Annotated in this window: 56 protein-coding genes and 5 tRNA genes (1 of these 61 running past the window's edge); 43 read left to right on the forward strand and 18 right to left on the reverse strand. The window is 62.8% G+C overall.

Annotated features, from left to right (window positions below; all coding sequences use genetic code 11):
- The first annotated feature begins 111 nt into the window (after positions 1-111).
- From C1H69_RS06260 to C1H69_RS06285, 6 genes are all read left to right on the forward strand, one after another.
- A tRNA-Val gene (locus C1H69_RS06260) sits at positions 112-188 on the forward strand.
- A gap of 3 nt (positions 189-191) precedes the next feature.
- A tRNA-Asp gene (locus C1H69_RS06265) sits at positions 192-268 on the forward strand.
- A 265-nt stretch (positions 269-533) separates the two neighbouring features.
- Entirely contained in the window at positions 534-2,477 is a 1,944-nt protein-coding gene (locus tag C1H69_RS06270; RefSeq protein ID WP_479688537.1) for an FAD-dependent oxidoreductase, read from the forward strand.
- 366 nt (positions 2,478-2,843) lie between these two features.
- Entirely contained in the window at positions 2,844-4,766 is a 1,923-nt protein-coding gene (locus tag C1H69_RS06275; protein WP_102652625.1) for a PrkA family serine protein kinase, read from the forward strand.
- Between the two features lie 25 nt (positions 4,767-4,791).
- A complete protein-coding gene (locus C1H69_RS06280; protein WP_102652534.1) occupies positions 4,792-6,075 on the forward strand; it encodes a YeaH/YhbH family protein in 1,284 nt (427 codons plus the stop codon).
- A 60-nt stretch (positions 6,076-6,135) separates the two neighbouring features.
- Complete coding sequence (locus C1H69_RS06285; RefSeq protein ID WP_102652535.1) at positions 6,136-7,695, forward strand: SpoVR family protein; 1,560 nt, start codon at positions 6,136-6,138, stop codon at positions 7,693-7,695.
- A 96-nt stretch (positions 7,696-7,791) separates the two neighbouring features.
- On the opposite strand, the gene C1H69_RS06290 is transcribed toward C1H69_RS06285, so the two are convergent.
- Positions 7,792-8,106, reverse strand: coding sequence for a high-potential iron-sulfur protein (locus C1H69_RS06290; RefSeq protein ID WP_102652536.1), 315 nt, complete (start codon positions 8,104-8,106; stop codon positions 7,792-7,794).
- 176 nt (positions 8,107-8,282) lie between these two features.
- Between C1H69_RS06290 and C1H69_RS06295 the strand changes: the two genes are divergently transcribed.
- Both C1H69_RS06295 and C1H69_RS06300 read left to right on the forward strand, forming a co-directional pair.
- A complete protein-coding gene (locus tag C1H69_RS06295) occupies positions 8,283-8,783 on the forward strand; it encodes a methylated-DNA--[protein]-cysteine S-methyltransferase (protein WP_165789430.1) in 501 nt (166 codons plus the stop codon).
- 35 nt (positions 8,784-8,818) lie between these two features.
- Complete coding sequence (locus C1H69_RS06300; RefSeq protein WP_102652538.1) at positions 8,819-9,238, forward strand: CopD family protein; 420 nt, start codon at positions 8,819-8,821, stop codon at positions 9,236-9,238.
- A gap of 54 nt (positions 9,239-9,292) precedes the next feature.
- On the opposite strand, the gene C1H69_RS06305 is transcribed toward C1H69_RS06300, so the two are convergent.
- Entirely contained in the window at positions 9,293-9,757 is a 465-nt protein-coding gene (locus C1H69_RS06305; RefSeq protein ID WP_102652539.1) for a DUF2231 domain-containing protein, read from the reverse strand.
- Between the two features lie 33 nt (positions 9,758-9,790).
- On the opposite strand from C1H69_RS06305, the gene coxB reads away from it, so the two are divergent.
- From coxB to C1H69_RS06330, 5 genes are all read left to right on the forward strand, one after another.
- Positions 9,791-10,855: a cytochrome c oxidase subunit II gene (gene coxB, locus C1H69_RS06310; RefSeq protein WP_240609839.1), complete on the forward strand. Its 1,065-nt coding sequence runs from the start codon at positions 9,791-9,793 to the stop codon at positions 10,853-10,855.
- Entirely contained in the window at positions 10,852-13,380 is a 2,529-nt protein-coding gene (gene ctaD, locus C1H69_RS06315; protein WP_102652540.1) for a cytochrome c oxidase subunit I, read from the forward strand. The genes coxB and ctaD overlap by 4 nt, the downstream gene beginning before the upstream one ends.
- Positions 13,377-13,730 carry a hypothetical protein gene (locus C1H69_RS06320; RefSeq protein WP_240609841.1) on the forward strand — a complete coding sequence of 118 codons (354 nt, stop codon included), beginning with the start codon at positions 13,377-13,379 and terminating at the stop codon, positions 13,728-13,730. Before ctaD ends, C1H69_RS06320 begins: the two co-directional genes overlap by 4 nt.
- A 117-nt stretch (positions 13,731-13,847) precedes the next feature.
- Entirely contained in the window at positions 13,848-14,123 is a 276-nt protein-coding gene (locus C1H69_RS06325; protein ID WP_102652542.1) for an Lrp/AsnC family transcriptional regulator, read from the forward strand.
- A 78-nt stretch (positions 14,124-14,201) separates the two neighbouring features.
- Positions 14,202-15,089: a DNA/RNA non-specific endonuclease gene (locus tag C1H69_RS06330; RefSeq protein WP_102652543.1), complete on the forward strand. Its 888-nt coding sequence runs from the start codon at positions 14,202-14,204 to the stop codon at positions 15,087-15,089.
- A gap of 80 nt (positions 15,090-15,169) precedes the next feature.
- Here the strand turns inward: C1H69_RS06330 and C1H69_RS06335 are convergent, their stop codons facing one another.
- The 5 genes from C1H69_RS06335 to C1H69_RS06355 all read right to left on the reverse strand — a co-directional run bounded on the left by C1H69_RS06335 (position 15,170) and on the right by C1H69_RS06355 (position 17,513).
- On the reverse strand, positions 15,170-15,997 hold the full coding sequence (locus C1H69_RS06335) for a MipA/OmpV family protein (protein ID WP_240609843.1): 828 nt from the start codon (positions 15,995-15,997) through the stop codon (positions 15,170-15,172).
- A gap of 199 nt (positions 15,998-16,196) precedes the next feature.
- Positions 16,197-16,841: a TetR/AcrR family transcriptional regulator gene (locus C1H69_RS06340; RefSeq protein ID WP_102652544.1), complete on the reverse strand. Its 645-nt coding sequence runs from the start codon at positions 16,839-16,841 to the stop codon at positions 16,197-16,199.
- A 267-nt stretch (positions 16,842-17,108) separates the two neighbouring features.
- Positions 17,109-17,195, reverse strand: a tRNA-Leu gene (locus tag C1H69_RS06345).
- Between the two features lie 68 nt (positions 17,196-17,263).
- Positions 17,264-17,350: transfer RNA gene (locus C1H69_RS06350), tRNA-Leu, on the reverse strand.
- A 76-nt stretch (positions 17,351-17,426) separates the two neighbouring features.
- Positions 17,427-17,513: transfer RNA gene (locus C1H69_RS06355), tRNA-Leu, on the reverse strand.
- A gap of 234 nt (positions 17,514-17,747) precedes the next feature.
- Between C1H69_RS06355 and rnr the strand changes: the two genes are divergently transcribed.
- The 10 genes from rnr (at position 17,748) to hemH (ending at position 26,887) form a co-directional block, all read left to right on the forward strand.
- Positions 17,748-20,129 (forward strand): ribonuclease R, encoded by a 2,382-nt coding sequence (gene rnr, locus C1H69_RS06360; RefSeq protein WP_102652545.1) that lies wholly within the window; start codon positions 17,748-17,750, stop codon positions 20,127-20,129.
- Positions 20,129-20,971: a 23S rRNA (guanosine(2251)-2'-O)-methyltransferase RlmB gene (rlmB, locus tag C1H69_RS06365; protein WP_102652546.1), complete on the forward strand. Its 843-nt coding sequence runs from the start codon at positions 20,129-20,131 to the stop codon at positions 20,969-20,971. The genes rnr and rlmB overlap by 1 nt, the downstream gene beginning before the upstream one ends.
- A gap of 160 nt (positions 20,972-21,131) precedes the next feature.
- Positions 21,132-21,521: a 30S ribosomal protein S6 gene (gene rpsF, locus C1H69_RS06370; protein WP_102652547.1), complete on the forward strand. Its 390-nt coding sequence runs from the start codon at positions 21,132-21,134 to the stop codon at positions 21,519-21,521.
- Between the two features lie 25 nt (positions 21,522-21,546).
- Positions 21,547-21,774: a 30S ribosomal protein S18 gene (gene rpsR, locus C1H69_RS06375; RefSeq protein ID WP_102652548.1), complete on the forward strand. Its 228-nt coding sequence runs from the start codon at positions 21,547-21,549 to the stop codon at positions 21,772-21,774.
- 11 nt (positions 21,775-21,785) lie between these two features.
- Positions 21,786-22,640: a YybS family protein gene (locus C1H69_RS06380; protein WP_102652549.1), complete on the forward strand. Its 855-nt coding sequence runs from the start codon at positions 21,786-21,788 to the stop codon at positions 22,638-22,640.
- 15 nt (positions 22,641-22,655) lie between these two features.
- Positions 22,656-23,102, forward strand: coding sequence for a 50S ribosomal protein L9 (gene rplI, locus C1H69_RS06385; RefSeq protein ID WP_102652550.1), 447 nt, complete (start codon positions 22,656-22,658; stop codon positions 23,100-23,102).
- A gap of 201 nt (positions 23,103-23,303) precedes the next feature.
- On the forward strand, positions 23,304-24,692 hold the full coding sequence (gene dnaB / locus C1H69_RS06390; RefSeq protein WP_102652551.1) for a replicative DNA helicase: 1,389 nt from the start codon (positions 23,304-23,306) through the stop codon (positions 24,690-24,692).
- 76 nt (positions 24,693-24,768) lie between these two features.
- Entirely contained in the window at positions 24,769-25,062 is a 294-nt protein-coding gene (locus C1H69_RS06395) for a hypothetical protein (RefSeq protein ID WP_102652552.1), read from the forward strand.
- A gap of 217 nt (positions 25,063-25,279) precedes the next feature.
- The gene (locus tag C1H69_RS06400) at positions 25,280-25,582 is read left to right on the forward strand and encodes a DUF6482 family protein (protein ID WP_102652553.1); all 303 of its coding nucleotides are present in this window, start codon (positions 25,280-25,282) and stop codon (positions 25,580-25,582) included.
- Positions 25,583-25,813: 231 nt separating this feature from the next.
- Positions 25,814-26,887 carry a ferrochelatase gene (gene hemH / locus C1H69_RS06405; protein WP_102652554.1) on the forward strand — a complete coding sequence of 358 codons (1,074 nt, stop codon included), beginning with the start codon at positions 25,814-25,816 and terminating at the stop codon, positions 26,885-26,887.
- A 90-nt stretch (positions 26,888-26,977) separates the two neighbouring features.
- On the opposite strand, the gene C1H69_RS06410 is transcribed toward hemH, so the two are convergent.
- Genes C1H69_RS06410 through C1H69_RS06435 form a run of 6 tightly spaced genes read right to left on the reverse strand, consistent with a single transcriptional unit; the run spans position 26,978 to position 32,881 of the window.
- The gene (locus tag C1H69_RS06410) at positions 26,978-27,409 is read right to left on the reverse strand and encodes a Na+/H+ antiporter subunit G (protein ID WP_102652555.1); all 432 of its coding nucleotides are present in this window, start codon (positions 27,407-27,409) and stop codon (positions 26,978-26,980) included.
- A gap of 10 nt (positions 27,410-27,419) precedes the next feature.
- A complete protein-coding gene (locus C1H69_RS06415; protein WP_102652556.1) occupies positions 27,420-27,689 on the reverse strand; it encodes a K+/H+ antiporter subunit F in 270 nt (89 codons plus the stop codon).
- Positions 27,683-28,180, reverse strand: coding sequence for a Na+/H+ antiporter subunit E (locus C1H69_RS06420; protein ID WP_102652557.1), 498 nt, complete (start codon positions 28,178-28,180; stop codon positions 27,683-27,685). Before C1H69_RS06420 ends, C1H69_RS06415 begins: the two co-directional genes overlap by 7 nt.
- Positions 28,177-29,733, reverse strand: a complete 1,557-nt coding sequence (locus C1H69_RS06425) for a monovalent cation/H+ antiporter subunit D (protein WP_102652558.1) — start codon at positions 29,731-29,733, stop codon at positions 28,177-28,179. Before C1H69_RS06425 ends, C1H69_RS06420 begins: the two co-directional genes overlap by 4 nt.
- A complete protein-coding gene (locus C1H69_RS06430; protein ID WP_102652559.1) occupies positions 29,730-30,071 on the reverse strand; it encodes a Na+/H+ antiporter subunit C in 342 nt (113 codons plus the stop codon). Before C1H69_RS06430 ends, C1H69_RS06425 begins: the two co-directional genes overlap by 4 nt.
- Positions 30,071-32,881, reverse strand: coding sequence for a monovalent cation/H+ antiporter subunit A (locus C1H69_RS06435; protein WP_102652560.1), 2,811 nt, complete (start codon positions 32,879-32,881; stop codon positions 30,071-30,073). The genes C1H69_RS06430 and C1H69_RS06435 overlap by 1 nt, the downstream gene beginning before the upstream one ends.
- Positions 32,882-33,330: 449 nt before the next feature.
- Between C1H69_RS06435 and C1H69_RS06445 the strand changes: the two genes are divergently transcribed.
- The 8 genes from C1H69_RS06445 (at position 33,331) to C1H69_RS06480 (ending at position 40,637) form a co-directional block, all read left to right on the forward strand.
- Complete coding sequence (locus tag C1H69_RS06445; protein ID WP_102652562.1) at positions 33,331-35,664, forward strand: putative monovalent cation/H+ antiporter subunit A; 2,334 nt, start codon at positions 33,331-33,333, stop codon at positions 35,662-35,664.
- Entirely contained in the window at positions 35,657-36,088 is a 432-nt protein-coding gene (locus C1H69_RS06450) for a Na+/H+ antiporter subunit B (protein ID WP_102652563.1), read from the forward strand. The genes C1H69_RS06445 and C1H69_RS06450 overlap by 8 nt, the downstream gene beginning before the upstream one ends.
- A 54-nt stretch (positions 36,089-36,142) precedes the next feature.
- Positions 36,143-36,490 (forward strand): Na+/H+ antiporter subunit C, encoded by a 348-nt coding sequence (locus C1H69_RS06455; protein ID WP_102652564.1) that lies wholly within the window; start codon positions 36,143-36,145, stop codon positions 36,488-36,490.
- Positions 36,487-38,061: a Na+/H+ antiporter subunit D gene (locus C1H69_RS06460; RefSeq protein ID WP_102652565.1), complete on the forward strand. Its 1,575-nt coding sequence runs from the start codon at positions 36,487-36,489 to the stop codon at positions 38,059-38,061. Before C1H69_RS06455 ends, C1H69_RS06460 begins: the two co-directional genes overlap by 4 nt.
- On the forward strand, positions 38,058-38,531 hold the full coding sequence (locus tag C1H69_RS06465) for a Na+/H+ antiporter subunit E (RefSeq protein ID WP_102652566.1): 474 nt from the start codon (positions 38,058-38,060) through the stop codon (positions 38,529-38,531). The genes C1H69_RS06460 and C1H69_RS06465 overlap by 4 nt, the downstream gene beginning before the upstream one ends.
- A gap of 21 nt (positions 38,532-38,552) precedes the next feature.
- Positions 38,553-38,822, forward strand: coding sequence for an MrpF/PhaF family protein (locus C1H69_RS06470; protein WP_102652567.1), 270 nt, complete (start codon positions 38,553-38,555; stop codon positions 38,820-38,822).
- Positions 38,815-39,219, forward strand: coding sequence for a monovalent cation/H(+) antiporter subunit G (mnhG, locus tag C1H69_RS06475; protein ID WP_102652568.1), 405 nt, complete (start codon positions 38,815-38,817; stop codon positions 39,217-39,219). The genes C1H69_RS06470 and mnhG overlap by 8 nt, the downstream gene beginning before the upstream one ends.
- Before the next feature lie 122 nt (positions 39,220-39,341).
- A complete protein-coding gene (locus tag C1H69_RS06480) occupies positions 39,342-40,637 on the forward strand; it encodes a lytic murein transglycosylase (protein ID WP_102652569.1) in 1,296 nt (431 codons plus the stop codon).
- A gap of 71 nt (positions 40,638-40,708) precedes the next feature.
- Here C1H69_RS06480 and C1H69_RS06485 read toward each other — a convergent pair whose 3' ends face one another.
- Positions 40,709-41,296 carry a hypothetical protein gene (locus C1H69_RS06485; RefSeq protein WP_102652570.1) on the reverse strand — a complete coding sequence of 196 codons (588 nt, stop codon included), beginning with the start codon at positions 41,294-41,296 and terminating at the stop codon, positions 40,709-40,711.
- Between the two features lie 160 nt (positions 41,297-41,456).
- Here C1H69_RS06485 and rloA3 point away from each other — a divergent pair, with 160 nt between their 5' ends.
- Positions 41,457-42,050: a retropepsin-like aspartic peptidase RloA3 gene (gene rloA3 / locus C1H69_RS06490; RefSeq protein ID WP_102652571.1), complete on the forward strand. Its 594-nt coding sequence runs from the start codon at positions 41,457-41,459 to the stop codon at positions 42,048-42,050.
- Between the two features lie 17 nt (positions 42,051-42,067).
- On the opposite strand, the gene C1H69_RS06495 is transcribed toward rloA3, so the two are convergent.
- Positions 42,068-42,781, reverse strand: a complete 714-nt coding sequence (locus tag C1H69_RS06495) for a 16S rRNA (uracil(1498)-N(3))-methyltransferase (RefSeq protein WP_102652572.1) — start codon at positions 42,779-42,781, stop codon at positions 42,068-42,070.
- A gap of 96 nt (positions 42,782-42,877) precedes the next feature.
- Between C1H69_RS06495 and phaR the strand changes: the two genes are divergently transcribed.
- The 6 genes from phaR (at position 42,878) to coq7 (ending at position 47,411) form a co-directional block, all read left to right on the forward strand.
- Positions 42,878-43,372 (forward strand): polyhydroxyalkanoate synthesis repressor PhaR, encoded by a 495-nt coding sequence (gene phaR, locus C1H69_RS06500; protein ID WP_102652573.1) that lies wholly within the window; start codon positions 42,878-42,880, stop codon positions 43,370-43,372.
- A gap of 138 nt (positions 43,373-43,510) precedes the next feature.
- Positions 43,511-44,806, forward strand: a complete 1,296-nt coding sequence (gene purD / locus C1H69_RS06505; RefSeq protein WP_102652574.1) for a phosphoribosylamine--glycine ligase — start codon at positions 43,511-43,513, stop codon at positions 44,804-44,806.
- A gap of 44 nt (positions 44,807-44,850) precedes the next feature.
- A complete protein-coding gene (locus C1H69_RS06510) occupies positions 44,851-45,294 on the forward strand; it encodes an acyl-CoA thioesterase (protein WP_102652575.1) in 444 nt (147 codons plus the stop codon).
- Between the two features lie 15 nt (positions 45,295-45,309).
- On the forward strand, positions 45,310-46,182 hold the full coding sequence (locus C1H69_RS06515; protein WP_102652576.1) for a phosphoribulokinase: 873 nt from the start codon (positions 45,310-45,312) through the stop codon (positions 46,180-46,182).
- Between the two features lie 68 nt (positions 46,183-46,250).
- On the forward strand, positions 46,251-46,592 hold the full coding sequence (locus C1H69_RS06520) for a histidine triad nucleotide-binding protein (RefSeq protein ID WP_102652577.1): 342 nt from the start codon (positions 46,251-46,253) through the stop codon (positions 46,590-46,592).
- A 174-nt stretch (positions 46,593-46,766) separates the two neighbouring features.
- On the forward strand, positions 46,767-47,411 hold the full coding sequence (coq7, locus tag C1H69_RS06525; protein WP_102652578.1) for a 2-polyprenyl-3-methyl-6-methoxy-1,4-benzoquinone monooxygenase: 645 nt from the start codon (positions 46,767-46,769) through the stop codon (positions 47,409-47,411).
- A 145-nt stretch (positions 47,412-47,556) separates the two neighbouring features.
- Here coq7 and C1H69_RS06530 read toward each other — a convergent pair whose 3' ends face one another.
- From C1H69_RS06530 to C1H69_RS06540, 3 genes are all read right to left on the reverse strand, one after another.
- Complete coding sequence (locus tag C1H69_RS06530; RefSeq protein ID WP_102652579.1) at positions 47,557-47,976, reverse strand: OsmC family protein; 420 nt, start codon at positions 47,974-47,976, stop codon at positions 47,557-47,559.
- Positions 47,977-48,040: 64 nt separating this feature from the next.
- Positions 48,041-48,712, reverse strand: a complete 672-nt coding sequence (gene murU, locus C1H69_RS06535; protein WP_102652580.1) for an N-acetylmuramate alpha-1-phosphate uridylyltransferase MurU — start codon at positions 48,710-48,712, stop codon at positions 48,041-48,043.
- Entirely contained in the window at positions 48,709-49,755 is a 1,047-nt protein-coding gene (locus tag C1H69_RS06540; protein ID WP_102652581.1) for an aminoglycoside phosphotransferase family protein, read from the reverse strand. Before C1H69_RS06540 ends, murU begins: the two co-directional genes overlap by 4 nt.
- 117 nt (positions 49,756-49,872) lie before the next feature.
- Between C1H69_RS06540 and C1H69_RS06545 the strand changes: the two genes are divergently transcribed.
- The 5 genes in view from C1H69_RS06545 to apaG are tightly spaced (at most 50 nt apart) and all read left to right on the forward strand, a layout consistent with a single transcriptional unit that may run on beyond the window.
- On the forward strand, positions 49,873-52,308 hold the full coding sequence (locus C1H69_RS06545; protein WP_102652582.1) for an LPS-assembly protein LptD: 2,436 nt from the start codon (positions 49,873-49,875) through the stop codon (positions 52,306-52,308).
- Positions 52,309-52,358: 50 nt separating this feature from the next.
- A complete protein-coding gene (locus tag C1H69_RS06550) occupies positions 52,359-53,024 on the forward strand; it encodes a SurA N-terminal domain-containing protein (protein ID WP_102652583.1) in 666 nt (221 codons plus the stop codon).
- Positions 53,024-54,085, forward strand: a complete 1,062-nt coding sequence (gene pdxA, locus C1H69_RS06555; protein ID WP_102652584.1) for a 4-hydroxythreonine-4-phosphate dehydrogenase PdxA — start codon at positions 53,024-53,026, stop codon at positions 54,083-54,085. The genes C1H69_RS06550 and pdxA overlap by 1 nt, the downstream gene beginning before the upstream one ends.
- Positions 54,086-54,111: 26 nt before the next feature.
- Complete coding sequence (gene rsmA, locus C1H69_RS06560; protein ID WP_102652585.1) at positions 54,112-54,924, forward strand: 16S rRNA (adenine(1518)-N(6)/adenine(1519)-N(6))-dimethyltransferase RsmA; 813 nt, start codon at positions 54,112-54,114, stop codon at positions 54,922-54,924.
- A protein-coding gene (gene apaG / locus C1H69_RS06565; protein ID WP_205738426.1) for a Co2+/Mg2+ efflux protein ApaG crosses the window boundary here: on the forward strand, positions 54,921-55,098 show its 5' end (the start). It continues 212 nt past the right edge of the window; the window shows 178 of its 390 coding nt (coding positions 1-178); its start codon is at positions 54,921-54,923; its stop codon lies beyond the right edge, outside the window. Before rsmA ends, apaG begins: the two co-directional genes overlap by 4 nt.

Raw genomic sequence — 55,098 nt, forward strand, 5'->3', positions numbered from 1 at the left:
GGTTAGAATGCCGGCCTGTCACGCCGGAGGTCGCGGGTTCGAGTCCCGTCCGGTCCGCCACGATGACTAGGCACGCTGTATCCAGGTAGAGAATCGATTTGCGGTATCCGTGGGTGATTAGCTCAGTTGGTTAGAGCACCAGCCTCACATGCTGGGGGTCACTGGTTCGAATCCGGTATCACCCACCACGCGGACCGGTAGTTCAGTTGGTTAGAATGCCGGCCTGTCACGCCGGAGGTCGCGGGTTCGAGTCCCGTCCGGTCCGCCAACACGATATTCCAGACCCCGAGCCGAATGGCTCGGGGTCTTTCGTATATGTACGGTTTTCCTTTCCTGTCTCCTCTTGCCCTCCTGCTGAGCTATGCTGCTTTTCGCCTCATTGCGCATCATTATCTTTGCGCATCTTTCCTGGCTATCATACAGTTGTTTGAAAATTACCGTGGCTTGACCAGCAGGAGGAGTTCGGCGTGCGCTACCCTCATCTCTTTCGTCCGCTCGACGTGGGCCATCTGACACTACCCAATCGGGTATTGATGGGCTCCATGCACACCAACCTCGAGGAGGCGCCCAACGGCTTTTCCCGGCTGGCGGCCTTCTATGCCGAGCGGGTCCGGGAGGGCGTCGGGCTGATCGTCACGGGCGGCATCGCCCCCAACGCCGAGGGCGCCGTCTTCCAGGGGGCGGCAACCCTGGCGCGGAGCGAGCAGGTGGCGAATCATCGCGGCGTGGTCGAGGCGGTTCATGCCGAAGGCGGTCATCTCTGCATGCAGATCCTGCACGCCGGGCGTTACGCCTACTCACCGGATCTGGTGGCGCCGTCTCCGATCCAGGCTCCGATCAATCCGTTCGCACCCCGGGAGCTGACCGGGGCGGAGGTCGAGGAACAGGTCGCCGACTACGTGCGCTGCGCCACCCTGGCCCGGGAAGCCGGTTACGACGGCGTCGAGGTGATGGGGTCCGAAGGCTACCTGATCAACCAGTTTCTGTGCCTGCGTACCAATCACCGCTCCGATGAATGGGGCGGGGTTTTCGAGAATCGCATGCGCTTTGCGGTCGAGATCGTCAAGGGAATCCGCGAGGCGACGGGTGATGAGTTCCTGGTCATTTTCCGCCTGTCGATGATCGACCTGGTGGAGGACGGCAGCACCTGGGAGGAGATCGTGACGCTGGGGCGTGCCGTCGAGGCGGCGGGCGCCAACTTGATCAATACCGGCATCGGCTGGCACGAGGCACGGGTGCCCACTATCGTGACCAGCGTGCCGCGGGGCGCTTTCACCGAAGTGACTCGCCGGATGAAGGCCGAGCTCAACGTTCCGCTGATCACCACCAACCGTATCAACATGCCCGACGTGGCGGAAAAGATACTGGCCGAGGGCCATGCCGATATGGTTTCCATGGCGCGTCCCTTTCTGGCCGATCCGGCTTGGGTGACCAAGGCAGCCGCGGGACGCGGTGAGGAAATCAATACCTGCATCGCCTGCAACCAGGCGTGTCTGGACCATACCTTCCAGGGCAAGCTGACGTCCTGCCTGGTCAACCCCCGGGCCTGCCATGAAACGGAGCTGATCATCTCCCCGGCCGAGGCGGCCCGTGACATCGCGGTGGTGGGCGGTGGTCCGGCCGGTCTGGCTGCTGCACTCACCGCCGCCAGGCGTGGTCACCGGGTCGTGCTGTTCGAGCGTACCGGAGAGCTGGGCGGCCAGTTCAATCTGGCCCGCAAGATCCCCGGCAAGGAAGAATTCGACGAGACCCTGCGCTACTTCAAGGTCATGCTGGACAAGCACGGTGTCTCGGTGCGTCTCAACGTCGAGGCGGACGTCCAGACGCTGAGGAGCTTCGATGAGGTCATCCTCTCCACCGGCGTGCGCCCTCGCCAGCTCACGTTGCCGGGCAGCGATCATCCCAAGGTACTCAGCTACCCCATGGCCATTCTGCATCCCGAGCGGGTGGGGCGCCGGGTGGCGATCATCGGAGCCGGAGGTATCGGTTTCGACGTGGCCGAGCTGTTGACCCATGTGGGACATCCCGCCCTGGATCGCGACGCCTGGTGTGCCGAGTGGGGAGTGGATCTCGAAGTCTCGAGGCGGGGGGGTATCGCGGCTCCACAACGACCCGCTTCGCCGCGTCAGGTCTTCCTGCTGCAGCGCAAGTCCTCCAAGCCGGGCAAGGGGCTCGGCAAGACCACCGGCTGGGTACACCGGGCCTCGTTGAAGCATCGCGGCGTCGAGATGTTGGCGGGCTGCGACTATGTCGGCATCGACGATGAGGGCTTGCATATCCGCGTGGATGGCGAGCCAAGGGCATTGGAGGTCGACACTATCGTGGTCTGCGCTGGCCAGGACCCGGTACGCGAGCTGCTCGAGCCGCTCAGGGAGGCCGGCGTCTCGGTACACCTGATCGGGGGCGCCGACGAGGCGGCCGAGCTGGATGCCAAGCGCGCCATCGATCAGGGCACGCGGGTGTCCGCCGGGCTTTGACAGGACCACTTGCCTGCGTCAGGCCAGGGGGAGGGTGCCGGGGTGATCAGGCCGGCCTTTCGTTGAATCGGTGAGCGATCTGGCCTTGGAATCGGGTACCGAGCCCCGTCCCTCATCGGCAAGTCATGAACACGACGAAGCCCCCGGTCTGCCCCGGGAAGCCGCCGGGCTTCATCCTGACAGCGTTTAATGGCGCGCACTTTCTCTCAACGAACCCTCTGCAATCCCTGCGTTCTCATGGGTAATTACCCAGTGCGTTGACAGTTTTACTGCCCGTATTGCCCGGAAGCTGTCTAGGCTGATGGGTAACCCATGTCGGTCATCAACGGGTCGGTGGTCGGCGGGGTGAGCAAACAGGAGGCTTCGATGAGCATCTTCGATCATGTGCAAAACCGCTTCTCTCGTGTCCAGCAGGAGGAAATGTCCCTGCAGGAATACTTGGAGCTGTGTCGCGAAGACCCCATGGCCTATGCCAGTGCTGCCGAGCGCATGCTGCAAGCCATTGGCGAACCGGAGGTAATCGACACTGCCAAGGATTCACGTCTCTCGAGGATATTCTCCAACAAGGTGATTCGCCGCTACCCCGCCTTCGCGGAATTCTATGGAATGGAGGAAGCGATCGAGCAGATCGTCGCTTACTTCCGGCATGCTGCCCAGGGGCTGGAAGAGCGGAAACAGATTCTCTATCTGCTTGGCCCGGTCGGCGGCGGCAAGTCATCACTGGCGGAACGTCTGAAATTGCTGATGGAAAGAATTCCCTTCTATGCCATCAAAGGCTCCCCGGTGTACGAATCACCGTTGGGACTGTTTTCTCCTGAAGAGGATGGGGAGCTGCTGGAGAAGGAGTACGGCATTCCGCGTCGTTACGTGAAAAGCGTCATGTCACCCTGGGCTTCCAAGCGTCTCAGGGAGTATGGCGGCGATATTTCCCAGTTCAAGGTGGTCAGGCTTTACCCATCGCGACTCAACCAGGTCGCTATTTCCAAGACCGAGCCCGGTGACGAGAACAATCAGGATATCTCCTCTCTGGTGGGCAAGGTGGACATTCGTCAACTGGAGCTCTATTCCCAGGATGATCCTGATGCCTATAGCTTCTCGGGCGGCCTGTGCAAGGCGAACCAGGGGTTGATGGAATTCATCGAGATGTTCAAGGCGCCGATCAAGGTGCTGCATCCGCTACTCACCGCAACCCAGGAAGGAAATTACAATCCCACCGAGGGCATGGGGGCGATTCCCTTTGAAGGCGTGGTGCTGGCCCACTCCAACGAGAGCGAGTGGCAGGCGTTCCGTAACAACCGCAACAACGAGGCCTTCCTCGATCGGGTCTATATCGTCAAGGTTCCCTACTGCCTGCGTGTCACCGAAGAGATCAACATCTACAAGAAACTGCTCGAGCATTCGTCCCTCGATCAGGCCCCCTGTGCACCGGATACCCTGCGCATGCTGGCGCAATTCTCGGTACTGTCGCGGCTCAAGGAGCCGGAAAACTCCAGTGTCTACTCCAAGATGCGGGTATACGATGGTGAAAACCTGAAGGATACCGATCCCAAGGCCAAGTCGATCCAGGAATATCGGGATGCGGCCGGGGTGGACGAGGGCATGGACGGGCTGTCCACGCGCTTCGCCTTCAAGATACTCTCCAAGGTGTTCAACTTCGACAATCACGAGATTGCCGCCAACCCGGTACACCTGTTGTATGTGCTCGAACAGCGCCTCGAGCAGGAACAACTGCCCAAGGAAACCTTCGAGCGCTACCTACGGTACATCAAGGAATTCCTGGCGCCACGCTATGTGGACTTCATCGGCAAGGAGATCCAGACCGCTTACCTGGAGTCCTACTCCGAGTATGGGCAGAACATCTTCGACCGCTACGTGACCTACGCCGACTTCTGGATCCAGGATCAGGAATACCGCGACCCCGAGACCGGTGAGCTGTTCAATCGACAGTCTCTCAACGAGGAGCTCGAGAAGATCGAGAAGCCGGCCGGTATCTCCAACCCCAAGGATTTCCGTCACGAAGTGGTCAACTTCGTGCTGCGGGCCCGTGCCCAGAACAATGGCATGAACCCGAGCTGGCAGTCCTACGAGAAGCTGCGGGGGGTGATCGAGCACAAGATGTTCGCCAACACCGAGGAATTGCTGCCGGTAATCTCGTTCAATGCCAAGGCCTCTACGGCAGACCAGAAGAAGCACGAGGATTTCGTGGCCCGCATGAAGGACCGTGGCTACACCGAGAAGCAGGTGCGACTGCTTTCCGAGTGGTACCTGCGGGTGCGCAAATCGCAGTAACGGGCGCAGGCCTGGGAGGGTCGCCATGACCTATTTCATCGATCGACGCGCCAATGCCAAGCATAAGAGCGCGGTCAATCGGCAGCGGTTTCTGGATCGCTATCGAACGCATATCAAGCGTTCGGTGGAAGAGGCGGTCAATCGCCGTTCGATTACCGACATGGAGCGAGGCGAGAAGGTATCGATTCCTGCTCGCGATATCTCCGAGCCGGTATTCCAACATGGCCCGGGAGGCAAGCGAACCATTGTCAGCCCCGGAAACAAGGAGTTTGTCGAAGGAGATCGTATCCGTCGTCCCGGTGGGGGCGACGGTGGAGGCGGTGCCGGCGAGGGAGGATCCTCCAACCAGGGTGAAGGCATGGACGAGTTTGCCTTCACCCTGAGCCGTGAGGAGTTCCTCGATTTCGTTTTCGATGGTCTGGAGCTGCCCCATCTGGAGCGCAAGGCATTGGTGGATCTCGATGAGGTTCGCCCGGTACGCGCCGGGGTCTCCCGAGACGGAGTGCCGGCACGTATCAATATCGTACGCTCCATGCGCGAGGCCTATGCGCGGCGCATTGCCATGCGCGCGCCCATACGCAGGGCGTTACGCGAGGCCCTGGAAGCGTTGGAAGAGGAAGAAAGCAAGGATCCGGTGCTGCGCAACCCGGCGCGTATCGCGGAGCTCCGGGCAGAGATCGAACGTCTGGAGAAGCGTCTGGAAGCGGTGCCCTACATCGATACTTACGACCTGCGCTATAACAACTTGATCAACCAGCCCCAGCCGTCGAGCAAGGCGGTGATGTTCTGCGTGATGGATGTCTCGGGGTCCATGACCCAAGCGCACAAGGACATCGCCAAGCGGTTTTTCCTGCTGCTCTACCTGTTTCTGGAGCGTAACTACGAAAAGGTAGAACTGGTTTTCGTTCGCCATCATACGGCAGCCAAGGAAGTCGACGAGGAGGAGTTCTTCTATTCCCGGGAAACTGGCGGAACCATCGTTTCCAGCGCCCTGACGCTGGTCGACGAGATCATTTCCAAGCGGTACCCGCCGGGACAGTGGAATCTCTATGTGGCACAGGCTTCCGATGGAGACAACTGGGACGATGACTCAGTCACCTGCCGCGAGCAACTGGTCAAGACCCTGATGCCGCGCTTGCAGTACTACACGTACGTGGAAATCACCCCCCATGCACACCAGGCGCTATGGGAGGAGTATGAGTCGGTTGCCGCCGAATACCCCGAGCGTTTTGCCATGCGACAGATCGTCGAAGCCGGCGATATCTACCCGGTCTTCCGCGAGCTGTTCAAACGCCGAGTCTCGCACTAGGTCTTGGTGCAGCGAGTTTGGATGGTTTCAGGCAAGGCTTCATGCGGATGAGGAGGCACCATGACCCGACGCAAACCCATCGCCACCGGTTCCGACTGGAACTTCGAGGTACTGGAAGCCTACGAGAGTGAGCTGGCTCGTCTGGCCGACGAGTATCGACTGGATATCTATCCCAACCAGATCGAGATCATCACCACCGAGCAGATGATGGATGCCTACGCCAGTGTCGGCATGCCGGTGGGCTATCACCATTGGTCGTTCGGCAAGCAATTCCTTGCGGTGGAGCAGGCATATCGCCGTGGTCAGATGGGGCTGGCCTATGAGCTGGTCATCAACTCCGATCCCTGCATCGCCTACCTGATGGAGGAGAATACGCTGATGATGCAGGTATTGGTGATGGCCCATGCCTGCTATGGACACAATTCCTTCTTCAAGGGCAACTATCTGTTCCGTACCTGGACCGACGCCAGCTCGATCGTCGACTATCTGGTGTTCGCGCGCAAATACGTCGCCGAGTGCGAGGAGCGCCATGGCGTCACGGCGGTGGAGCAGTTGCTGGATGCCTGCCATGCGTTGCAGAACTATGGGGTCGACCGATACAAGCGACCCTCACCCATTTCTGCCGAGGAGGAGATGCGACGGCAGAACGAACGGGCAGAATACCTTCAGGCGCAGGTCAACACCTTGTGGCGTACGATCCCTGACAGGAAGCCCGCCGATGCGCTCCCCGACGGGCTGGATACCGAAGAGGACCCCCTGGGTCTGCATGGCGGAGGGCGCTACCCGCCGGAACCGCAGGAAAACCTGCTGTACTTCATCGAGAAGAATGCCCCGCTGCTGGCCCCCTGGCAGCGTGAGATCGTGCGCATCGTGCGCAAGCTGGCCCAGTACTTCTATCCTCAGCGCCAGACCCAGGTCATGAACGAGGGGTGGGCGTCGTTCTGGCATTACACCCTGATGAACCGCCTCTACGACGAAGGCCTGGTCGATGAAGGCCTCATGCTGGAGTTCCTGCAGTCGCACACCGCGGTGGTCAATCAGCCGGGCTTCGACAGTCCGTACTACAGCGGCATCAATCCCTATGCGCTGGGCTTCGCCATGTTCAGTGACATCAAGCGCATGTGCCAGGACCCCACCGACGAGGATCGCGAGTGGTTTCCCGATACGGCAGGCAGTGACTGGCTCGACGTCGTGCACTTTGCCATGCGCAACTTCAAGGATGAGTCCTTCATCCAGCAGTTCCTGTCACCCAAGGTGATTCGTGACCTCAAGCTGTTCACGGTAGTGGACGACGACCAGGAAGACATGCTGGAAGTGGGGGCGATACATGACGAGCGAGGCTACCGTCGAATTCGGGACTCCCTGGCTACCCAGTACGCCCTTTCGGTGCGTGAGCCCAATATTCAGGTCTACGCGGCGAATATTCGCGGGGACCGCTCGCTCACGTTGCACCACGTCCAGGACAGCCGGCGCCCGTTGGCACGAAGTGTCTACCCCGTGATGCGCCACCTGCACCAGCTATGGGGATTCCCCGTACGAATGGAGTCGGTCCTGGAGGACGATGGCGTCGCCCGACGCTACCAATGGCCACTGCCCGACGAGGAAGCCAAGGGGCATTGATCCGGAGCGCGCGATGTGGCCGGGCCAGGACCCGGTCACATCGAGAGCCAGAGTATGACTGTGCCGCCGCGAGCGGAACTCGCGCACGGCCGGGTTTCAGTCCATGGGGGCCCAGGATTGGCACCACCCCCTGGGCTCGACGCTGTGTTGCGGGAACAGCTGGCAGCCCTCGGTATCAGGCTCGAAGAACATGCAGTTGTCGCAATACTCGCCTTCTTCGTAGGCGGGGTGATCGCTTGCCTCGTCGGCGACTTCGACATAGTTCAGGGCCTGTGCCTGCTCATCATTCGGATCCAGGCGCGGTAGTGTCTCGGCGAAGGCCTGTTTCGACAGGATGCCGGCACCCAGGGGCAGTGCAGCCACGCCCAGAAGGGAGTTGCGCATGAAGTCACGACGGCTCTGATTGGCCATGGGGTCTCCTTTCTCGTCACGGTCCTAGGAATCTTGTATGGCAATGCGGTTCGTTTTGCCTTGCATGCAGCCTGCTGGTAGTCGTCCACCAGGCTTCGACAGGACCATACCCGACGAGTTCGCTATGCTCTAGCAAGCAGAGGTGAAAGTTTGTATACCGATCAAGGAGGATGTCCATGTCGATCTTCACCCGATTCGACTCGCCACTGGGTGAGATACTGCTCATTGCCGATGGCGCCGGGGGCCTTCAGCGCCTGGCCCTGGATGCCAAGACAGAGCCGGATCCCGACCCAACCACGGCCCACCGGGACGACGAAGCGCTGCGCGACGCCAGTGGACAGGTTCAGGGCTACCTGGAGGGGCGGCGGCGCAGTTTCAGCCTGACACTGGCGCCCGGTGGTACGGAGCCCCAGCGTCAGGTCTGGTCGGCCCTGCTGCGCATCCCCTATGGTGAAACCCGTACCTACGGCGAGCTGGCTCAGCGTCAGGGGGGCGACCAGGCCCCCCGCTCCATCAGCGCCGCCAGCAACGCCAATCCCTTGCCAATCCTGATTCCCTGCCATCGCGTAGTGGCCACCGATGGCCCGGGAAGTTATCGCTGTGGCGTTGCGCTGAAGGAGCGTCTACTGACCATGGAGAGGGAAGCGGCTCTAGCACTCGCCCGGCACATTGGCTAGGGTGGAGTGATCACTGCAACTGCAAGGATGCTGTCATGCCGTGGATCAAGTTCCTGCATATTGCCACCCTGGTGTGCTGGTGTGGCGTATTGATCTACCTGCCGGCGTTGCTGCTGTCCAGCGCCCGAACGCGAGAGGTTTCGTCCTTCGATGTGCCAGCCTCTGACGTGCTTCGCTTTCTTTTCACTCACGTTGCCACCCCGTTTGCCCTGCTGGCGATCATGAGCGGCACCCTGCTGTTCATCGTTGCTCAACTGACAGGGGGCTGGCTGGTGCTCAAGCTGGTCGCGGTATCCGGAATGGTGGTCTGTCATGCGCTGTGCGGCTGGTTGATCGTGCGCCTGGAGCGGGGGAGGCGGCGTGGCCTCATGCCGGCGAGCGCAGGCATTGCCACGCTGGTTTCGCTGCTGATGCTGACAGTGGTCTTGTTGGTGCTGAGCAAGCCGTTCGATTGAGGTTGGACAAGGAGAGTCACGATGCGACATTGCGCCTGGTACGAGCGTCCCGACTCACTCGTCGAGCTCCACCCCCACCGCATGATCGTAGACCAGCATGCCACCGAGTATCCCCGCCAGGGCGATCAGACCCGCCGTCAGCAGCGACAGTGCAATGCCCCAGGGCAGCAGATCGACGGGGTCCTTGAAGCGCCACAGCCAGTTGAACGAGGCCACCGACAGCATCATGACCGCCAGGATGGCATGGCACCAGCCGGTGATCAGGTTGCGGATACGCGTCACCGTTATCAGATCGATGAGTCCGGCAATGCTGGCGACCCAACCGCCGAGCGCCCCGACGCCGGCCAGCCACAGGCTGGCGCGTGCCCAGAACCCGTCCTCGGTATAAAGAAAGCCAAGGTCGCTGGCGACCACGAGCATCAGACAGGCAATGGGGAAGTGAATCATCACCGGATGCAGGGGGTGTCCGGCGATGGCGGCGCGGCTCTTGATCGAGCGGGAGTGTCGGGTATCAGCCATGTTCGCGTCCTTTGCGATCGGGTGACGATATCATTGCACATTCAACGCCCCTGGCCTGGCTGGGTCAACCGACCGAGGCGGGTCGCCTGTTGGGCCCTGCTGCTGGTCCTGCTGGTCGGTTGCGGCGGCGAGATGTCGATCCTCGACCCCTCCGGCCCGGCGGCCCATGCCCAGTTCCGGGTGTGGTGGGCCATGCTTGCCGTCAGCGTAGCTGTCTCTCTCGTACTGTTCTCTCTCTGGTTGTATACCTTTCGGCGCAGGCCACAGCCACGGCGCACCGCGTGGCAGGAGCAGCGCATCATGCTGCGCTGGGTGCTGGGCGGCGGGGTGTTGCTGCCCGTGGTCAGCATCGTGGCCCTGCTGCTGCTCGGTGCGCCCACGGGCAGAGGCATGCTGCCGCTGCCCTTGCCGGGTGGGGAGGAGGTCGAGTTGATCGAGGTGGTCGGCCATCAATGGTGGTGGGAGGTCCGCTACCCCGGAGACGAGGATCAGAACGACGTGGTCACGGCAAACCACTTGGTGATGCCGGCCGGAGAACCCGTCGATTTCCGCTTGATCAGTGCAGACGTCATCCACGCCTTCTGGATTCCCCGGCTCGGCGGCAAGCGGGACATGGTGCCCGGCCGCCACAGCACGATTCGCCTCGAGGCCGACGCCCCGGGTGTGTTCGGCGCCCAGTGCGCCGAATTCTGTGGTGCCCAGCACACCAATATGTTGCTGCAGGTGGAAGCGGTAGAGCGTGACGAGTTCGACGCCTGGCTGGCCGAGCGTCGCACCCCGCCGGAACAGGTCGAGGACCATGACCAGGCGCGGGAGGCGTTCGGTGAGCATTGCGCCAGTTGTCACCGCGTTGAAGGCCTACCCGACGAGTTCGCTGTCGGCGGCCGGGAATACGACATGGAAGGCCCCGACCTCAGCGATATCGGCTCGCGCCCTACGCTGGGCGCCGGTGTGTTGCCCATGGAGGAGGGCGCCATCGCTTACTGGTTGCAGCACCACCAGACGCTCAAGCCCGGCAATCGCATGCCGCCCCATGACCACATCGATATCGAGACGCTGGAGAACATCGGCGCCTGGCTGGAGACATTGGAACCATGAGCGATACGGAAAACGCTTCGTTGTCCCCGGAAGCCAGAGAGCTCCATGATGGCCTGGACAGGGTCTGGGGCAATCCGCGCGGGCTCAGGGCCCTGACCGTCGTCAACCATACCACCGTCGGCCTTCGCTTCATCATCACCGGAGCGGTGTTCTTCCTGATCGGTGGGCTGCTGGCGATGCTGATCCGCACCCAGCTCGCTTTTCCCGACCAGGAATTCATGTCCCACGAGACCTACAACCAGGTCTTCACCATGCACGGCACGGTGATGATGTTCCTGTTCGCCATTCCCATCCTCGAGGGGCTGGCGATCTACATGATCCCGAAGATGATCGGGGCCCGCGACCTGGTCTGTCCCCGTCTGACCGCCTTCGGTTACTGGTGCTACCTGTTCGGTGGCATCATCCTGACCTCCAGCCTGCTGCTGGAGATGGCCCCGGCAAGCGGCTGGTTCATGTACACCCCACTGAGCAGCGGCGAATACTCGCCGGGGCGCGGATCGGACTTCTGGCTGCTCGGTATTACCTTTGTCGAGATATCGGCGCTGTCCGCCGGGGTGGAGCTGGTGGTGTCGATCCTGCGCACGCGTACCCAGGGCATGGCGCTGCACAAGATGCCCCTGTTCGCCTGGTATATCCTGGCCATGGCGCTGATGATCGTGGTCGGTTTTCCGCCGCTGATCCTGGGCAGCATCCTGCTCGAGCTGGAGCGTGCCACCGGCATGCCGTTCTTCGACGTGTCCGGTGGCGGCGATCCGGTGCTCTGGGCGCACCTGTTCTGGCTGTTCGGCCATCCCGAGGTCTACATCATCTTCCTGCCGGGGGCTGGCATCGTCTCGACGCTGATCCCCGTTTTCGCCGGTCGTCCCATCGTCGGCTATGGCTGGGTGGTGGCGGCGGTCATCATCATGGGCTTCGTCAGCTTCGGGCTCTGGGTACACCACATGTTCACCCTCGGTATTCCACAGTTGGCGCTGGCCTTTTTCTCCGCGGCGAGCATGCTGGTGGCGATTCCCACTGCGATCCAGATATTCGTCTGGCTCTCCACGCTATGGCTGGGGCGACCGGTGATGAAGTTGCCCATGTTGTGGATCGTGGGCTTCCTGGTGATCTTCGTCCTGGGTGGGCTGACCGGGGTCATGCTGGCCCTGGTGCCGTTCAACTGGCAGGTCCACGACACGCATTTCGTGGTTGCCCATATGCACTATGTGCTGGTCGGCGGCATGCTCTTTCCGCTGATGGCGGCGCTCTACTACTGGCTGCCGCAGGTGTCGGGTCGCATGCCTTCCGAACGCCTGGGGCGCTGGAGCTTCTGGCTTATCTTCCTTGGCTTCAACACCACCTTCCTGGTCATGCATTGGACGGGGCTGCTGGGCATGCGCCGTCGGGTCTTCACCTACGACGCCGATATGGGCTGGGGTCTCTACAACCTGATCTCGTCGGTCGGCGGCTTCATGATGGCAGCCGGGATCGCCCTGCTGCTTCTGGATATCGCGCTGCATTTTCGTTTCGGCAAGAAGGCTTCGCAGAATCCGTGGAACGCCGACGGACTGGAATGGGCCATGCCCAAGCCCCCCACGGCCTACAACTTCGTCAGCCTGCCGGCAATCGAGACACGCCATCCGCTGTGGGAGGACCCGGAGCTGCCGCGCACCATCGAGGAGGGGCGCCACGGCTTGGCGAATATCGACCATGGTCGGCGCGAGACCTGGGGCACCGACCCCTTGACCGGCAAGCTGCGCGAGACCATCCATCTATCCGGCAACTCCTGGCTGCCGCTGTTGGCGGCTCTGGCCCTGGCCGTCGTCTGCATCAGCCTGCTGGTGCGGATCTATCCGCTGGCGGCTGTGGCGACGGTCGTTTCCATCGTGATACTGCTGCATTGGTCGTGGGTGAATGGAGCCCATCCCAAGATGGCGCCGGATGCCACGGTAGCGCCCGGTGAGCCGCCGCTGCATTCGCGGACCATGAATGGGCCCGGGGTGTGGACCATGTCGGTCTCCCACCTGGCCAATGGTTCGCTGTTCCTCTCGCTGCTGTTCGGCTGGTTCTACCTGTGGACGGTGGCGCCCGAGTGGCAGATGCCGGCTACCTCGCCGCTTTCGATGCCGATGTTGGTGGCCGCGGGCGGTGCCCTGACGCTGGGTACCCTATGGCTGGTGAAACTGGTGCGCAGGCTGCGCCAGCACGACGATACCGGGCTGAGCGGTGGCCTCTATTTCGCAGCGGCACTCGGAGCGCTGCAATCGGTGCTGCTCGGGGTGGTCATCTGGCAGGCGGACCTGGCCCCCACCGAGACCGCGCACGACGCCACCCTGCTGGTCGCTCTGCTCTACGTGCTGATTCATGCCCTCCTCGGGGGGCTTCTTTGCCTGCTGCAGGGGCTGCGCGTGGGTTATGGCTATGTCAGCGCCGAGGTGCCCTACGAACCCGTGGTGGTGCTGCGTCTGTGGAACTACAACGTGGTGGTCTACTGGATCCTGTTCGTTGCCATCTGGGGCATACCGACGCTGCTGGGGGGGGGATGATGAAGCATCTGCTGAAACTGACGCACCCGATTCACCTGGTTGGTGGTGTGACCCTGTGGGGTATCTGGTTCGTGGCGATCTATGGTGGCCTCTCGGTGGCCTGCTCGGTGGCCCCGCCAGCCGCCGAACAGGATACCCTGACCGGCATCAACGTCGTTATCGGTATCTTGACCCTGGTGGTTGCCGGGCTGCTATTGTGGTTGGCTTGGGCCAGCGTGGGGGCAGCACGCAAGACGTCCCTTCGGCGCGAATGCTACTTCGCATTCACCTCGGCGGGGGTCTACCTGTTCTCGGCGATGGGAACCCTGTTCGTCGGCATCCCGGTGATCTTCCTGCCACCCTGCCTCTAAGGGGAGGTCCGCCAGAAGGGATAGGGCAAGCCGATTCTGCCCGCGCCGGCAGCCTGCTATACTCGCGCCATCGACGTATCGCCCTGTCGGGCCGGCCATCATCAAGGAGAAGAAATCATGCAGAATGCCGTGATCCTGATCAATACCGACAAGGGGCAGGTCAAGACGGTGGCCGAGCGTCTCGCCGATGTCGAGGGAATCAGTGAAGTCTACTCTACCTGTGGTCGCTATGACCTGGTGGCCATCGCCCGTACCCGTGACTTCGAGAGCCTGGCGGAACTGGTTACCGAGCGGCTCAACGCGGTCGAGGGGATCCGGGACACCGAGACCCTCAATGCCATGCAAGTGCACTCACGTCACGATCTCGAGACCATGTTTTCGCTGGGCTGGTAACCCGGCTTTTCTTTTCTTTCCACCTGTCCGCACAGCGCAGACCAGCGCCGGGCGACGGTGCCGTCACGGTTTCTCTGCATGGCCACAACACGCTCAAGGGCGATACGCCGACGCTCCCCGCTCTCGCACTGGCGCCGGCGGTCGAAACATTTCGGCATTACCCTGGTTTTCGTTCTCGTCGGCAGCGGCCTCTGGTACACCCAGGAACAGGAGTATCGCGACCAGCTTAGCTGGATGGGCGTGCCTACCTGGGAGAGTCTGACGCCCTTGACCGTCCATCGCGTACTGCGCAACGACGGCTTCCTGGTGGGCTGGTCGGATGTGCGGGTCAATCCGCTATGGGTCAGCTACCTGCTGCATGAGGTAGAGGATCCCAGTGCCGGCCCCAGGCCCGATTTTCGCCGCGACTGGCGCACCCTCTGGCCGATTGCGGTCGACAGTTACTTCGGCAGTGGCTATGACCGGGGGCACCTCGCGCCCAACTATGCCATTGCGGTGGTACATGGACGCGATGCCCAGCACCAGTCCTTCCTGATGAGCAACATTTCGCCCCAGCGGCCAGACCTCAACCGCCGCCTGTGGCAGCGTCTCGAGGAGGTGGTGATCGATCATTTCGTGCCACGCTTCGGTGTCGTGCAGGTCATTACGGGGCCCGTATTCCCCGAGCGCTTCATGGACAATGTCTTCAACCGCGTCGGTCTGGTCGAGATACCGGAAGCCTTCTACAAGATCATCGTCGTGCCAACGGAGGAGCCCATGGCTCTGGCCTTCATCATGCCTCAGGAGGTGAGAGGCGATGAGCCACTGGATGACTACCTGGTGAGCATCGACGAAGTGGAGGCTCGCACGGGGCTGAATTTCTTCCCGAGGCTTCCCGACGAGGCGGCCTCGATTCTGGAAGGGGAGGTGGTGGCCGAGGGGTGGGCGCTGGATGAGGTGACTCGATTGCCGGGGCGCTTCCAGTAAACAGGAAAAACCGCGATCAGTTCGCGGTCTTTCCTGCCGATTCTTGCCTTCTCCAACCTTCGCTCGTTGATGGCCAAAGCTTAGAACAGGTAAAAGTAGCCGATACCCACCCCGTACTGGATATCCTCATCGACCAGCGGGCTGTCCGTGATCGTGCTGCCCATGCGCGTAGCCCCCATGTCGAGGAACACGGCGTGCTTGGGCGCCGGCTGCCAGTCGATGCGCAGGCCGACCCCAGTGTTGACCGTGGAATCTCCCTCGTAGGCGGTGCGCCAGGTCCGTGCCTCGCCCGGTGTCACCCCGTAGTAGTAATCCACGTACTTGCTGTCCACCCATTCGGCTGTCAGCCGCGGCGTGAAGCCGAAGGCACCCGCTGCAAAGCGACGGTCGATCTGTAATTTGGTGCGTGTTCCCTTGCTGTTATCCATCGCGTCGGCAAGGACTTCGGCCGACAGGTTGGCGACATCGGTGCGCCAAGTGGCCACGCCTCCCACCCAGACACTGCTGTCGCGGTCGCTCATGCCCTCGAGATACGACGAGTCGTCCGATTCGTAGCCCTCGCCGATGTATCGCCCACGCAGCCGGAACGAGACCGGCCCCAGTGATGGGAGCTTCACATCCACGCCGGGCCCGAACACGTGGACCCACTGGTTCTCATAGGTGATCAATGGCAGCCCGCGCACGCTGTCGTCGAAATCGCGATAGACCTGATAGTTGATGCCACCGGCCAGGCCGATGGCCCACTGTGAGTCGCTGCTTTCGGCACTGGCCGTGCCCTGGTCCGGCGCGGCATCGGCGGTTTGCGCCGACGCAGGGGACATCGAGAAGGTGCTGGTGGCAAGGATCGCCAGAGCAGTGGGCACCGTTCGAGTGCGCTTGCGCAGGAGCGGAGAGGTGTGTGGTGTCATGGGTCCCATCATCCGAGGAAGAACACAGGAAATGCCGCCTCCCGACCGGACATGACAGCGTCTAAGCCTCATCGAACCTGCATTGATGAACCAGAAGGGCCTTAATGAACGATCGATCATTAGTGATCGTATCGTACTAATGAACGATCGGCCAGTAGATCCACGCCATCTTGCCGGGACTCCCCAGTCGGCTCGCGGCCTAGGAGGGCCGCAAAAGCATGGACAGCAGCTTGCGATGCGCGTCCTTCACGGCCTGCACTTCTCCCGCTGCCTTCTCCTTGTCCAGGACCATCTGCGCAACGGCCGAATAGACGACAGGTGCCATCATCAAGCCGAAATGCTCGGTCAATGGACTGGCCTTTATCTTTCCTTCCGCGACAAGCCGGTCGACGAGCGCCTGGCGATCGATGCGTGCCTGCATGTTCGCGGCGCTCCACTTGGCGAGCAAGTGAGGCACCCGGTGGCCTTCGGTGATGAGAAGCCGGGTAATCGCGATGGTATCATCGGTCAGGCCACCGTAAGCGGAGCCGATGAGGCGATCGACGAATTCCTCGGCGGTCTGCACGTCTTGCATTCGACTCCAGTTGCCTTGGGAGCGGCGCATCAGGTCCTCGAGGAGCGTCTCGAACATATCGTCCTTATTGGCGAAGTGAACGTAGACGTTCGCCTTGGAGATGCCCGCCCTTCGGGCGATCCTGGAGATGCTGGCGGCGGTGAAGCCCAAGGCATTGAATTCGACCAGTGCGGCCTCGAGGATCTGCTGGCGGCGCACTTCTGGAGCCAGTCGTGTCCTCTTCTTCGTGGGCTCGGGTCTGGGGGAGGGGAGGGAGTCTTTCTGCTTCATCTGGCACGCCAAGTGATCGTCGTGCCGCCTCGTCCGCGTGACCGCTAACGACGGCTACTGACTGGATTGAAGAGCCTTGAAAGGACATCTTCCTCTTCGCTTCGGCATCGTTCAAGTCCGTGGACCTGGATAGCGGGCGTTACGGCGCCCGGCCCGCTAGCGTGGCTTGCAGCGGCATGCGGTGGCCGACACTGAAAATGAAAAAGCCCGCTTTCGCGGGCTTTTTCATTAGCTAGAGACCTTTGTGGCAGTCTCTAGCACCAAATTTGGTGCCCAGGAGAGGACTTGAACCTCCACATCCTTACGGATACTAGCACCTGAAGCTAGCGCGTCTACCAATTCCGCCACCTGGGCGCATCATGCCTATCGTTTCTGTCTGCTCATCTGCCGTCGTGGTCGCCAGGCACTGCCGGTTACGGCAATGGTGCCCAGGAGAGGACTTGAACCTCCACATCCTTACGGATACTAGCACCTGAAGCTAGCGCGTCTACCAATTCCGCCACCTGGGCGAACACGAACGATCTCGAGCTGACAAAGAGCGCGGGAGAGACCTCCCTGATACCGACCGGCAACGGCGGGTATCGATGGTGCCCAGAAGAGGACTTGAACCTCCACGTCCTTACGGACACTAGCACCTGAAGCTAGCGCGTCTACCAATTCCGCCATCTGGGCAGGCGACGCGTATCTTACCCAATTTCCGGCTCAATGCAAGGCCGTGAAGGCGCCAGATGCGATAATTCTATGGATGCTGGGCGCCATGTCACCGACCATGGTTGGGTAGTTCCCCGGCCAGCGCTATACTGCGCGCATGACAATACACTCCAATAGCAGGATTCTACGCCCGCGGCGCACTGCCAGCGCCCTACCGAGAACGCTGTCCCCGATGTTGCCAAGGATGCCCTACGCATGACCCACTGGACGCTCAGCGACGACCCGCACGCCAGCCGCGAGGCCCACAAGTACGACAATCCCGCCCCGAGCCGTGAGTACCTTCTGGCTCGGCTGGAGGAGTACGGCAAGCCCATCACCCACGAGTCCATGAGCCGCATGCTGGGTCTCGATGACGAGGAACTCCAGGAGGCGGTACGCCGCCGCATGGCAGCCATGGAGCGCGATGGCCAGGTGCTTCGCAACCGTGGCAATGCCTATGCGTTGATCGACAAGCTCGACCTGGTCAAGGGCAAGGTGCTTGGCCATCGGGACGGCTTCGGCTTCCTGCTGCGCGAGGACGGCAAGAAGCCCGACCTGGTGTTGCCGCCCAGGCAGATGCGACGTGTCTTCCACGGCGACTACGTGCTGGCCCGAGTCAGCGGCCGCGATCGGCGTGGGCGCGACGAAGCGACCATTGCCGAGGTGCTGGCGCGCAATACCCAGACCATCGTCGGCGTCTATCGGGAGAACACCTCGGAGTTCGGCGTATTGATTCCCGAGAACCCGCGTGTCACCCAGGAGGTGATCATTCCCCACAGCGCCTGTGGCGGGGCGAAGGATGGCCAGGTCATCTCGGCAAAGATCGTGCAGCAGCCCGAAACCCGGGTGCAGCCGGTAGGGGAGGTGGTCGAGGTCCTCGGCGAGCGCATGGACCCCGGGATGGAGATCGACATTGCCATCCGCAGCTATGATATCCCCGCGGAATTTCCCCCCGAGGTACACGATCAGATCGCCGGGATGTCGGCCGAAGTGGCCGAAGAGGACAAGCGTCACCGCATCGACCTGCGTGACGTGCCCTTCGTCACCATCGACGACGAGTCGGCCAAGGACTTCGACGACGCCGTCTGTGCCTGGAAGACCAAGTCCGGTAGCTGGAAGCTTCTGGTCGCCATCGCCGATGTGTCGCATTACGTGCGTCCGGGCAGTTCCCTGGACCAGGAGGCGATCACCCGGGGCAACTCGGTCTACTTCCCCGGCCAGGTCGTACCCATGTTGCCGGAACTGCTCTCGAATGGGCTCTGCTCGCTGAATCCGCGTGTCGACCGATTGGCGCTGGTCTGTGAAATGAATATCTCCCAGTCTGGCGCCATCAGTCGCTACCGCTTCTATGAGGCAGTCTTCCAGTCCCATGCACGGCTGACCTACAACAAGGTTTCCGCGATTCTCGACAAGCGGGACCCTGCCGGGGACGAGCTGCGCGAGGAGTATCGCGAACTGGTGCCTTCGCTGGAAAACCTGAATGCCCTCTACCGTTTGCTGCGCGAGGCTCGCGTGGCTCGAGGTGCCATTGACTTCGAGACGACGGAAACCGCCATCATCTTCAACGATGAACGCAAGATCGAAAAGATCGTGCCGCGGTCGCGCAATGACGCGCACAAGATCATCGAGGAATGCATGCTGGCAGCCAACGTGGCTACCGCGCGCTTCCTCGACAAGCATGACCTGCCGGCCCTCTATCGCATCCACGAGCGTCCCTCGCCGGAACGGCTGGACAAGCTGCGGCTGTTCCTCAATGAGCTGGGGCTTTCGGTGGGAGGCGGCGACCAGCCGACGCCACAGGACTACCAGGCGTTGGCCGCTGCCATCAAGGGCCGCCCGGATGCCGACATCATCCAGACGGTGATGCTGCGCTCCATGAGCCAGGCGGTCTATTCGCCGCATAACGAGGGCCACTTCGGCCTGGCCTACCCGGCATACGCCCACTTCACTTCGCCGATTCGTCGCTATCCGGATCTGCTGGTTCACCGGGCGATCCGTTCAGTGATTCGAGGTCCGCGCCAGACCGCTACGGTGCTGCGCGCCGAAGGCGGAAAGGTGGAGCCGCCCAGCAAGTGGTGTCCCTACACCTTCGAGCAGATGCTCGAACTGGGTGAGCATTGCTCGATGACCGAGCGGCGCGCCGATGACGCCACACGCGATGTCGAGGACTGGCTGAAGTGCGAGTTCATGTCCGACAAGCTGGGCGAAGTCTACGAAGGCACCATCGCTTCGGTAACCCAGTTCGGCATCTTCGTGCGCCTCGATGAGGTGTATGTGGAAGGCCTGGTACATGTCACCTCGCTGCCCTCGGACTATTACCATTACGAGCCCGAGAAGCACCGCCTCAAGGGCGAACGCACCGGCATGAGCTATCGGTTGGGCGATGGGGTCACCGTGCAGGTGGCGCGCGTGGACCTCAATGACCGCAAGATCGATTTCGCGCTGGAGGATGAGAAGCCTCGGCCGAAGCGCCAGCCTCGCAAGCGCCGTGGTGCCAGTGAAGAGACGCCTGTTTCTCCTCCCGCTGGAGGCGTCAAGGCGGATGCCAAGGGCGGCAAGCGCCGCCGCGGCCCCCGTAAACCCAGGGCGCGTAGCTGATGGTGGCAGGACGCAAGGCGCCTGGGCACGAGCCCAGGGGGCGTCGGGATGTGGGGAAGCGCCCGGACCGGCAGGCTGCCGGGGCTCCGGGAGGTCTCGATGCGGTCTTCGGGGTTCATGCCATGCGTGCGCTGCTGGATCGAGGCGAGACCCCAAGAGAGCTCTGGGTGCAGGAGGGCGATGCCGGAAACCGTTTGGCCGAACTGGTGGAAATGTCCCGCCGGGGCGGGGCGCGGGTGCAGGTCCGTTCCCGGGGCGAGCTCGACCGGCTTTCCCGGGGAGCCGCCCATCAGGGCATCGTGGCCTTCTGCTCCCCACTGAGTGCCGAGGACGAGGCCTCGCTGTGGTTCAAGCTGGAAGCCTGGCCGTTCGAGTCGCCTCCACTCTTCCTGGTGCTGGATGGCGTGACCGATGTCCACAATTTCGGCGCCTGCCTGCGCAGCGCCGATGCCGCCGGTGCCCACGGCGTGATCGTGCCCAAGGACAGGTCGGCTCCCCTCAACGCCACGGTGCGCAAGGTGGCCAGCGGTGCGGCGGAGAGCGTGCCTGTCTATCAGGTCACCAACCTGGCTCGGGCCCTGGCACGGTTGAAGACGCTGGGCGTATGGGTGCTGGGCACTGCCGGAGAGGCGGAGGTCGGCCTTTTCGATGCCGATTTCACCGGCCCCGTGGCACTGGTCATGGGAGCCGAGGGCAAGGGCATGCGACGACTGACACGCGAAGCATGCGACAGCCTGGTCAAGCTGCCCATGGCGGGAGCGGTGTCGAGCCTCAATGTTTCCGTTGCGGCCGGCATCGGCCTGTTCGAGGCGGTGCGTCAACGTCGTCAGGGCCAGGCCTGAGCATCGCCGCGCCGCACGCTCTTGCAAGTGGGGCCGGAGCTCACTAGAATGCATGCGCCCGTTCCTGTGTGAGCGGGCGTTTCCATTTGACTATCACTCCTTGCTTCCCCTGAGCGACGATCGTTCTCACGAGGAAGCTGCCAACCCGCAAGGAGATCACATGCGTCATTACGAAATCGTGTTCATGGTCCATCCGGACCAGAGCGAGCAAGTGCCGTCCATGGTCGAGCGCTACTCCAGCATCGTCACCGAAAGTGGCGGCACCGTGCACCGCCTGGAGGACTGGGGTCGCCGTCATCTGGCCTACCCGATCAACAAGATCCACAAGGCTCACTACGTGCTGATGAACGTCGAGTGCAACGGCGAGACTCTCGATGAGATCGAGAACATCTTCCGCTTCAACGATGCCATCATTCGCAGCCTGGTGGTGCGCTGCAAGGAAGCCATCACCGAAGCGTCGCCAATGATGAAGCCGGCGGACGACAAGCGTGTTCGTCGCGACGAAAAGCCGCGCAGCACCGAAGAAACCGAAACTGCCGACGCCACCTGATCCGCACGCCTGAAGGAGTCTTTACATGGCACGTTTTTTCCGCCGCCGCAAGTTTTGCCGTTTCACCGCCGAGGGTGTGAAGCAGATCGATTACAAGGATCTGGACACGCTCAAGGCCTATATCACTGAAACGGGCAAGATCGTACCGAGCCGTATCACTGGTACCAAGGCCCGTTACCAGCGCCAGCTGGCTACCGCCATCAAGCGCTCGCGCTATCTGGCTCTGCTGCCCTACACCGACAGCCACCAGTAAGCCGCAAGCCGATGTTGCCGATCGCTCGCTGGTTGATGCGAGGCACGCCCTATGCCGCCGGTGGGGCTGCTTTGGCCGCCATCATTCCCTGGCTGTTCTGGTTCGGCGCCGCCATTGTCGCCCTGGCGACACTGCGTCGCGGCCTGGCTCCAGCGGTGCCGGTGCTGGTGGCTGCCGCCGTTCCGGCCGGATGGTGGTGGGTCCAGGGCGATGCCATTCCACTTGCCAGCGTACTGCTGGTCACGCTGATGGCGGTGGTGCTGCGAGCGCGCATGCGCTGGAGCGAAGCTCTCATCGTAGGCACTGTGGCCGGGGCGGCCATGATTCAACTGGGCGTCTTCGTGCCACCAGGCGGTACCGGACCGCTGCTGGAGCAGCTGCGCCAGGGGTCGTCCGAAGTCGATCGCATGCTCACCGAGCTGACCCGGCAGGGATATGATGCCGAGGAACTGGCCACGTTGCTGATCGGTGGTATCACCGGCCTGATGGTGATGGTCGCCGCGGTGGGTTGCCTGGCTCTGGCTCGCAGCTGGCAGGCCGGGCTCTACAATCCCGGTGGCTTCCGGCAGGAGTTCCACGCCTTTCGCCTGACGGTGCGTGAGCTTGGGCTGCTGGTGGTGCTGGGTGTCATTGGCATGGTGCTTGGTATCCCGTCACTCGGCATGCTGGCCTGGGTGCCATTGTTGGTGGCTGGTATTGCTCTGGTGCACGGCTTCGTCGGTGCGAAGGGTATGAACGGGTTGTGGCTGATCGCCTTCTATCTGCTGCTGATCACCACTTGGCCCATGATTCTGATCGTGCTGCTGGCGGCCTTCATTGACGTGTTCGCGGACTTCCGCGGCCGTCTGGCCTCCCGTAGCGACTGACAAGAGGTTCACGAGATGGAAGTCATTCTGCTCGATAATATTGGCAAGCTGGGCGGCCTGGGCGACAAGGTCGCCGTCAAGCCTGGCTACGGCCGTAACTACCTGGTTCCCTACGGCCTGGCCGTGCCGGCAACCAAGGATAACGTGGAAGCCTTCGAGGCTCAGCGCGCGGAGCTCGAGGCCCATGCCGCGGAGCGCAAGGCTGAAGCCGAAGCCCGTGCCGCCCAGCTCAACGAAATCGAGCTGTCGCTGGTTTCCAAGGCCGGTGATGAAGGCAAGCTGTTCGGTTCCATTGGTCCGCGTGACCTGGCCGAAGCGCTGGCCCAGGCTGGACTCGACGTCGCCAAGAGCGAAGTTCGCATGCCGGATGGTCCGATTCGCCAGACTGGTGAGTATGACATCGACCTGCATCTGCATGCCGAAGTCGATGCCACCGTTCGCGTAGTGGTCGTGGCCGAGTAAGGGAGCGCAGCCAAGCAGCAAGGCTTGCACCTTACGATGTGCCGGGGCGCGGGGAGACACTCTCCCCGCGCCCTTGTTTATATGGCGAGTGGCGAGATTCGCGACCGGAAGCGGTCGCGGACTTTGTCGTATCGAGAGGTAGGGCAGGCTTCGGCCATCGGGTAGAATGGCACGGCCCTTTTCCATCAAGGCTGCCATGTCATGAACGACACCCTCGAGCTCGATCAGGAAACCGCTGCCCTGAAAATGCCGCCCCACTCGCTTGAGGCGGAGCAGTCGGTGCTGGGCGGCCTGATGCTCGACAATCAGGCGTGGGACACTGTGGGCGAGCGTCTGGTCGCGGATGATTTCTACCGTTACGAGCACCGCCTGATCTTCAACGCCATGACCGGTCTGGCCGAAGCCAGCCAGCCGCTGGATGTCGTTACCCTGTCGGAAGCTCTCGAGGGACGAGATCAGCTCGATACCGTCGGTGGGCTCGCCTATCTGGCGGAGCTGGCCCGCAATACACCCTCGGCCAGCAATATTCGCGCTTACGCGGACATCGTCCGCGAACGCGCCACCCTGCGGAAACTCATCCGGGCGGCCAGTCAGATCGCCGATGGTGCTTTCAGCCCCCAGGGCCGGCCTGCCGACGAACTGCTCGATGAAGCCGAGCGCCTGGTTTTTCAGATCAGCGAAGAGCGGCCCAAGTCCGGCGGCCCCATCGGCATGAGCGAATTGCTGGCCAAGGCGGTGGACCGCATCGATGAGCTCTTCAACATGCAGGGCGAGATGACCGGCCTCTCCACCGGTTTCCGCGACCTCGACGAGATGACCTCGGGCCTGCAGCCATCCGATCTGGTGATCATCGCCGGTCGACCCTCGATGGGGAAGACCACTTTCGCCATGAACCTGGTGGAACACGCGGTCATCTCCAGCGACAAGCCGGTCATGGTCTTCTCCATGGAGATGCCCGCCGAGTCACTGATGTTGCGTATGCTCTCCTCGCTGGGGCGTATCAACCAGACTCGCGTGCGTACCGGCCAGCTGGAAGACGAGGATTGGCCACGGTTGACCTCGGCGGTGAACCTGCTCAAGGACAAGCAGCTCTTCATCGATGATACGGCAGCGCTTTCGCCCAACGAGATGCGCTCACGCATTCGTCGCCTGGTACGCGAGCACGGCAATATGGCGCTGGTCATGATCGACTACCTGCAGCTGATGCAGATACCGGGCTTCAACGAGAACCGTACCGGCGAGATTTCGGAAATCTCGCGCTCGCTGAAAGGCATGGCAAAGGAGTTCGGCTGCCCGGTGGTGGCGCTCTCCCAGCTCAACCGCTCACTCGAGCAGCGGCCCAACAAGCGCCCGGTCATGTCGGACCTGCGCGAGTCCGGTGCCATCGAGCAGGATGCCGATGTCATCGCCTTCGTCTATCGTGATGAAGTCTATAATCCCGACAATCCCGACAATCAGGGCTTGGCCGAGCTGATCATCGGCAAACAGCGTAACGGTCCCATAGGGACGGTACACATGGCCTTCATCGGCAAGTACACCCGCTTCGAGGACCTGGCGCCTGACAGCTATGGCGAGACATTTGGAGGCTGATCGTCTGCCCGGCCTTGAGCCTGGGGGTGGGCACCGTATAATGCCGACCCCCGACAGATCATCACCAGGAGGCAGCATGGCAAGCGGATTCAGGCGCGGCAAGCAGCAGCGCGCTCCCAAGCTGGAAGCGCGCGGCGAGCTCCAGTCACTGGAACGGGAAGGGCCCTTCAAGGAATGGCTAGGCATGCCGGACCTCTATCGCTTCCACCTGACCGTGGACGGCGAGGCCTATAGCTACCAGACCGAGGACGCCGAACTGGCCGTGGCGGTGGGGGACCGTGTGATATTCCGCTACAAGGAAACCAGGGCGGGCAAGTGGATTGACCGTCGCTCGCTGGCCAAGGCCATCGATCCCGCCGATTACCAGTAGACGGCACGAGGCAGGCTGCCGAAGCATGGTCTGCCTTGTCGTGCATCTGCCACAAGAACGACTGCCGCACGCGATTTCAGGGAACTCTCCTGCTGCCCGATAGTCATAACTCCAATATGCTACTGTCATGCTAATGCTATCGGGCAACCGCCATACTGTGCCCGATGGCATCTATATATCCGCAGTTGCTGTCCACTACACATGACATGGAGGAGCCATGGACTTCGACGAACTGAAGGCCTTTGCAGGCAATCACGACAATTACGAGATTCGCGTCATTACCCATTCCGGGAGCCACTGTTACCAGGTGGAACTGGAGGATGTGGAAGGTGCCCGTCACATGCTGACACGGCGCGGCAAGCCAGTGGTGTTTCGCTCTCTGGAAGATGTCTATCTGGAGCTGCAGCGTGCCGGAATCCATCGTGCCTTCCTGGTGCAGCATGTGCCCCAAGACGAGATGGTCGGCCGTGCGGCTCACTATCGGGATCCCTTGTCCTCACGGATGCCACTGGTCTTCTGACCGGCTCTGCCCCCTCTCTTTCTATTTCCCCTACTGCCATTCCCTACTGTCCCGTCATCCCTTTCCAGGGGTGGCATTGCCTCGTTGTCGATCATTGGCTCACCTCAAGCTATACAAAATATCTCCTCAGTACAGCTTTCTTGCCCCTTCAAGCCCCCTTGCCTGATAAACTGTCTCCTGTCGTCTGTCGCGCCGACCAGAATTCGTCATCGACCAGAAGGAGCACCGTGCATGACCTCAACGGGAGTGGAACCTGACCAGCCCGGCATGGGGCGGCTGGCCCATGCAGCAGTCGACCATCCGCCTGTGGCGAAGCGGAAGATCGGGGTTTTGCTGGCGAATCTCGGCACGCCGGATGCCACCGACTACTGGTCCATGCGACGCTACCTCAACGAGTTTCTCTCCGACAAGCGTGTGGTCGACTATCCGGGCTGGAAGTGGCAGCCCCTGTTGCAGCTGATCATTCTCTCGCGCCGCCCCTTCAGCTCGGGAGAGGCCTACCGCAGCATCTGGAACACCGACAGGAATGAAAGCCCGCTACTGACCATCACGCGCGACCAGGCCCACAAGATCGCCGAGGGGCTGCATGCCACGTATGGCGACCAGGTCGTGGTGGATTTCTGCATGCGCTATGGCAACCCCTCCACCGACAGCGTACTGCGCCGGATGCAGGCTCAGGGCTGCGAGCGTATCCTGTTCTTCCCGCTCTACCCCCAATACGCCTCACCTACCACTGCCACCGCCAACGATCAGGCCTTTCGCACCCTGATGACGCTCAAATGGCAACCGGCGTTTCGCACCGTGCCCGCCTACTTCGAGGAGCCGGCCTATCTTGACGCGTTGGCCGCTTCGGTGGAGGAGGCCTATGAGGCTGCCGAGGCCCGCCCAGAGGTGCTGGTAGCCTCCTACCATGGCGTGCCGAAACGCTATCTCATGGAGGGCGACCCTTATCACTGTCAGTGCCAGAAGACGACGCGACTGCTCAAGGAGCGGCTGGGCTGGAGCGACGATGCGATCGTGACGGCGTTCCAGTCCAGGTTCGGGCCGGAAGAGTGGGTGGGGCCGGCGACGGTCGAGTTCGTCGCCGAGCTGGCCCGGCAGGGCAGAAAGCACATTGCGGTGGTATCACCCGCGTTTTCTGCCGATTGTGTGGAAACCCTCGAGGAGATCAACGAGGAGATCAAGGGGAGTTTCCTGGCCGCCGGAGGTGAGCGGTTCACCTATGTGCCATGTCTCAACGATCGGGATGATCACATCCAGGCACTGCTCGGGATCATTCGCCGCGAACTGTCGGGCTGGTGCTGAGCCGGGCAGGGGCAATCGAAGTGGATGCAAGAAGGGCTGCCGAACGGCAGCCCTTCTTGCGTGAGGCCTATGAGCTTGTCTGCTCGGGCTTCAGGAACGGCGCGAGCGCTTGGCCTTGCGGGACTTCCAGGGATGCCTGGCCCGGGCCGGTCGCGCCACGCGGCTTTGGCCAACGTCCTCGTCGCGGAATTCGGGAACCGAGCCGCGAGTACCGGTGGTGAAGCGCAGGTGCATATGCAGGCCGGTCTTGGCCAGCATATGGCCGGTGACGGGAGCGGTGATGAACAGGAACAGGGTGATCAGCAGCTCCTGCACGTGCAACTCGCGCTGGGTGATGGAGAAGTAGACCATCGAGGCGATCAGTATGCAGCCAATCCCCAGGGTGGTGCCCTTGGTGGGGCCATGCAGGCGCATGAAGAAGTCCTTGAACTGCAGCATGCCCAGCGAGCCGGTAAAGGCGAAGATGCCGCCGGTCACCAGCAGGAAGGCAATCACGCCCTCGGCAATCACGTAGAAGGTCATGTCGTGTCCCCTATTCGATGATATCGCCACGCAGCAGGTAGCGGCAGATAGCCATGGTCCCGATGAAGCCCAGCATGGCGATCAGGATCGCCGCCTCGAAGTAGGTCTTGGTATTGAGCCACAGACCCAGCAGCACGATCAGGGCGATCGAGTTCACGTACAGGGTATCGAGCGCCAGAAGGCGGTCGGGGACGTCGGGACCGATGGCGAGCCGGTAGACGTTCATGGCCATGGCCAGCACGATCAGGGTCAAGGTGATCCACAGGGCGGTATCTAGCATTCGAAGATCTCCTTGATCGGTCGCTCGTAGCGATCCCGGATTTCTCGGATCAGGGCCTGTTCGTCGTCCATGTCCAGTACGTGGATCAACAGCGAGGAGCCGTCGAGGCGAATATTGGTCGACACGGTGCCTGGCGTCAGGGTGATGGTGTTGGCCAGCAGGGTGACGGCCAGACGATCCTTCACCTCCAGCGGGTACTCGACGAAGCCGGGATGCGGTTCGCGCCTCGGCAGCAGGATCAGCAGGCTCACGTGAATGTTGGCCTTGACGATGTCGTGGAGCACGACCAGCACGAACCAGGCCAGCTTGAGCGGATGCCTGACATGCGGCAGCGGCTCCCAGAATCGCTGGGTCAGAAGCGGAATGCCTACCGCCAGGGTGAGCCCCAGCAGGACCTGACCGGGAGCGATGCTACGGACCATCAATAGCCACACCAGCAGCAGCACCAGCGATAGTGTGGGGGTGGGCAGGTAACGTCCCAGGGCCTTCATGGCGCTTCTCCCTGTGTCTCGTCATGCGGTAGCCGCGGAAGCTGTGCGAGATCCGGGGCGGTCCCGCCCTCCAGCAACTGGTGAATGACCGCCTGTGGGCTGGCGAGCTGTTCCGCGGTGGCCTGGGTGTAGTGGCCGATGGGGCCGCCGAAGGCGACCAGCACGGGGACGCTTGCCAGCAGCCATATCACGCCGGCAAGTTGGGTCCGGCCGACCTTGCCGGCGACGACCTCGCCCTTGTAGCTGGCCCAGAAGAAAACCGAACCCGCGCGGGACATGGCGATCAAGGCGCACAGTCCGGCCAGCAGCAGCAGCGGCCACAGCCATAGCCGAGCGCTGCCTTCCACGGCTTGCATCAGCATCAGTTTGCTGATCGACCCGGCCAGTGGGGGCAGGCCTGCCACGGCCACCGCGGCCACCAGGAAAAGGCCGCCGAGCAGGTGGCGCTGATGCAGGCGTCGGGCACGAACCAGGCGCGTGCCGGCCTTGCCACGCTGCTGTCCGATGAGCTCGGCTATCAGGAACAGGGCACCGCAGATCAAGGTGGTATGGGGCAGGTAGTAGAGCAGGGCGGTAGTGGCCTCTGTCGTACCCATCGCCACGCCTGCCAGCAGCGTGCCTACCGAGACCAGTACCAGATAGGCGATCAATGGGCGCAGGTCGCGCGCCGCCAGCACACCCACTCCGGCCAGGGCGATGGTGGCCAGCCCGGACCACCACAGCCAGGTGGTGATGTGCGCGGCGGCCGGAGTCTCGACGAAGATCATCGACTGCACGCGCAGGATGGCATAGAGCCCCAGCTTGGTCATGATGGCGAACAGCGCGGCCACCGGCGCCGGGGCCGCCGCATAGGTGCGCGGCAGCCAGAAGTAGAGCGGCAGCAGCGCCGCCTTGAGGCTGAACACCACGATCAGCATGAGCGCGCCGGCGGTGACAAGGGCGGCCTGATCGCTGCCCATCTCGGCGACGCGGTTGGCCATGTCGGCCATGTTGAGGGTGCCGGTGGCTCCGTAGAGCACACCCAGGGATATGACGAATAGCGCCGACCCGGCCACGTTGATGACCACGTAGTGCAGGCCGGCCGCGACCTGTTCCTTGCCACCGCCATGCATCAGCAGGGCATAGGAAGCGAGCAGCGTGATCTCGAAGAAGATGAAGAGATTGAACAGGTCGCTGGTGAGGAAGGCGCCGTTGAGGCCCATCAGCTGGAGCTGGAAGAGGCCGTGGAAGTGGCTGCCTCGGATATCCTCGCCGGCACAGGCGAAGAGCACGCAGCCCAGTGCCAGCGTTGCGGTCAGGACCAGCATCAGTGCCGAGAGACGGTCGAGCATCAGCACGATACCGAAGGGGGCCTGCCAGTTCCCCAATGCGTACAGGAGCAGCTCGCCGCTGGCAGCGCGCCCCAGCAGTACCAGGCTGATGAGTAGCAGTGCGCCGGTGAGCGCCACGCTGAGGCGGCGGTGAAAGCCGTCCGGGGCTTTGCCGGAGAGCAGCAGGATCAAGGCACCGATCATCGGCATCAGGATAGGCAGGATGACCAGATGTTGGCTCATTTGGCATCCCCTGCTTCGCCCTGCTGCCCATCCACGTGGTCGGAGCCCATTTCACTGCGCGCACGGATCGCCAGGATGACCACGAAGGCCGTCATGGCAAAGCCGATCACGATGGCGGTGAGCACGAAGGCCTGGGGCAACGGGTCGGTCGGGACGGTCGACTCGCCGATCACCGCGGCGGCATGGGTGTTGAGGCCGCCAGTGGAGAACAGGAAGAGGTTGACGGCATAGCCGAGCAGCACCAGGCCGATGATGACGGGAAAGGTGCGGCCCCGCAGCAGCAGGTAGGTGCCGCTGGCGATCAGCACGCCGACGACGAGTGAGAAGAGGGCTTCCATCAGCGTTCCTCCATGCGTGGGCGGTGGATCGTGGTGACCCGGCCCAGGTTGATCAGGATCATCAGGGTGGCGCCGACCACGGCAAGATAGACTCCCAGATCGAAGAGCATTGCCGAGGCCAGCTCGATCTCGCCAAGCAACGGAACATCGAAATGGCCGAAAGCCGATGTCAGGAAGGGATAGCCGAACAGCCAACTGGCCAGGCCGGTGGCCACGGCGACGGCCAGCCCGGAAACGGCCACCGCCGAGTAGGAGACAGGCAACCGCTCACGGGTCCACTCGTGGCCGCGGGCCATGTACTGCAGGACCAGGGCCACTGCGGTGATCAGGCCGGCGATGAAGCCGCCTCCCGGCTGATTGTGGCCGCGCAGGAAGATGTAGACCGACACCAGCAGGGCCAGCGGCAGCAGAACCTGCGCTATCACGGCAAGGATCAGAGGATAGCGATGGCGCGACCAGCGGATGCCTTCCAGGTTGCCCGCCGGCATGAACAGCTTCATGCGGTTGAGCAGCTTGAAGGTGGCCAGGCCGGCCAGGGTCAGCACAGTGATCTCGCCAAGGGTGTCGTAGCCGCGGAAGTCCACCAGGATCACGTTGACCACGTTGGTGCCGCCGCCGCCGGGCACGGACTCGCGCAGGAAGAAATCGGCGATGGTCAACGTCTCGCGGGTCAGCAGGGCGTAGTTGAGCATCGCCACCACGAGTCCCAGGGAAACGGCGAGGAGCAGGTCGCGCAGGATGCGCCGTCCCGATACCAGCAGTGGCGGTCTCTGGGGCAGGAAGAACAGGGCCAGGATCATGAGAATCATCGACACCACTTCCACCGACAACTGAGTGAGGGCCAGATCCGGGGCCGAGAAGCGCACGAAGGTCAGCGATACCGATAGTCCCACCACCGAGAGCATCAGCAGCGAGACGAGCCGCCAGCGGTGGCTCAGTGCACTGCCGATGGCGCCGAAGATGATCAGCACCGCGCCGAGCACCACCATGCCATCGATGGGCTGGACCCCCAGTTCGCCGGTCAGGGCATCGAGCTGGGACAGGCCGATGCCGGCCATGAGCAGGGCGCATAGGATCAGCAGGGCCTGATAGCGCTGCAGGGAACCGTTCTCCAGTCGTAGCGTGAGCCACAGGGTGGCCTTGATCAGGCGCAGGGTGGCGGCTTCGAAGAGCAGGCCGGCATCGCGGGCGGGGAACAGGGCGGCGATGCGGGCGAAGCGCCGGTGGTGGTAGAGTACCGCCACACCGCCGGCCACTGCAGCCAGGCTCATCAGCAGCGGCAGGTTGATGCCGTGCCATAGCGCCAGGCTGAAGAGCGGGGTGGTATCGCCCTGCACGGCCAGGCTGGCGGCATTGACCAGCGGCGCGGCGAGGGTCATCGGGAACAGGCCGATCAGCAGGCTCATGGCGGCCAGGAACAGGCCGGGAGCCAGCATACCGCGGGCTGGGTCGTGGGCCTTCAAGGGGGGCTGGGCCTTCTGCTCGCGTGTCAGCTTGGGTTCGGCAAAGAACAGGCTGTAAATGAGCCGTAGCGAATAGGCCACCGAGAGGATGGCGCCTACCATCACCAGCATGGGAATCAGGGCGCTGAGGGCGCCGAGCACATTGTTGACCAGGCTCTGTTCGAACAGCATCTCCTTGGACAGGAAGCCGTTGAATGGCGGGAACCCGGCCATGGCGGCGCCAGCCAGGATCGTCATGGTACCGGTGAGCGGCATCATTGCCCACAGTGCTCCCAGACGATCGATGTCACGGGTGCCGGTTTCATGATCGATGATGCCCACCATCATGAACAGCGCCGCCTTGAACGTGGCATGGTTGAGGATATGGAACACGGCGGCGACGATGGCCAGCGGGCTACCCAGACCGAGCAGTAGCGTGATCAGGCCCAGGTGGCTGACCGTGGAAAAGGCCAATATTCCTTTCAGGTCGCGTTCCAGAAGGGCGAACCACGCGGCATAGAGCATGGTGATCAGGCCGACAAGTGACAGGACGACAGCCCACAGGGCGGTATCGCCAAGCGCCGGGTTGAGGCGGGCCATCAGGAAGACCCCGGCCTTGACCATGGTGGCCGAATGCAGGAAGGCCGACACCGGCGTTGGAGCCGCCATGGCGTGGGGCAGCCAGAAATGGAACGGGAACTGGGCCGATTTGGTGAAGGCGCCAAACAGTACCAGTGTCAGGATCAGCGGGTAGTGAGACGAGGCGCGTATCACGTCGCCGGCCGCCAGCACCTCCCCAAGGGCAAAGCTGCCGACCGACTGGCCGATAAGCAAGATGCCGGCCAGCAGCGCCAGACCTCCGGCGCCGGTAACGGTGAGCGCCATGCGCGCGCCGCGTCGGGCATCGCTGCGATGGCCCCAGAAGCCGATCAGCAGGAACGACGAGATACTGGTCAGCTCCCAGAAGAACCACAGCAGGAGCAGATTGTCGGCCATGGCGATGCCCAGCATGGCTGTCATGAACAGCACCATGTAGGACAGGAAGCGGCCGTCGTCTTCCTCGGCCGATAGATAGTAGCCCGCGTAGAGCAGGATCAGGCTACCGATACCCAGGATGAGCAGCGAGAAAAGCAGCGTCAGGCCGTCAATCCGCAGTGCCAGGTCAAGGCCTAGCAGGGGGAGCCAGGGTATCTGTAGACTGACCACGTTGCCGGCGATCACCGTCGGTGCATGCAGCAGCACCAGGCCCAGGGCGAGCAATGGGGCTATCAGTGTGGCGGTGACGCAGGTCTTGCGGCCATAGCGGGAGGTCATCACCGGCACGACGATACCGACGATGGTAAGGAGGGGAATCCACAGCAGCGACATGGTGGTCCGTCCATTCTGGCGGTGGGTCGGTGGCATCGCACCACAGCAGGAGGTTCCGTCGTGGCGTAGCGTGCCCCCGAATACCACACGAGCTTATTTGTAGCGATCGAGGATCGTCAGGGCCGACCTTGGGCACGAATGAAAAAGCGGAGGTAAATCGCTATACTAGCCGTCCATTTCGCTTTGAAATCAACGCTTGCCGTAGCCAGCCGCGGCGCAGAGTTTATAGCTTTTGCAGTGCAATAAACAGCCTGAAGCGGCCGTTGGCGCTCATCCATTGGGCGTATTCTTTCGACAAGATGATGGTTTCTTGATCTGGTACGCTATCCAAGTGCAGTCGCCCTGAAGGGGGTTGACAAGACGGACCCGCCGGCTGCCTGACGAACCTGGCCAGGTGGTGGTCATGCCGCCAGGCCCGGACGAAGAACTGAACAGAAGGGAACTGCATGATGCAATTTGCCGTGCTATCGGGTTTTGTGCTGGCCGCCTTTGCGCCTCTGCTGCATCGTTGGTTCGGCGGGAGCACTAGCTTCGTGCTGGCGGCCTTTCCTGCTGTCCTGGCCCTGTGGTTCCTGGGGCAGGTGCCGGCAATAATGGATGGCGAGGTGCTGGGGTTCGCCCTTGAGTGGGTCCCTTCACTGGGCATGAGCCTGACCTTCGTGGTGGATGGATTGTCTCTGCTGTTCGCCTTGCTGATCACTGTCATCGGCACCTTCGTGCTGATCTATGCCGGCGGCTACCTCAAGGGTCACCCCGACCTGGTGCGCTTCCATGTGGTGATCCTTGCCTTCATGGTGTCGATGCTCGGCCTGGTCCTTGCGGACGGGCTGGTCACGCTGTTCGTCTTCTGGGAACTGACCAGCATCACCTCCTACCTGCTGATAGGCTTCAGTCACGCCGACCTGGAGGCCCGCAAGTCGGCCAGGCAGGGGCTGTTCGTCACCTTCGCTGGTGGCCTGGCGCTGATGGCGGGGCTGGTAATGCTGGGCATCGCCGGTGGCAGCTGGTCGCTTGTCGAGCTCAATGGCATGGGTGACGCATTGCGCGAGCACGACCTCTATACGCCCCTGCTGATCTGTATCCTGTTGGGCGCTTTCACCAAATCGGCCCAGTTCCCGTTCCATTTCTGGTTGCCCAACGCCATGGCCGCGCCGACCCCGGTGTCGGCGTATCTCCACTCCGCGACCATGGTCAAGGCGGGCATTTACCTGCTGGCCCGTTTGCAACCGAGCCTGGGGGGAACCGAGATGTGGGTGGGCATCCTCTCGGTGGTGGGTGCGCTGACCATGTTCACCGGTGCTTTCCTGGCCATTCGCCATACCAATATCAAGAAATTGTTGGCCTACTCCACGGTCATGGCGCTGGGCACCCTGACCATGCTGCTGGGTATTGGTACCGAAGGCGCCTTGATCGCCTTCGTGACCTTCCTGCTGGCGCACTCTCTCTACAAGGGAGCGCTATTCATGGTGGCAGGCATTCTCGATCACGAAACCGGTACCAAGGACGTGACGGCCATGGGCGGGTTGCGTCCGTTGATGCCGGTTACCGCCTTGGTGGCACTGGTTGCGGCCCTGTCGCTGGCCGGTGCCCCGCCCTTGTTCGGCTTCATCGCCAAGGAGTTGATGTTCGAGACGATCCTGGGGGCGGAAGCCTATCGCTGGCTGGTCGTGTTGCTGGCCTTTGCCGCAGCCTTTCTGACCATCGCCGTAGCAGCCATCGTGGCCTTGCGCCCCTTCTTCGGCGAACGCCGCCCAACCCCTCGGGTCGCGCACGAGGCGCCCGTATCGATGCTGGTTGGGCCGGCCGTGCTGGCTCTGCTGTCGCTGCTACTGGGGCTGCTACCGGTGCTGGCGGGCATGGGGCTACTCACCGCTGCTGCCTCGGCGGTGATCGGTGAGCAGGTCACGGTGACGCTGGCGCTGTGGCACGGCATCAACCTGCCGCTTGTCATGTCGCTGGTCAGCCTGGCCCTGGGTTATATGGTCTTCCGCCGCTGGGATCAGGTGCGGGCCCGGCTGGCAAGGCTGGACCCACTGATGGCGCGAGGCCCCGAGGCGGGCTACGAGGCCTTGATGGACTGGGTGGCGGTGGTCTCCGGCTGGCAGACCCGGATCCTGCAGAATGGGTACATGCGAAACTACATCATGGTGACGATACTGACGCTGATTGCGCTGGTCGGTAACTCGCTGCTGCTGCGCCATGCCCCGGAAATCGTCTTTCGGCTCGATGTACGTTTCCATGAAGTGGTGGTGGTAGGCCTGATGGTGATGGGTGCCTTGTTCGCGGCCATTTCCCGGTCGCGGTTGGGCGCGGTGGTCTCGGTAGGCATCATGGGGTTCTCCATCGCTCTGACTTTCATCCTGTTCAGTGCGCCGGACCTGGGTATCACTCAGTTGCTGGTAGAGACTCTGACGGTCATCCTGCTGGTACTGGTGCTCTTCCGCCTGCCACGCTTTGCCAGCCTGTCGACTCCGCTGGAGCGGGTGAGGGATGTCATGGTGGCGGGTAGCGTCGGGGTGCTGATCACCCTGCTCATACTCACTGCCTGGGGAATCGACCAGTTCGTTCCCATTTCCGGCTACATGGTCGAGAACAGCGTGCCGCTGGCTCATGGGCGCAATATCGTCAATGTGATTCTGGTCGACTATCGGGCGCTGGATACCCTGGGTGAGATATTCGTGCTGGCCTTGGCTGCGATCGGGGTCATCGCCATGCTCAAGCTGCGAGCCGCGGAGAAACCGGGCAAGCCGGCATCACAGGAGAAGGAGTCGGCCGATGGTTAAGTCCGGAACGCTCATACTGCACACCGCGGCACGTGTCCTGATGCCGTTGCAGCTGTTGTTCTCCCTGTTCCTGCTGCTGCGTGGGCATGATGAGCCCGGCGGTGGCTTCATCGCCGGACTGGTGGCCGCGGGGGCCTTTACCCTCTACCTTTTCGCCTTTGGGGTCACGGCCACCCGGGAGGTGCTGCGCATGGTCGACCCGCGAGACCTGGTTGGCCTTGGGTTGCTGTTGGGCATGATCTCGGTATTTCCCGCTTGGTTCATGGGCCAGCCCTTCCTGACCGCCCAGTGGTGGACCATCCCCGGCATCGAGTTCAAGGCATCGACGCCGCTGATTTTCGATATCGGCGTGTACCTGACCGTGCTGGGGTCGGTGCTGGCCATGGTCATGACGCTGATGGAGGTGGACAAGGATGAACCCTGAACGCCAGCCGGGCACTGCGACTGCTATCTCGCCAACTTGCCAGGGAGGTTTCCCATGGAACCGATAATGGCCGTGGCCATCGGCATCCTGTATGCCGCAGCGATCTTCCTGATGCTCCGCCGTTCAATCGTCAAGCTGGTGATTGGCCTGATACTGCTCTCCAACGCGGCGAACCTGCTGATCTTCACATCGGCCGGAATGACCCGCGGGGCACCGCCGCTGATCCCCGCCGGCCTGGCTGCACCGCTTGGCCCGGTGGCCGACCCGCTGCCTCAGGCGCTGGTATTGACCGCCATCGTGATTGCCTTCGGCGTGCTTGCCTTTGCCGTGGTATTGATTCGCCGTGCCTACGAGATCGTCAAGGCCGATGACCTGGACAAGATGAAGGATACCGATACGTGAGGCCCGAAGTTGCTCTTCCCGTTCTTCTGCCGTTGCTGTCGGGCGCGGTCTCCCTGCTGTTCTGGCGCTCGCGCCCCATGCAACGCTTCATCGCCGTGGCCGGCAATGCCGCCCTGCTCGGCGTTGCGCTCTGGCTGCTGGTATCGGTCGGCCGTGACGACTATGTGGTGATCCAGATGGGCGGCTGGCAAGCCCCCTTCGGCATTACCCTGATCGCCGACATGCTCAGTGCGGTGATGATCCTGCTGACCGGCATCATTGGCCTGTCCCTGGCCGTCTATTCGCTGGCTTCCACCGGGCCCGGTCATGAGCGCTTCGGATATTATCCGTTGATGCACATGCTGCTGGCTGGCGTGTCCGGTGCTTTCCTCACCGGGGACATCTTCAACCTCTACGTCTGGTTCGAGGTGATGCTGGTGGCCTCCTTCGCACTGCTGATCCTCGGTGGCGAGAAGGCGCAGATGGAAGGCGCCATCAAGTACGTGACCCTTAACCTGCTGGCCTCCGTGATTTTCCTCACCGCCATCGGGCTGCTTTACGGCATGGTCGGCACCCTCAACATGGCCGATATCGCCCAGCGTCTGGCGGTGGCCGAGCATCGGGGCATGGTCGAGGTTCTGGCGGTGATGTTCATGATCGCCTTCGGCATCAAGGCGGCGGCCTTTCCCCTGTTCTTCTGGCTGCCGGCTTCCTATCACACGCCGCCTGTGGCGGTATCGGCGCTATTTGCCGGCCTGCTCACCAAGGTGGGGGTCTATTCGCTATTCCGGGTCTTCACCCTGATCTTCGACCAGACCCTGGGCTACACCCAGGACCTGCTGATATGGGGTGCGGCCCTCACCATGGTCACCGGGGTATTGGGGGCGGCGGCGCAGTTCGAATTCCGCCGTATCCTGTCATTCCATATCGTCAGCCAGATCGGTTACATGATCCTGGGGTTGGCCCTGTTCACCCCCCTGGCCATTGCCGGGGGTATCTTCGCGGTCATGCACAACATCGTGGTCAAGACCAACCTGTTCCTGATCAGCGGCATCACCCGGCGCATTCAGGGCACTTACGAACTCAAGAAGATGGGCGGGCTCTACCGTGAACGCCCCTGGCTCTCGGTAGCCTTCTTCCTGTCGGCCTTTTCCCTGGCCGGCATACCCCCGCTGTCCGGCTTCTTCGCCAAGTTCGTGATCGTGCGGGCCGGTATCGAGGCCGGAGCCTATGTCGTGACCGGAGTGGCCCTGGCGGTGGGGCTGATGACCCTCTATTCGATGGTCAAGATATGGAATGAGGTATTCTGGAAGAGCCTGCCGAAGGACAACCTGGTGCCGGTGGAGGAAACCGTGGTGGGGGACGACAGCCGCATGGTGCCACCTAGTCTTTGGCTGATGTATCTGCCCGTAGGAGTACTGGCGCTCTTTGCCTTGTTGATCGGGATCTTCGCCGAGCCGTTGATGGTCATCATGAACCAGGTCGGCGATCAGCTCATGAATCCACAAGGCTATATCGAGGCGGTGCTGGGAAGCGATGGCGGCGTGGATGATGCTCTGGTCGAGGCGCTGAACCGGGAGGAGACGCCATGACAGGTGCAATCTGGAACCTGCTGCTGGCCCTGGCCTGGGTCATCCTCAGTGGCGATTTCACGGGACTCAACCTCGTGATGGGGCTGGTGTTCGGCTACCTCACCCTGGTGCTCATCGAGCCGCAGGTGGAGGCGCTCAAAGGCTATCCGGCCCGGGTGCCGAGGATAGTCCGCTTCATCGGCTTCTTCATCAAGGAACTGCTGCTGGCCAACTTCAAGGTGGGCTTCGATATCCTGACGCCGCCCTGGTACATGCAGCCCGGGGTGATCGCCATGCCACTGGAAGCCCGTACGGAACTCGAGATCACCATGGTGGCCAACCTGATTTCGCTGACACCGGGCACCCTGAGCCTGGACGTCTCCGATGATCGCAAGGTGCTCTACATTCACGCCATGTTCCTCGACGACGAGGAGGAACTGCGCCGCAACCTCAAGGAAATGGAATACCGTGCCCTGGAACTGTTTCGCTGAGCCTGGCCGCGAGGTGTCGCCATGCAGACCGTGATCCTGATCAGCCAGGTGCTGATGGGTCTTGCCCTCATCCTGGCCTTCGTGCGCGTGGTGCGAGGTCCGAGCCTGCCCGACCGGGTGGTGGCGCTGGAGCTCTTCGCCAGCATCGTGGTGGGCATGGTGGGGCTTTATGCCATCGCTACCGGGGTGTCGAGTTTCCTCGACGCTGCCATCGTCATCGCCCTGATGGGCTTTCTGGCGGCGATTGGCTTCGCCCGCTTTCTGGAGCGTGGGGGGCCGCGCGATGATTGACTTCATCAAGGGTACGCTCATGCTCTCCGGTGCGATCTTCACGTTGCTGGCGGCGATCGGCATCATACGCCTGCCGGACCTGCTGACCCGAATGCACGCCACCACCAAGGCCGCGGCCCTGGGGGTGATCCTGATCATGCTGGCGGTAGCGTTGCACTTCGGTGAGGTCGGGGTGGTGGCACGCGCCTTCGCGATCATCGTGTTCATTATCATGACCGCCCCGGTGGCGGCCCACGTGATCGGTCGGGCCGGTTACTTCGTGGGTTCCAAGCTGTGGTCCGGTACCGTGAAGGATGAGCTTCGCCCCAACTACGACCCGTTGACCCATGAGCTGAAGAGCGGTCTTGAGACCGAGGCCAATGCCGTTCATCAGCCCAGGGAGAACGATACGCCCTGATAGGGCGAAGGTGGACAGGGCGTCGTTTACAGAAATCGACGATTCCGGGGCTGGGCAGGCTGGCCTGGCGCCCGCTTCTGAGCCATCATCGGTGGCATTCGATGCCAAGGAATGCCGATATCATGATACGCCATGTTTTTCCCGCCACTCTCTTGATAGCAATGCTGGCGGGCTGCCAGAGCAGCCCGGTTCAGGAGGCTTTCGCCGCTGACCCGGAAGCCAGTGCCGGGTCGGAACGGCAGACCAGCGCCGCCCGATCGTCAGCCCCCGAATCTCCTGCCGACAGTGAAGCCGCTTCACCGGCCGACTTCGGTGACTGGCTGGAGGGCTTTCGACGCGAAGCCCGGCAGGAGGGGATCCGTGACACGACCCTGGCACGTGCGCTGGACAATGTGCGCTACCGACCGAGGGTGATCGAACTGGATCGCTCGCAGCCGGAGTTCGTGCGCCCCATCTGGCAGTACCTGGACAGCGCCGTGTCGAACACCCGGATCAACCAGGGGCGCTCCAAGCTGGCCGAGCATCGCGATACCGCGCACCAGATGGAGCAGCGCTACGGCGTCCCAGCGGAAATCATCGTGTCCATCTGGGGGATCGAGAGCAACTACGGCGGTAACTTCGGGGACTTCTCCACCCTCGATGCGTTGGCGACGCTGGCCTTTGACGGTCGCCGGCGTGACTTTGCCCGGGGCGAGCTGCTGGCAGCCTTGCGGATCATCGACACGGGCGATATCCCGCCGGAGCGCATGGTCGGCTCCTGGGCTGGCGCCATGGGACATACGCAATTCATACCCTCGAGTTTCGAGGCTTACGCCGTGGATGGCGATGGAGACGGCCGCCGCGATATCTGGGGCAGTATTCCCGATGTCATGGCTTCCACGGCCAACTACCTGGCGAGAGCCGGCTGGCAGGCCGGCGAACCATGGGGGATCGAAGTCCGGTTGCCGGATGATTTCGATTACGCCCAGACGGAGCTGGCGACGCGTCGCACCAGTCGAGACTGGGCCGAGCAGGGCGTGCGCAGCGTCAGCGGGGATGCACTGCCCGATTTCTCCCAATCCTCCGTGCTGGCTCCGGCCGGAGCGCGTGGCCCGGCTTTCCTCGTAGGCCCCAACTATCGGGCTATCCTGCGCTACAACAACGCCACCAGCTACGCGCTGGCGGTAGGTACGCTGGCCAACGAGATTGCCGGACGCGGTGGCATTCAGGCCAACTGGCCCCGCGACGAAGAGCCGTTGTCTCGCAACCAGGTGCGTGAGATGCAGCGAGCGCTCAATGACCGTGGCTTCGACGTGGGGACGCCCGACGGGGTCATGGGACCCAACACCCGCAGCGGGTTGCGCCAATACCAGCGTTCGATCGGCGCCACACCCGATGGTTTTGCCACCGTGCGGTTGCTGGAGCGGCTGCAACGTTGACCAAGCGGCGACGCCTCACCCGGAAGGGTGAGGCGTCGTCAATCATCTGGCTGGACGTCACGGGCACTGATTCAGTCGCGACGGCTCCAGTCGTCCAGGGTCTCGCTGATCGCTCTTCCGGCACGCTCGGCGCCCTGCTGGGTGCGCTCCCAGGCGCTCTCGGCCCCCTCGCCGATGCGGTCGGCACCTTCCCGGGTCTGGTGCCAGGCGCTTTCGGCACCCTCGCCGGCCGTGTGCCAGGCATCACGTGCGCGTTGCCGGGCCATGTCCCACCACTGCTGGTCATAGCGCGGCATGGCGTCAAGCGCCTCTTCATCAGCGTCGACGATCACGTCATGGGCGGTATCGCCATCCTCTTCATGGGTGACCAGCCGGTAGTGGGCATTGGTGATGACCAGGTGATCGCCATTCTGTCCTATCGTGGTGTCCGATTGCACCACCAGCGCGTGGACCTGCATGTCATCACCGAGCAGTATGTCAACGACAGCGCTGGGCTGACTGTCCGGGGCGGCCTCGAAGTGAACCTCGGCGTCGAGGATGGTCCTGGCCGAATAGAGGCCTTGGGGATCGAACTGGGCCTGGGCCCCGATGGTGAGCCCGGCGACCAGCATGCCGACGGAAGCGGCCAGGGTCGTCCTTGTCAAGCGGCGCTGTGTCATAGGATGTCCTCCTTTTCCTCGGTGACCCGTTCAGTGTAGCCGATGTGAGAACATGACTTCCTCACGCCGCCGGCCTGCTGGGCTTCGGTCAGCGAGAGCCGTGGAACCTGTCAGGCGCGGCGAGGTCCATCTAGGCGATCCATCAATAGGGAGTCCATTCATGAAAGGAAGCATCCTGCGTTACCCATTCAAGCGCTGGGCGAGCGGACGGCTGGGCCTGGCAGGCGCCACCTTGTTGCTGCTGGCAGCCGGCGCGTCCCAGGGCGCTGCTGCCGACGACAAGACGGTGTTCGGATGGGTGGAGAAAGGGACGCTGGAGCCTTGGGGAGTCGAGGTGAAGGCCAAGCTCGACAGTGGCGCCCTCACGTCCTCTCTCGACGCTCGCGACATCGAAACCTTCGAGAAGGAGGATGAGGAGTGGGTGCGCTTTCGCCTGGAACTCGAGGACGAGTCGAACGGTGAGACCTTCTCCGAGGTCCTGGAAATGCCGGTCTATCGGGACATCCGGGTGCGTGGAGCCGGCGGACGGGACGAGCGTCCCGTGGTGCTCATGAAAGTCTGTATGGGCGACACCATCTACGAGGAGCAATTCAGCCTTCGTGACCGTGGCGAGATGCACTATCCGCTTCTGCTGGGACGCCGCTCCATCGGGCATCTGGGCCTTCTCGACGTGACCCGTACCTTCCTCAACTCGCCGGAGTGCGGCGAGGACGCCGCTGTGATGCGCTACGAGGAGGAGGAAGAGGATGAGTGATGCACTTCCTCCCACACCTAGAAGAGCCGGGCGAGCAGGGCCGTGACCGCCGTTTCGACGCGCAGAATACGCGGTCCCAGGTGAATGCCTTCACAGCCCGCCTCGAGTAGTCGCTCGACCTCGAATGGTATGAATCCACCCTCCGGGCCCACCAGCAGGAGGGTGGGTTCGTTGATGCCGCGAGGACATGCTCGTGCCATGCCGGGATGCGCGAGCAGGCCGCGCCGCCCCTCGATCAGCGCCGGCAACTGCTCCTCGACGAAGGGGCGGAAACCCTTGGCCAGCGTTACCGTGGGCATCACGGTGTCCCGGGCCTGCTCCAGGCCCAGCACGAGATGGGCAAGAATCTTCTCCGGCGCGAGCTCGGGCGACTGCCAGTAACTCTTTTCCACCCGCTGCGTGTGCAGCAGCGTGACCTGTTTCACGCCGAGCGCCGTGAGGTGCTCCAGGCTTCTGGCCAACATGCGCGGACGCGGCAGCGCGAGTATGAGGTGCACCGGCAACGGCGGCGGTGGCGGAGCGTCCAGGGCTCCCAGGGAAAAGCAGGCTTCCCGGTCGCTCAGTGACATCAGCTCGCCATGGCCGATACCGCCCCCTTCGACGCCCAGCGTGAACCGGTCGCCGACTCTTGCCCTGTGTATCTCCTTGAGGTGGCGCAGGCGACGGGGGTCGTGGATACGTGCCAGTCGGCTGTGTTCGATCTCTTCGGGAGCAAGCAGTATCAAGTTCATCGGGTCTCGTTATGCCGGTTCGATTTGCAAGGGCCGTGGCGCGGTGCACAATAGCATCACAGGGCAAGTCTGCCTTTCATGACGAGGAGTGCCACCGTGCGCGTGATTCGCAAGTATGCCAACCGTAGGCTCTATGATACGCAACAGAGTCGCTACGTGACGCTCGAGGACCTGCGTCGTCTGATTCTCGACGAGGAGCCCTTCCGGGTCGAGGATGCGAAGTCCGGGGAAGATCTCACCCGCACCATCCTGTTGTCGATCATCATCGAGCAGGAGCAGGCTGACGGGGAGTCCGAGGTTTTCTCGAATGACCTGCTGGCGCAGTTCATTCGTGTCTACGATATGGCACAGCCCCTCCCCCTGGCACGCTACCTGGAGCAGGGCACGCAGCTGATGCTCGAGCAGCAGAAACGCATGCAGGACCAGTGGAAACAGGCCATGCGCCACTCGCCCATGGACCTGATGCGCGAGATGGCCGAGGAAAACATGCGTTTCTGGCAGAAGACCATTGGCCAGGGCCAGGCCAATGCCGATGAGAAAGACGATGGAAAGGATGATGAGAAGACGGACGACGAGCCCGGGAAGTCCTGAGCGGGGCGGCGTCGGCGTCGGCTTTCTGACATAATGCCGCGACGTTTTCCACGCCCGTTTTCACGAAGCCGGGCGTTTTGCCAAGCCAGGCTTCGTCAAAGCCCGGCTTCACCTAGTCAGAGATAGGTAGTGTAACGGATGAAGGTTCTGATCATCGGCGGCGGTGGCCGCGAGCATGCCCTGGCCTGGAAGGTCGCCCAATCTCCTCGCGTCGAGGGGGTCTTCGTGGCGCCCGGTAACGCCGGGACGGCCCGGGAGCCGGGGTTGACCAACGTCGCCATCGATGTGGACGACCTGACTGGCCTGTTGGCATTCGCGCGGAAAGAAGGTATCGAACTGACGATCGTCGGTCCCGAGGCGCCGCTGGTGGCGGGTGTGGTCGATCGCTTCCGTGAGGCGGGTCTTGTCATCTTCGGACCGACTCAGGGCGCCGCTCGACTCGAGGGGTCGAAATCCTTCACCAAGGACTTCCTGGCTCGCCACGCCATCCCCACGGCGGCCTATCGTACCTTCACCGACGTCGAGCCGGCACTCGCCTACCTGGCCGAGCAAGGCGCGCCGATCGTGATCAAGGCCGACGGCCTGGCGGCGGGCAAGGGCGTCATCGTCGCCATGACCCTGGCCGAGGCCGAGGCGGCCGTGCGCGACATGCTGGAAGCCAACGCCTTTGGCGACGCGGGAGCGAGAGTGGTGATCGAGGAGTTCCTCGAGGGCGAGGAGGCCAGCTTCATCGTCATGGTGGATGGCAAGACCGTGCTGCCCATGGCGACCAGTCAGGATCACAAGCGGGCGCTGGACGGTGACGAAGGACCCAATACCGGCGGCATGGGGGCGTACTCGCCAGCACCGGTCGTGACCGACACGGTATACGAGCGGGTCATGGAACAGGTCATCATGCCCACGGTATCCGGCATGGCGGCAGAGGGGCACCCCTATACCGGCTTCCTCTACGCGGGCCTGATGATCGATACCGACGGCAACCCCAAGGTCATCGAGTACAATTGTCGCTTCGGCGACCCGGAAACCCAGCCGATCATGCTGCGTCTCCAGTCCGACCTGGCCGAACTGTGTCTGGCGGGGGCCCGGGGGAGGCTGGCCGGCCAGACCTGCGACTGGGACCCGCGGGTTGCCGTGGGCGTCGTGCTGGCGGCGGGCGGCTATCCGGGAAGCTATCGGAAGGGCGAGGTCATCGACGGGCTCGAGGCCGCCGAAGCGACGGGCTGTAAGGTCTTTCACGCCGGAACGGCCGACAATGGACGGGGCGAGGTCGTCACCGCGGGCGGTCGCGTACTCTGTGTCACGGCGCTGGGTGACGGAGCCTCCCAGGCACGAGACATGGCGTATGAAGGCGTTGCATCGATTCAGTGGGCCGATGTTCAGTACCGTCGCGACATTGCATTCCGGGCGGTTGCCCGTGAACGTCAAGCCGATTGATGACGGCAAGGCAAAACGATCGACAACACTATCAGGGAGCGTGAATGGATCGGATCACAGTGGAGTTTCCTCGAGGCGTCTGGCGACATTCGCATACCCTGAGCGTTCGCATCGGCGACATGAACCATGCACGGCACCTTGGTCATGACACGCTGATATCGCTGCTGCAGGAAGCGCGAGCGGCAGCCCTCGTCACGCTGGGCGTCGATGAACGGAATATCGGGGGATATCCCGCGCTGGTGGCCGAGCTTGCCGTGCAGTATCACTCCGAGACCCGTTGGCCGGATATGCTGGAGATCGAAACGGCTATTCCGGTACCGGAAGGAAAGGGGCTGCGGGTCTTCCATCGAGTGACGCATCGCGCCGACCGGCGCCTGGCGGCGACCGCGATGCTGACGCTGCTGCTTGTCGATCCTTCCCGTGGCGGTAAGGTGGTGCCATTGCCGGAGTGTCTCGTATCCCGTCTGGCATCGGGGACGAGCGCCTGATGAAGGGAGTATCCGATGTCTCGTGAGTATCCGATCATTGCCGTGACCGGCTCCTCCGGGGCCGGCACCACCACGGTGAAACGCACCTTCGAGCGGATGTTTGCCAGGGAAGACGTCCATGCCGCCAGCGTCGATGGCGATGCCTTTCATCGTTATACCCGGGATGAGCTGGCGCGCATCTTTCGTGAAGAGCCCGAGCGCAAGGATGAACTCTCGCACTTCGCGGTGGAGGCCAACCTGCTCGATCGCCTCGAGGCGCTGTTCCAGGAATATGGCGAGCAGGGCAGCGGTACCTTCCGGCACTACATCCATGCCGAGGACAAGCAGATGATCGAGGCCGGCTGTCAGGTCGGCACCTTCACCGAATGGCAGCCGCTACCCTGTGGTACCGATCTGCTTTTCTATGAAGGGCTGCATGGCGGGCTGGTCACCGCCGAGCACGATATCGCCCGGCATGTCGACCTGCTGGTCGGCGTGGCCCCGACCATGAACCTGGAATGGATCCAGAAGATCGACCGTGACATCAAGCTTCGCGGCTACTCCCAGGAGGCGGTGATCGATACCATCCTGGGGCGCATGGGCGACTATGTTCGCTATATCCAGCCGCAGTTCTCGCGCACGCACATCAATTTCCAGCGCGTCCCCACGGTGGATACCTCCAACCCCTTCGAGGTGCAGGACATACCCAATGATGCGGAGTCATTCGTGGTCATCCGCTTTCGCGACCCCTCGACCGTGGACTTCCCCTGGTTGCTGGCGATGATCCAGGACGCCTTCATGAGCCGCCCCCATACGCTGGTGGTGCCGGGCGCCAGGATGTCATTGGCCATCGAACTGATCCTGGCGCCGCTGGTACGCCATCTGCTTGCCCAGCGGCGCTTTCGCTGAACCCTTCCTCCTCGACCCAACCGCCGCCATACTGACGCGCAACATGACACGACAGGAGCGCGAGACCGATGGATTGCCTGTTCTGCAAGATCGTCAACCGCGGGATTCCCGCCGATATCGTCCATGAGGACGAGCACGTGCTGGCGTTCAGCGATATCAACCCCCAGGCGCCGACGCACATCCTCATCATACCCAGGCAGCATATCGCCACCCTCAATGACATCGAGATGGCCGACCTGGCACTGATGGGCCGACTGCAGTACACCGCAGCCAGGCTGGCCAGGGAGCGGGGCTTCGCCGAGGATGGCTACCGGGTGGTGATGAACTGCAATGACCATGGCGGCCAGACGGTCTATCATATTCATATGCACCTGATGGGCGGTCGACGCTTTACTTGGCCGGCTGGCTAGCCGGCGCTTTGCGGTGAAAATCGCGCGCGTCGAGGCGTTCGACGCATCAGGTGCATACCAGGGGCGCCACCTTCAGGGTGGCGTTGCGGTATCCATGCCGAGGTATCCAGGCGACCCGTGCCTGGGTTGGGCCCGCTACCAGTCTTGACGGCCAGTTCTGTAACAGGGAGTGACATGAACCGCAAGCTTACCCGAGCCGACACGATGATCCATCAGTTCGATACCGTGCTGCGCACCCTGCTGCCCCATGCGGCGCGTTCCTCACGCCCCTCGCCGGTCGCGCCGGATGTGCAGGATGACGAGATGACAGTGGAAGAGCGCCGCCACTCGGAAGGGTTGATGCGTATCAATCACACTGGCGAGGTCTGCGCGCAGGCGCTCTATCAGGGGCAGGGGTTCACCGCCAAGCTGCCCCGGGTACGGGAGCAGATGGAGCAGTCCGCCCAGGAGGAGATCGACCATCTGGCATGGTGCGATGAGCGCCTGCAGGAGCTGGGCGGCCATGCCAGTGTGCTCAACCCGCTATTCTATGCGGCGTCCTTCGGGCTGGGCGCGGTGGCCGGTGTGGTGGGTGACCGTGTCAGCCTCGGCTTCGTGGCGGCGACCGAGGAGCAGGTGGGCAAGCACCTGAACGAGCATCTTGAAACCCTGCCGCCCGGCGATCATCGCTCCCGTGCCGTGCTACGGCAAATGGCCATCGACGAGGCCCACCACGCCCAGCTGGCGCTGGAAGCCGGTGGAGCCCGCTTCCCCGCGCCGGTGAAGTTCGGCATGTCGCTGATGTCCAAGGTGATGACCAAGAGCGTCTATCGAATCTGAGCGTTTGCCATGAGCGTTGATATCCACCCGCGCTTCATCGATATCGCCCGAGGCGCAATACCCTGCCCGCTTCGCTCCTATCTCGCCCTCCACGTGTGGCGCCACATGGACGCCCCGCCGCCATGACGGCAAGGCATCCGCACATTCAGGCATCCACGATGCTGTAGGCGTGGGTGATTTCGACGCCACCCTTGGCCAGCATGATGGAGGCGCTGCAGTACTTCTCGGCAGAGAGTTCCACGGCGCGCTTGACCTGGCTCTCCTTGAGGTTGTGACCCGCCACGGTGAAATGGACGTGAATCCTGGTGAAGACCGCCGGCACGGCGTCGGCGCGTTCCGCTTCGACCCGGGCCACACAGTCCGTGACCGACGCGCGGGCCTTCTCGAGGATCTCCAGCACATCGAAGGAGGCGCAGGCGCCCATCCCCATCAGCAGCATTTCCATGGGGCGGGGCCCGGTATTACGGCCTCCATGTTCGGGCGGGCCGTCGACGACCACGCTGTGGCCACTGCCGGATTCGGTCACGAACTGGCGACCGTCGGTCCACTTGACGCTGGCTTTCATTGGCAAGGCTTCCTCATCGAGACGGGTTCAGTGGTGGGCAGGATAGCATCCAGGGGATCTTGGCTCAGCCCGACAGGGTCCGTAATCGCCGATCCAGGCTGGCGAGTCGCTGAGGGGTGCCCACATCGACCCAGGCACCGCGGTGAAGAGTACCACCGACACGTCCCTCGGCCATCGCCTGACGCAGCAGTGGCGCCAGGGCAAAGACGCCGGGTGCATGCTGGGCCGCCAGTGCCGGGTCGAGCAGGCTGATCCCGGCGAAGGTCAGGCGCGGTTCGCCCTGCTCACGGACCCTTCCGTCGCTATCCAGGTGGAAATCGCCATCAGCATGATGGTCGGGATTGTCGACCAGCACCAGATGGGCAAGGTCATCACCCAGGGCGGGCAGGCTTGTCGGGTCGAGGTCACTCCAGATATCGCCATTGACCAGCAGAAAGGGCGCCTGGCCGAGAAGCGGAAGCGCCTGGCGAATACCGCCCCCGGTTTCCAGCGGCGTCTCCTCGCGACTCCAGGCGATGGTGATGCCGAAAGAGGAACCGTCCCCCAGTGACTCGATGATCTGCTCTCCCCGGTAGCTGACATTGATCACGACCTCCACGATCCCGGCTGCCCTGAGCCGTTCCAGGTGATGCACGATGAGCGGCTTGCCGGCCACCGGCAGCAGCGGTTTTGGACAGTGGTCGGTCAATGGCCGCATGCGTGTGCCAAGCCCGGCGGCCAGGATCATTGCCTTCATGACGAGCTTCCCGTCTGGATGCCCTCGGTGGCCAGTCTTTCCTCCAGGGCGGGGCGGAAGGTGCCGGTCAGCCAATCGCGGAATTCATCGTGACCGGGCAGCTCTGCCAGGCTGTCTTCCAGGTGGTGAAGGAAATGCGGTAGGCGCTGGAGGTAACCGTCTCGACCGTCACGCAGGGTCAGGCGGCAGAAGATACCCAGCACCTTCAGGCAACGCTGCGCCGCCATGGCCTGCACTTGTTGGAGAAACGCCTCGGCGGAAAGGGTGCTCTGAAGCCGGCCGTCCGCAATGGCGGACTGTCGGAAGCCCTCGACCCAGGCGGCGAAACGCCCGGATGGAAAGCGGCAATAGCGTCCGCGCAGCAGCGAGATCATGTCATAGCTGATGGGGCCGGCCACTGCGTCCTGGAAGTCGATCAGGTAGAGGTCATCACCGTGCACCATCAGGTTCATCGCATCGTAATCGCGATGTACCGTGACCACGGGCTGCATGAGTGCCATCTCGATCAGTGTGTCACGCAGGGCCTGCCAGCTCGGCGGTCTGGCCATGTCGAGCCATTCGCCGAGGCACCAATCCGAAAAGAGATCGAGCTCCCGGCCCAGGAGTGCGGCATCATAGGCGGGCAGGTCATCGGGAGAGGCACTGTTCTGCAGTTCATGCAGTAGAGCCAGCGCCTTATCGTGCCAGGCCAGGGTGGCGGGGTCCGTTTCTCCTTGCAGGTGGGTTTGCAGCGGTTCGTCACCCAGATCGTCGAGCTCGAGAAATCCCTGCTCCAGGTCGGTGGCATGCAGCCGTGGCACCGGCAGGCCACCAGATCGCCAACGACGCGCAATGCTGACGAAAGGGCGGCTATCTTCCTGTTCGGGGGGCGCATCCATCAGTATGCGTGTGGTGCCGTCGGGCAGGCGCAGCCGGAAGTAGCGGCGAAAGCTGGCATCGCCGGCAGCCAGATGGAGATGAAGCGACTCGGGGGGAAGCCTGTGCCGCTCGGCCGCCCAGCGGCGCAGGGCGTCGAGTCGCGTCGGGGTATCGGCCTGGGTCATGCTGGCTCCTTGCTGGTTGACGCCCGTTGGGCTCCGCCGCATGCTGAGCGACGCATACGACAGGCTGGGTGCGGTCTGTATAATACCGATTCTCTTCGCCAAGGACATCGAGGGACCATGGGCAAGCGACATGCAGGAGCGGCAATGGCCGTCCTGATCACTTCCGGCCTGACGCTCGGCGCGCAGCAGGCAGTAGCGCTGGAGCCGTTGCCGGCATGGCAGATGGATTGGCACCCCTGGAGCGAGGATCGCCCCGCCGAGGCGCTGTGTCGCGGCGTCTACGTGATGCCGGCCTATCGCCTGCCCGCCACCGATGACCCCGAACAGGTGCGAACCGAGTCGGACAGTGCCCACTACGGTGAGGATGGCGAAACCATACTGGGCGGCGAGGTGATACTTCGGCGTGGGGAGACCCAGTTGGAGTCGCCGCGAGTCAATGTGCCCTCTTCCCGGGAGCAGGCCTTCGCCGAAGGGCCGCTGGCGCTTCGCGACCAGAACCTTCTGGTGAGGGGGCAGGCTGCCGAGTTTTCCCTGGTCTCTGACGCCGCGAGCATCGACACGGCCCACTATGTCATTCACGACCAGCGCCTGCGGGGCAATGCCCTGCAGCTGGCTCGCCTGGAAGACGGCCGCTATCGGCTGACATCGGCGAATTTCACCACCTGCGATCCGGGCGATGACCTGTGGCGGCTGGTGACGAACGACCTGGTGCTGGACCGCGAGAGCGGCTTCGGGACGGCGCGCCATGCGCGCCTGGAGCTGGGGCGGGTGCCGGTGTTCTATTGGCCATGGGTTCGTTTCCCCATCGACGACCGCCGCCAGACCGGCTTCCTCTGGCCGTCGCTCGGCATCTCCAGCGATGCCCTGGACTATGCCCAGCCGTTCTACTGGAACATTGCCCCCAACCACGATGCCACCATCACGCCGCGCTGGATAACCGATAGGGGCCTGCTGCTGGGCGGCGAGTACCGCTACCTGTTTCCGACCGACGCCGGCCAGGTGGAGGGCGCCTATCTCTCCAGTGACGGTGGCGGTTCCAGCGACGACCCCAACGATGCCTCACGACGCTATGAGGGCGAGGACCGCTGGTATATCGACTATCAACATACCGGTCGCTTCGACGCCCGTACTCGCTACGACCTGCGCTATGGGGCGGCCAGTGACGGTCGTTATTTCGACGACTATGGCAGTGTCTTCGGCGACGACCCGACCAACATGCCGCGCCTGGCACGTCTCAACTATCGTGGGGATGTCTGGAACCTGGATGCTCGTGCCCAGGGCTTTCAGCGCCTCGACGACCCGCTGCGGGACCGTGACAAGCCCTTTTACCGCCTGCCCGGCCTGACCGCCGATGCCCGCTGGTCGCAGGCTGGGGGGTTCTACCAGCAATGGCGTTCCAACTACACTTACTTCTGGCGCGACGTGGACCGCAACAACGTGCCGTTGCGCGAGGCTGCCGTCGGTTCCCGAGTACATCTGTCACCCGCTACAGGTTGGCGCTTCGACGAGAGCTGGGGCCATTTGGAGCCGCGAGTCGAGTGGCTCGCGACGGCCTATGACCTCGACTACGGCGATCGCGACACGGACCGCGACACCGGCCTGACCCGCAACGTGCCGGTCAGCACCATCGACGGCGGCCTGGTGTTCGAGCGCGAGTTGGAACTCGGCGGGCGCGATTATCGTCAGACATTGGAGCCGCGGGCCAACTACGCTTACGTCCCGGCCCGTGACCAGAGCGAATTTCCCGACTTCGACAGCGATGAGCGCGCCTTCTCCTGGAATCAGCTCTGGTCGCCGCATCGCTTTTCCGGTTCCGACCGGGTCGGCGATCTGAACCGGCTGTCCCTGGGCGTAGAGTCTCGATTGCTCGAGGATGCCCGTGGTCGTGAGCGTTTGTCGCTGGGTGTCGGCCAGGCGGTCTATTTCGACGACCGAAACATCGACATGGGGGGCGACCCCAATACGCTGCCTTCGCCCAGCGTCGATGACGGAGAGCGGTTATACCAGGCCACCCGGGACCGATCACCGCTGGTGACACGCCTGGACTGGCAGATAAACGAGCGCTGGAGTACAGGCTACGAGTGGCTCTATGACGATAATCGACAGCGAACCGAGAGAACCACGGTGAGCCTGCGCTATCGCAATCCCGCCGGGCATGTATTGAACCTCGGCTATCGTTGGCAACTCCAAGGATTCGACCCGTCCGGGGATGACGAGGATCGGTTGGGTTATGACCGCGAGGAGTATGATCTCTCCTTCGCTTATAAACTCGACCCGAGGGTGGATTTGATCGGCCGCTTCATCTATGACCACACCAACCGACGCAGTCTGGAGCAGCTTGCCGGTGTGCAGTGGAACGACTGCTGTTATGGCGTGCAACTGGTATGGCGTGAATGGGTCGATGACAATGATACCGCCAACACCATCGAGGACGACTTCACCGAACGCGGTCTCTTCCTGCGTTTCGTGTTCAAGGGGCTCGGTGGCGTAGGCGGCGATGCCGGCGAATATTTCGAACAGGCCGTGCCGGGCTACCGCGCCACCGCTTTTTGAGCTGGCCCCAGCGGCCCCATACGAGAGACTTCATGAGAGGAAAGAATGACATGCGCACTCCGCGAATCGCCACTCTGGGCGCTAGCCTGGCATTGGCCTTGTGCCTGGGCACCTTGCCGCTGACCGCCCAGGCCCAGAGCTTCCAGTCGGTGGAGCGGCAGTCGCTTGACCGCATTGTGGCAGTGGTCAACCAGCAGGCCATCATGGAGAGCCAACTGGCCGATCGGGTGGAGCAAGCCCGCAGCCAACTGGCCGGACAGGGGCAGAGTCTTCCCTCCCAGTCGGTGCTGCGCGAGCAGATGCTCGAGCAGATCATCGTCGAGGAGATCCAACTGCAGATGGCATCGGATGCCGGCCTCAATATCGATGACACCGAACTCAACCGCCAGATGCGCGCCATCGCCGAAAGCAATGGCATGACGCTGGATGAGTTCGCTGACGCCGTCGAGGCCGATGGCCTGACGATCGCCTCGGTGCGCGAGGAGATTCGCCGGGAGATGCTGATGCGTGAACTGCACCAGAGTCAGGTCGGCAACCGTGTCAACGTCAGCGAGCGCGAGGTAGAGCGCTTCATGGAACAGCAGGGCGGCGGCATGAGCCGTGAGCAGGCTCGCCAGATGGTGTTCCAGCGCAAGGCCAATGAGGCGCTGGAAGCCTGGATCCAGGAGATTCAAGCCGACGCCTTCATCGACAACCGCCTCTCAGCGTCACGTTGATGACCCTGCCGGCCCACGGGCCGGTGCTGGCGCTCACCACGGGAGAGCCTGCCGGCATCGGCCCGGAATTGACTCTGCTGCTGGCAGCCGGCAAGGCGCTGTCGGCGCGTGTCGTGGCGGTCGGGGATCCGCAGCTGCTGGCCGAGCGGGCCGCCATGATCGAACGGCCGGTCGAACTGCTGGAGCTCGCGCCGGGCGAGCCGGTGCCGCCCCCCAGGGCCGGATTGCTGCCGGTCTGGCCGGTGGCACTGCGTGAGCCGAGCCTCCCTGGCCGGCTTGCCACCGCCAATGCTGGCTATGTGCTGGAAACGCTGGACGTGGCGGTCCGGGCGTGCCTCGCGGGCCATGCCGGCGGCATGGTGACGGCACCACTGCACAAGGGTGTGGTACTCGATGCGGGTCATGCCGGTTTCACTGGACACACCGAGTACCTGCGTGATGCCTGCGGCGTCGACGAGGTGGTCATGCTGCTGGCGACCGGCAGCGCATTGCATGCCCGAGAAGCCGGCTGGCGGGGGAATGCCGCGCTCAGGGTGGCCTTGGCCACCACGCATCTTCCGCTGAGAGAAGTGGCCGATGCGATTACCGAGGCACGACTCGAGCGGATCCTGCGAATTCTGCATGCCGACCTGCAACGGTGGTTCGGCGTGGCAAGGCCCCGCATAGCCGTGTGCGGCCTCAACCCTCACGCCGGTGAAGGCGGGCACCTGGGTCGTGAAGAGCTGGACGTCATCATCCCCTGCCTCGAGCGCCTTCGCGAAGATGGCCTGTTGCTCGACGGGCCGTTGCCGGCGGATACCCTGTTCACGCCGCGACACCTGGCAGAGGTCGATGCCGTGCTGGCCATGTATCATGATCAGGGCCTGCCGGTACTCAAGTATGCCGGCTTCGGCCGGGCTGCCAATATTACGCTGGGTCTTCCATTGGTGCGCACGTCCGTGGATCATGGCACGGCGCTGGACCTAGCCGGTCGCGGTATTGCCGACCCGGGAAGCCTGTGCGTGGCGGTGGAGCTGGCTGCCGACATGGCGCACCGCGGTTCGATGGTTTCATCATCCTGACGAACGATCAAGACAAGGACACTTTCATGGCATCGCGCCCGCCGGTCCACCGCGCTCGCAAGCGCTTCGGCCAGAACTTCCTGCGTGACCCCGGCATCATTTCGCGTATCGTGCGCGCCATCGGGCCTCGCCCCGGAGACCGGCTGGTGGAGATCGGACCCGGGCAGGGTGCTCTGACGGAGCCTCTGATCGAGGCCGCTGGCGGGGAGCTGGAGGTGATCGAGCTGGACCGGGACTTGATCCCCGGGCTGCGCGTGCAGTTCTTCGACCACCCCGGTTTCGTCGTGCACGAAGGGGATGCGCTGAAATTCGATTTCCGTGCGTTGCGCGGCGAGGGCGAGCCGCTGCGGGTGGTGGGTAACCTGCCCTACAATATCTCCACCCCGCTCATCGGGCATCTGCTCGAAGCCGGCAACGCCATTGCCGACATGCACTTCATGCTGCAGAAAGAGGTGGTGGAGCGTCTGGCGGCCGGGCCGGGTGGGCCCGACTGGGGACGGCTCTCCGTCATGGCCCAGTACCGCTGCCGGGTCGACGCCCTGTTCGTGGTGCCGCCCGAGGCCTTCGTGCCCAGGCCCAAGGTCGATTCCGCCATCGTCAGGTTGACGCCTCATGCCGAGCTGCCTTATCCGGCGACCGATGAGACCTTGCTGTTCAAGGTGGTGCGCCAGGCCTTCGGGCAGCGGCGCAAGACGCTACGCAACAACCTCAAGGGTTGCATCGATGCCGATGCCCTCGTGGCACTGGGTATCGAACCTTCCCGTCGCCCACAGACCCTGACGATCGAAGAGTTCGTGCGTATCGCCAATCACCTGGCCGCAGCGGAGGTGATGTCATGACCCAGGCCCCCATGGATCGCGAAGTCCTCGTCGATGTGGAACCCGCCTTTCGTGACGATGAATCGTCGAGCGAAGCGTCTCGCTATGTCTTCAGCTATACCGTGACCATCCACAACCACTCCCCGCGAAGCATGCAACTGTTGGCCCGTCACTGGAAGATAACCCAGGGCAGTG

Origin of the sequence: Billgrantia endophytica (assembly GCF_002879615.1) — a bacterium.
GTDB classification, from domain to species: domain Bacteria; phylum Pseudomonadota; class Gammaproteobacteria; order Pseudomonadales; family Halomonadaceae; genus Halomonas; species Halomonas endophytica.

Excerpts from the sequence above, each read along its gene's own strand:
- C1H69_RS06270 (WP_479688537.1), top strand. The coding sequence starts at position 534 with ATGGGCTCCATGCACACCAACCTCGAGGAGGCGCCCAACGGCTTTTCC.
- C1H69_RS06275 (WP_102652625.1), top strand. The coding sequence starts at position 2,844 with ATGAGCATCTTCGATCATGTGCAAAACCGCTTCTCTCGTGTCCAGCAG.
- C1H69_RS06280 (WP_102652534.1), top strand. The coding sequence starts at position 4,792 with ATGACCTATTTCATCGATCGACGCGCCAATGCCAAGCATAAGAGCGCG.
- C1H69_RS06285 (WP_102652535.1), top strand. The coding sequence starts at position 6,136 with ATGACCCGACGCAAACCCATCGCCACCGGTTCCGACTGGAACTTCGAG.
- C1H69_RS06290 (WP_102652536.1), bottom strand. The coding sequence starts at position 8,106 with ATGGCCAATCAGAGCCGTCGTGACTTCATGCGCAACTCCCTTCTGGGC.
- C1H69_RS06295 (WP_165789430.1), top strand. The coding sequence starts at position 8,283 with ATGTCGATCTTCACCCGATTCGACTCGCCACTGGGTGAGATACTGCTC.
- C1H69_RS06300 (WP_102652538.1), top strand. The coding sequence starts at position 8,819 with ATGCCGTGGATCAAGTTCCTGCATATTGCCACCCTGGTGTGCTGGTGT.
- C1H69_RS06305 (WP_102652539.1), bottom strand. The coding sequence starts at position 9,757 with ATGGCTGATACCCGACACTCCCGCTCGATCAAGAGCCGCGCCGCCATC.
- ctaD (WP_102652540.1), top strand. The coding sequence starts at position 10,852 with ATGAGCGATACGGAAAACGCTTCGTTGTCCCCGGAAGCCAGAGAGCTC.
- C1H69_RS06320 (WP_240609841.1), top strand. The coding sequence starts at position 13,377 with ATGATGAAGCATCTGCTGAAACTGACGCACCCGATTCACCTGGTTGGT.
- C1H69_RS06325 (WP_102652542.1), top strand. The coding sequence starts at position 13,848 with ATGCAGAATGCCGTGATCCTGATCAATACCGACAAGGGGCAGGTCAAG.
- C1H69_RS06330 (WP_102652543.1), top strand. The coding sequence starts at position 14,202 with ATGGCCACAACACGCTCAAGGGCGATACGCCGACGCTCCCCGCTCTCG.
- C1H69_RS06335 (WP_240609843.1), bottom strand. The coding sequence starts at position 15,997 with ATGACACCACACACCTCTCCGCTCCTGCGCAAGCGCACTCGAACGGTG.
- C1H69_RS06340 (WP_102652544.1), bottom strand. The coding sequence starts at position 16,841 with ATGAAGCAGAAAGACTCCCTCCCCTCCCCCAGACCCGAGCCCACGAAG.
- rnr (WP_102652545.1), top strand. The coding sequence starts at position 17,748 with ATGACCCACTGGACGCTCAGCGACGACCCGCACGCCAGCCGCGAGGCC.
- rlmB (WP_102652546.1), top strand. The coding sequence starts at position 20,129 with ATGGTGGCAGGACGCAAGGCGCCTGGGCACGAGCCCAGGGGGCGTCGG.
- rpsF (WP_102652547.1), top strand. The coding sequence starts at position 21,132 with ATGCGTCATTACGAAATCGTGTTCATGGTCCATCCGGACCAGAGCGAG.
- rpsR (WP_102652548.1), top strand. The coding sequence starts at position 21,547 with ATGGCACGTTTTTTCCGCCGCCGCAAGTTTTGCCGTTTCACCGCCGAG.
- C1H69_RS06380 (WP_102652549.1), top strand. The coding sequence starts at position 21,786 with ATGTTGCCGATCGCTCGCTGGTTGATGCGAGGCACGCCCTATGCCGCC.
- rplI (WP_102652550.1), top strand. The coding sequence starts at position 22,656 with ATGGAAGTCATTCTGCTCGATAATATTGGCAAGCTGGGCGGCCTGGGC.
- dnaB (WP_102652551.1), top strand. The coding sequence starts at position 23,304 with ATGAACGACACCCTCGAGCTCGATCAGGAAACCGCTGCCCTGAAAATG.
- C1H69_RS06395 (WP_102652552.1), top strand. The coding sequence starts at position 24,769 with ATGGCAAGCGGATTCAGGCGCGGCAAGCAGCAGCGCGCTCCCAAGCTG.
- C1H69_RS06400 (WP_102652553.1), top strand. The coding sequence starts at position 25,280 with ATGGACTTCGACGAACTGAAGGCCTTTGCAGGCAATCACGACAATTAC.
- hemH (WP_102652554.1), top strand. The coding sequence starts at position 25,814 with ATGACCTCAACGGGAGTGGAACCTGACCAGCCCGGCATGGGGCGGCTG.
- C1H69_RS06410 (WP_102652555.1), bottom strand. The coding sequence starts at position 27,409 with ATGACCTTCTACGTGATTGCCGAGGGCGTGATTGCCTTCCTGCTGGTG.
- C1H69_RS06415 (WP_102652556.1), bottom strand. The coding sequence starts at position 27,689 with ATGCTAGATACCGCCCTGTGGATCACCTTGACCCTGATCGTGCTGGCC.
- C1H69_RS06420 (WP_102652557.1), bottom strand. The coding sequence starts at position 28,180 with ATGAAGGCCCTGGGACGTTACCTGCCCACCCCCACACTATCGCTGGTG.
- C1H69_RS06425 (WP_102652558.1), bottom strand. The coding sequence starts at position 29,733 with ATGAGCCAACATCTGGTCATCCTGCCTATCCTGATGCCGATGATCGGT.
- C1H69_RS06430 (WP_102652559.1), bottom strand. The coding sequence starts at position 30,071 with ATGGAAGCCCTCTTCTCACTCGTCGTCGGCGTGCTGATCGCCAGCGGC.
- C1H69_RS06435 (WP_102652560.1), bottom strand. The coding sequence starts at position 32,881 with ATGTCGCTGCTGTGGATTCCCCTCCTTACCATCGTCGGTATCGTCGTG.
- C1H69_RS06445 (WP_102652562.1), top strand. The coding sequence starts at position 33,331 with ATGCAATTTGCCGTGCTATCGGGTTTTGTGCTGGCCGCCTTTGCGCCT.
- C1H69_RS06450 (WP_102652563.1), top strand. The coding sequence starts at position 35,657 with ATGGTTAAGTCCGGAACGCTCATACTGCACACCGCGGCACGTGTCCTG.
- C1H69_RS06455 (WP_102652564.1), top strand. The coding sequence starts at position 36,143 with ATGGAACCGATAATGGCCGTGGCCATCGGCATCCTGTATGCCGCAGCG.
- C1H69_RS06465 (WP_102652566.1), top strand. The coding sequence starts at position 38,058 with ATGACAGGTGCAATCTGGAACCTGCTGCTGGCCCTGGCCTGGGTCATC.
- C1H69_RS06470 (WP_102652567.1), top strand. The coding sequence starts at position 38,553 with ATGCAGACCGTGATCCTGATCAGCCAGGTGCTGATGGGTCTTGCCCTC.
- mnhG (WP_102652568.1), top strand. The coding sequence starts at position 38,815 with ATGATTGACTTCATCAAGGGTACGCTCATGCTCTCCGGTGCGATCTTC.
- C1H69_RS06480 (WP_102652569.1), top strand. The coding sequence starts at position 39,342 with ATGATACGCCATGTTTTTCCCGCCACTCTCTTGATAGCAATGCTGGCG.
- C1H69_RS06485 (WP_102652570.1), bottom strand. The coding sequence starts at position 41,296 with ATGACACAGCGCCGCTTGACAAGGACGACCCTGGCCGCTTCCGTCGGC.
- rloA3 (WP_102652571.1), top strand. The coding sequence starts at position 41,457 with ATGAAAGGAAGCATCCTGCGTTACCCATTCAAGCGCTGGGCGAGCGGA.
- C1H69_RS06495 (WP_102652572.1), bottom strand. The coding sequence starts at position 42,781 with ATGAACTTGATACTGCTTGCTCCCGAAGAGATCGAACACAGCCGACTG.
- purD (WP_102652574.1), top strand. The coding sequence starts at position 43,511 with ATGAAGGTTCTGATCATCGGCGGCGGTGGCCGCGAGCATGCCCTGGCC.
- C1H69_RS06510 (WP_102652575.1), top strand. The coding sequence starts at position 44,851 with ATGGATCGGATCACAGTGGAGTTTCCTCGAGGCGTCTGGCGACATTCG.
- C1H69_RS06515 (WP_102652576.1), top strand. The coding sequence starts at position 45,310 with ATGTCTCGTGAGTATCCGATCATTGCCGTGACCGGCTCCTCCGGGGCC.
- C1H69_RS06520 (WP_102652577.1), top strand. The coding sequence starts at position 46,251 with ATGGATTGCCTGTTCTGCAAGATCGTCAACCGCGGGATTCCCGCCGAT.
- coq7 (WP_102652578.1), top strand. The coding sequence starts at position 46,767 with ATGAACCGCAAGCTTACCCGAGCCGACACGATGATCCATCAGTTCGAT.
- C1H69_RS06530 (WP_102652579.1), bottom strand. The coding sequence starts at position 47,976 with ATGAAAGCCAGCGTCAAGTGGACCGACGGTCGCCAGTTCGTGACCGAA.
- murU (WP_102652580.1), bottom strand. The coding sequence starts at position 48,712 with ATGAAGGCAATGATCCTGGCCGCCGGGCTTGGCACACGCATGCGGCCA.
- C1H69_RS06540 (WP_102652581.1), bottom strand. The coding sequence starts at position 49,755 with ATGACCCAGGCCGATACCCCGACGCGACTCGACGCCCTGCGCCGCTGG.
- C1H69_RS06545 (WP_102652582.1), top strand. The coding sequence starts at position 49,873 with ATGGGCAAGCGACATGCAGGAGCGGCAATGGCCGTCCTGATCACTTCC.
- C1H69_RS06550 (WP_102652583.1), top strand. The coding sequence starts at position 52,359 with ATGCGCACTCCGCGAATCGCCACTCTGGGCGCTAGCCTGGCATTGGCC.
- pdxA (WP_102652584.1), top strand. The coding sequence starts at position 53,024 with ATGACCCTGCCGGCCCACGGGCCGGTGCTGGCGCTCACCACGGGAGAG.
- rsmA (WP_102652585.1), top strand. The coding sequence starts at position 54,112 with ATGGCATCGCGCCCGCCGGTCCACCGCGCTCGCAAGCGCTTCGGCCAG.